The 57,671-nt window shown below is 35.3% G+C and carries 53 protein-coding genes (1 of these 53 running past the window's edge); 31 read left to right on the plus strand and 22 right to left on the minus strand.

Annotated features, from left to right (window positions below):
* The 3 genes from B9N79_RS24250 to B9N79_RS24260 all read left to right on the plus strand — a co-directional run.
* A partial coding sequence (locus tag B9N79_RS24250) for a DUF3231 family protein (protein WP_139814843.1) occupies window positions 1-219 on the plus strand: 219 nt, incomplete at its 5' end.
* Between the two features lie 80 nt (window positions 220-299).
* The gene (locus tag B9N79_RS24255; protein ID WP_046218460.1) at window positions 300-770 is read left to right on the plus strand and encodes a membrane protein; all 471 of its coding nucleotides are present in this window, start codon (window positions 300-302) and stop codon (window positions 768-770) included.
* Between the two features lie 143 nt (window positions 771-913).
* The gene (locus tag B9N79_RS24260; protein ID WP_046218465.1) at window positions 914-1,369 is read left to right on the plus strand and encodes a hypothetical protein; all 456 of its coding nucleotides are present in this window, start codon (window positions 914-916) and stop codon (window positions 1,367-1,369) included.
* A gap of 917 nt (window positions 1,370-2,286) precedes the next feature.
* Here the strand turns inward: B9N79_RS24260 and B9N79_RS24265 are convergent.
* The 4 genes from B9N79_RS24265 to B9N79_RS24280 all read right to left on the minus strand — a co-directional run bounded on the left by B9N79_RS24265 (window position 2,287) and on the right by B9N79_RS24280 (window position 7,530).
* On the minus strand, window positions 2,287-3,384 hold the full coding sequence (locus B9N79_RS24265) for a GerAB/ArcD/ProY family transporter (RefSeq protein ID WP_046218459.1): 1,098 nt from the start codon (window positions 3,382-3,384) through the stop codon (window positions 2,287-2,289).
* Between the two features lie 180 nt (window positions 3,385-3,564).
* Complete coding sequence (locus tag B9N79_RS24270) at window positions 3,565-4,662, minus strand: GerAB/ArcD/ProY family transporter (protein WP_085119303.1); 1,098 nt, start codon at window positions 4,660-4,662, stop codon at window positions 3,565-3,567.
* Window positions 4,663-4,694: 32 nt separating this feature from the next.
* Window positions 4,695-5,918, minus strand: coding sequence for a Ger(x)C family spore germination protein (locus B9N79_RS24275; protein ID WP_046218458.1), 1,224 nt, complete (start codon window positions 5,916-5,918; stop codon window positions 4,695-4,697).
* Window positions 5,908-7,530, minus strand: a complete 1,623-nt coding sequence (locus B9N79_RS24280) for a spore germination protein (protein ID WP_046218457.1) — start codon at window positions 7,528-7,530, stop codon at window positions 5,908-5,910. Before B9N79_RS24280 ends, B9N79_RS24275 begins: the two co-directional genes overlap by 11 nt.
* A gap of 128 nt (window positions 7,531-7,658) precedes the next feature.
* Here B9N79_RS24280 and B9N79_RS24285 point away from each other — a divergent pair, with 128 nt between their 5' ends.
* Entirely contained in the window at window positions 7,659-7,889 is a 231-nt protein-coding gene (locus B9N79_RS24285) for a YczF family membrane protein (protein WP_019390892.1), read from the plus strand.
* Between the two features lie 182 nt (window positions 7,890-8,071).
* On the plus strand, window positions 8,072-8,866 hold the full coding sequence (locus B9N79_RS24290; RefSeq protein ID WP_046218456.1) for a DUF4046 domain-containing protein: 795 nt from the start codon (window positions 8,072-8,074) through the stop codon (window positions 8,864-8,866).
* 303 nt (window positions 8,867-9,169) lie between these two features.
* Here the strand turns inward: B9N79_RS24290 and B9N79_RS24295 are convergent, their stop codons facing one another.
* The 6 genes from B9N79_RS24295 to B9N79_RS24320 all read right to left on the minus strand — a co-directional run bounded on the left by B9N79_RS24295 (window position 9,170) and on the right by B9N79_RS24320 (window position 16,180).
* Window positions 9,170-10,525: a glycoside-pentoside-hexuronide (GPH):cation symporter gene (locus B9N79_RS24295; RefSeq protein WP_420874888.1), complete on the minus strand. Its 1,356-nt coding sequence runs from the start codon at window positions 10,523-10,525 to the stop codon at window positions 9,170-9,172.
* A 752-nt stretch (window positions 10,526-11,277) separates the two neighbouring features.
* Entirely contained in the window at window positions 11,278-12,372 is a 1,095-nt protein-coding gene (locus B9N79_RS24300; protein WP_085119289.1) for a Gfo/Idh/MocA family protein, read from the minus strand.
* Window positions 12,373-12,397: 25 nt separating this feature from the next.
* A complete protein-coding gene (locus tag B9N79_RS24305; protein WP_085119292.1) occupies window positions 12,398-13,147 on the minus strand; it encodes a ThuA domain-containing protein in 750 nt (249 codons plus the stop codon).
* Between the two features lie 14 nt (window positions 13,148-13,161).
* Window positions 13,162-14,286, minus strand: coding sequence for a Gfo/Idh/MocA family protein (locus tag B9N79_RS24310; protein WP_420874887.1), 1,125 nt, complete (start codon window positions 14,284-14,286; stop codon window positions 13,162-13,164).
* A gap of 25 nt (window positions 14,287-14,311) precedes the next feature.
* A complete protein-coding gene (locus B9N79_RS24315; RefSeq protein WP_046218451.1) occupies window positions 14,312-15,364 on the minus strand; it encodes a LacI family DNA-binding transcriptional regulator in 1,053 nt (350 codons plus the stop codon).
* 603 nt (window positions 15,365-15,967) lie between these two features.
* Window positions 15,968-16,180 (minus strand): helix-turn-helix transcriptional regulator, encoded by a 213-nt coding sequence (locus B9N79_RS24320; protein ID WP_019395233.1) that lies wholly within the window; start codon window positions 16,178-16,180, stop codon window positions 15,968-15,970.
* 163 nt (window positions 16,181-16,343) lie between these two features.
* Here B9N79_RS24320 and B9N79_RS26330 point away from each other — a divergent pair, with 163 nt between their 5' ends.
* From B9N79_RS26330 to B9N79_RS24335, 4 genes are all read left to right on the plus strand, one after another.
* Window positions 16,344-16,520 carry a hypothetical protein gene (locus B9N79_RS26330; RefSeq protein ID WP_167555153.1) on the plus strand — a complete coding sequence of 59 codons (177 nt, stop codon included), beginning with the start codon at window positions 16,344-16,346 and terminating at the stop codon, window positions 16,518-16,520.
* A gap of 120 nt (window positions 16,521-16,640) precedes the next feature.
* On the plus strand, window positions 16,641-17,807 hold the full coding sequence (locus B9N79_RS24325; protein WP_046218450.1) for an FtsK/SpoIIIE domain-containing protein: 1,167 nt from the start codon (window positions 16,641-16,643) through the stop codon (window positions 17,805-17,807).
* The gene (locus B9N79_RS24330) at window positions 17,791-18,363 is read left to right on the plus strand and encodes a replication-relaxation family protein (RefSeq protein WP_085119295.1); all 573 of its coding nucleotides are present in this window, start codon (window positions 17,791-17,793) and stop codon (window positions 18,361-18,363) included. Before B9N79_RS24325 ends, B9N79_RS24330 begins: the two co-directional genes overlap by 17 nt.
* Before the next feature lie 464 nt (window positions 18,364-18,827).
* Entirely contained in the window at window positions 18,828-19,826 is a 999-nt protein-coding gene (locus tag B9N79_RS24335) for a hypothetical protein (protein WP_085119297.1), read from the plus strand.
* 565 nt (window positions 19,827-20,391) lie between these two features.
* Here the strand turns inward: B9N79_RS24335 and B9N79_RS24340 are convergent.
* Window positions 20,392-21,003 carry a DUF3967 domain-containing protein gene (locus B9N79_RS24340; RefSeq protein WP_063592763.1) on the minus strand — a complete coding sequence of 204 codons (612 nt, stop codon included), beginning with the start codon at window positions 21,001-21,003 and terminating at the stop codon, window positions 20,392-20,394.
* Window positions 21,004-22,279: 1,276 nt separating this feature from the next.
* Here B9N79_RS24340 and B9N79_RS26335 point away from each other — a divergent pair.
* The 6 genes from B9N79_RS26335 (at window position 22,280) to map (ending at window position 25,812) form a co-directional block, all read left to right on the plus strand.
* Window positions 22,280-22,426 carry a hypothetical protein gene (locus B9N79_RS26335; protein ID WP_162493196.1) on the plus strand — a complete coding sequence of 49 codons (147 nt, stop codon included), beginning with the start codon at window positions 22,280-22,282 and terminating at the stop codon, window positions 22,424-22,426.
* A gap of 477 nt (window positions 22,427-22,903) precedes the next feature.
* Window positions 22,904-23,035: a hypothetical protein gene (locus B9N79_RS26815; protein ID WP_275080546.1), complete on the plus strand. Its 132-nt coding sequence runs from the start codon at window positions 22,904-22,906 to the stop codon at window positions 23,033-23,035.
* A 39-nt stretch (window positions 23,036-23,074) separates the two neighbouring features.
* Complete coding sequence (locus tag B9N79_RS26340) at window positions 23,075-23,323, plus strand: hypothetical protein (RefSeq protein ID WP_162493195.1); 249 nt, start codon at window positions 23,075-23,077, stop codon at window positions 23,321-23,323.
* Between the two features lie 72 nt (window positions 23,324-23,395).
* Window positions 23,396-23,548, plus strand: coding sequence for a hypothetical protein (locus tag B9N79_RS26655; protein ID WP_239695541.1), 153 nt, complete (start codon window positions 23,396-23,398; stop codon window positions 23,546-23,548).
* Window positions 23,549-24,244: 696 nt separating this feature from the next.
* On the plus strand, window positions 24,245-24,463 hold the full coding sequence (locus tag B9N79_RS24350; RefSeq protein WP_123796590.1) for a hypothetical protein: 219 nt from the start codon (window positions 24,245-24,247) through the stop codon (window positions 24,461-24,463).
* A gap of 599 nt (window positions 24,464-25,062) precedes the next feature.
* Window positions 25,063-25,812 (plus strand): type I methionyl aminopeptidase, encoded by a 750-nt coding sequence (gene map, locus B9N79_RS24355; protein WP_019392818.1) that lies wholly within the window; start codon window positions 25,063-25,065, stop codon window positions 25,810-25,812.
* A gap of 892 nt (window positions 25,813-26,704) precedes the next feature.
* Here the strand turns inward: map and B9N79_RS24365 are convergent.
* Window positions 26,705-26,986, minus strand: a complete 282-nt coding sequence (locus B9N79_RS24365; RefSeq protein WP_019392815.1) for an AbrB/MazE/SpoVT family DNA-binding domain-containing protein — start codon at window positions 26,984-26,986, stop codon at window positions 26,705-26,707.
* A 168-nt stretch (window positions 26,987-27,154) separates the two neighbouring features.
* Between B9N79_RS24365 and B9N79_RS24370 the strand changes: the two genes are divergently transcribed.
* Window positions 27,155-27,817: a ParB N-terminal domain-containing protein gene (locus B9N79_RS24370; protein WP_019392814.1), complete on the plus strand. Its 663-nt coding sequence runs from the start codon at window positions 27,155-27,157 to the stop codon at window positions 27,815-27,817.
* Window positions 27,818-27,952: 135 nt separating this feature from the next.
* On the opposite strand, the gene B9N79_RS24375 is transcribed toward B9N79_RS24370, so the two are convergent.
* Entirely contained in the window at window positions 27,953-28,342 is a 390-nt protein-coding gene (locus tag B9N79_RS24375; protein ID WP_019392813.1) for an SET domain-containing protein, read from the minus strand.
* Window positions 28,343-28,716: 374 nt separating this feature from the next.
* Entirely contained in the window at window positions 28,717-29,694 is a 978-nt protein-coding gene (locus B9N79_RS24380) for a bile acid:sodium symporter family protein (protein ID WP_046218446.1), read from the minus strand.
* Between the two features lie 878 nt (window positions 29,695-30,572).
* Between B9N79_RS24380 and B9N79_RS24385 the strand changes: the two genes are divergently transcribed.
* Together B9N79_RS24385 and B9N79_RS24390 are read left to right on the plus strand one after the other, a co-directional pair.
* Window positions 30,573-31,487: a 1,4-dihydroxy-2-naphthoate polyprenyltransferase gene (locus tag B9N79_RS24385; RefSeq protein WP_046218445.1), complete on the plus strand. Its 915-nt coding sequence runs from the start codon at window positions 30,573-30,575 to the stop codon at window positions 31,485-31,487.
* 661 nt (window positions 31,488-32,148) lie between these two features.
* Window positions 32,149-33,027: an Rpn family recombination-promoting nuclease/putative transposase gene (locus B9N79_RS24390; protein WP_082864802.1), complete on the plus strand. Its 879-nt coding sequence runs from the start codon at window positions 32,149-32,151 to the stop codon at window positions 33,025-33,027.
* A 69-nt stretch (window positions 33,028-33,096) separates the two neighbouring features.
* On the opposite strand, the gene B9N79_RS24395 is transcribed toward B9N79_RS24390, so the two are convergent.
* The gene (locus tag B9N79_RS24395) at window positions 33,097-33,447 is read right to left on the minus strand and encodes a hypothetical protein (RefSeq protein ID WP_046218443.1); all 351 of its coding nucleotides are present in this window, start codon (window positions 33,445-33,447) and stop codon (window positions 33,097-33,099) included.
* A gap of 235 nt (window positions 33,448-33,682) precedes the next feature.
* On the opposite strand from B9N79_RS24395, the gene B9N79_RS24400 reads away from it, so the two are divergent.
* Entirely contained in the window at window positions 33,683-33,877 is a 195-nt protein-coding gene (locus tag B9N79_RS24400; RefSeq protein ID WP_046218442.1) for a hypothetical protein, read from the plus strand.
* A 174-nt stretch (window positions 33,878-34,051) separates the two neighbouring features.
* Here the strand turns inward: B9N79_RS24400 and B9N79_RS24405 are convergent, their stop codons facing one another.
* Window positions 34,052-34,297 carry a hypothetical protein gene (locus B9N79_RS24405; RefSeq protein WP_046218441.1) on the minus strand — a complete coding sequence of 82 codons (246 nt, stop codon included), beginning with the start codon at window positions 34,295-34,297 and terminating at the stop codon, window positions 34,052-34,054.
* An 831-nt stretch (window positions 34,298-35,128) separates the two neighbouring features.
* Here B9N79_RS24405 and B9N79_RS26660 point away from each other — a divergent pair.
* Both B9N79_RS26660 and B9N79_RS24420 read left to right on the plus strand, forming a co-directional pair.
* Complete coding sequence (locus B9N79_RS26660) at window positions 35,129-35,614, plus strand: hypothetical protein (RefSeq protein WP_046218440.1); 486 nt, start codon at window positions 35,129-35,131, stop codon at window positions 35,612-35,614.
* Window positions 35,615-35,832: 218 nt separating this feature from the next.
* Complete coding sequence (locus tag B9N79_RS24420) at window positions 35,833-36,825, plus strand: LacI family DNA-binding transcriptional regulator (protein WP_046218439.1); 993 nt, start codon at window positions 35,833-35,835, stop codon at window positions 36,823-36,825.
* Between the two features lie 116 nt (window positions 36,826-36,941).
* Here B9N79_RS24420 and rbsK read toward each other — a convergent pair whose 3' ends face one another.
* Window positions 36,942-37,901 carry a ribokinase gene (gene rbsK, locus B9N79_RS24425; protein ID WP_046218438.1) on the minus strand — a complete coding sequence of 320 codons (960 nt, stop codon included), beginning with the start codon at window positions 37,899-37,901 and terminating at the stop codon, window positions 36,942-36,944.
* Window positions 37,902-37,918: 17 nt separating this feature from the next.
* Window positions 37,919-38,614, minus strand: coding sequence for a ribulose-phosphate 3-epimerase (gene rpe, locus B9N79_RS24430; RefSeq protein WP_046218437.1), 696 nt, complete (start codon window positions 38,612-38,614; stop codon window positions 37,919-37,921).
* 905 nt (window positions 38,615-39,519) lie between these two features.
* Here rpe and B9N79_RS24435 point away from each other — a divergent pair.
* From B9N79_RS24435 to B9N79_RS24465, 7 genes are all read left to right on the plus strand, one after another.
* Window positions 39,520-40,824, plus strand: a complete 1,305-nt coding sequence (locus B9N79_RS24435; RefSeq protein WP_046218436.1) for an MFS transporter — start codon at window positions 39,520-39,522, stop codon at window positions 40,822-40,824.
* Between the two features lie 469 nt (window positions 40,825-41,293).
* A complete protein-coding gene (locus B9N79_RS24440) occupies window positions 41,294-42,715 on the plus strand; it encodes an MFS transporter (RefSeq protein WP_046218435.1) in 1,422 nt (473 codons plus the stop codon).
* A gap of 104 nt (window positions 42,716-42,819) precedes the next feature.
* Complete coding sequence (locus B9N79_RS24445) at window positions 42,820-43,803, plus strand: SIS domain-containing protein (protein WP_046218434.1); 984 nt, start codon at window positions 42,820-42,822, stop codon at window positions 43,801-43,803.
* 136 nt (window positions 43,804-43,939) lie between these two features.
* Window positions 43,940-46,021, plus strand: coding sequence for a hydantoinase/oxoprolinase family protein (locus tag B9N79_RS24450; protein WP_046218433.1), 2,082 nt, complete (start codon window positions 43,940-43,942; stop codon window positions 46,019-46,021).
* The gene (locus B9N79_RS24455; protein ID WP_046218432.1) at window positions 46,011-47,753 is read left to right on the plus strand and encodes a hydantoinase B/oxoprolinase family protein; all 1,743 of its coding nucleotides are present in this window, start codon (window positions 46,011-46,013) and stop codon (window positions 47,751-47,753) included. Before B9N79_RS24450 ends, B9N79_RS24455 begins: the two co-directional genes overlap by 11 nt.
* A 256-nt stretch (window positions 47,754-48,009) precedes the next feature.
* On the plus strand, window positions 48,010-48,855 hold the full coding sequence (locus B9N79_RS24460; RefSeq protein WP_046218431.1) for a PfkB family carbohydrate kinase: 846 nt from the start codon (window positions 48,010-48,012) through the stop codon (window positions 48,853-48,855).
* Window positions 48,856-49,061: 206 nt separating this feature from the next.
* On the plus strand, window positions 49,062-49,778 hold the full coding sequence (locus B9N79_RS24465; protein ID WP_046218430.1) for a GntR family transcriptional regulator: 717 nt from the start codon (window positions 49,062-49,064) through the stop codon (window positions 49,776-49,778).
* A 371-nt stretch (window positions 49,779-50,149) separates the two neighbouring features.
* Here the strand turns inward: B9N79_RS24465 and fdhA are convergent, their stop codons facing one another.
* Window positions 50,150-51,370 (minus strand): formaldehyde dehydrogenase, glutathione-independent, encoded by a 1,221-nt coding sequence (fdhA, locus tag B9N79_RS24470; protein WP_046218429.1) that lies wholly within the window; start codon window positions 51,368-51,370, stop codon window positions 50,150-50,152.
* 354 nt (window positions 51,371-51,724) lie between these two features.
* Window positions 51,725-52,114, minus strand: a complete 390-nt coding sequence (locus tag B9N79_RS24475) for an SET domain-containing protein (RefSeq protein WP_046218428.1) — start codon at window positions 52,112-52,114, stop codon at window positions 51,725-51,727.
* Between the two features lie 191 nt (window positions 52,115-52,305).
* Here B9N79_RS24475 and B9N79_RS24480 point away from each other — a divergent pair, with 191 nt between their 5' ends.
* On the plus strand, window positions 52,306-54,399 hold the full coding sequence (locus tag B9N79_RS24480; RefSeq protein WP_046218427.1) for a bifunctional 2',3'-cyclic-nucleotide 2'-phosphodiesterase/3'-nucleotidase: 2,094 nt from the start codon (window positions 52,306-52,308) through the stop codon (window positions 54,397-54,399).
* Between the two features lie 168 nt (window positions 54,400-54,567).
* Entirely contained in the window at window positions 54,568-55,185 is a 618-nt protein-coding gene (locus B9N79_RS24485; protein WP_046218426.1) for an HAD family hydrolase, read from the plus strand.
* A gap of 821 nt (window positions 55,186-56,006) precedes the next feature.
* On the opposite strand, the gene B9N79_RS24490 is transcribed toward B9N79_RS24485, so the two are convergent.
* Window positions 56,007-56,336 carry a monooxygenase gene (locus B9N79_RS24490; protein ID WP_063592766.1) on the minus strand — a complete coding sequence of 110 codons (330 nt, stop codon included), beginning with the start codon at window positions 56,334-56,336 and terminating at the stop codon, window positions 56,007-56,009.
* Between the two features lie 84 nt (window positions 56,337-56,420).
* On the minus strand, window positions 56,421-57,041 hold the full coding sequence (locus B9N79_RS24495; protein ID WP_063592765.1) for a recombinase family protein: 621 nt from the start codon (window positions 57,039-57,041) through the stop codon (window positions 56,421-56,423).
* 440 nt (window positions 57,042-57,481) lie between these two features.
* On the opposite strand from B9N79_RS24495, the gene B9N79_RS24500 reads away from it, so the two are divergent.
* A protein-coding gene (locus B9N79_RS24500) for a CBO0543 family protein (RefSeq protein ID WP_085119300.1) crosses the window boundary here: on the plus strand, window positions 57,482-57,671 show its 5' end (the start). Its footprint extends 356 nt past the window's final position; 190 of the gene's 546 nt are visible here — the first part of the coding sequence; its start codon is at window positions 57,482-57,484; its stop codon lies off the right edge, out of view.

Genomic DNA, 57,671 nt, shown 5'->3' on the forward strand with positions numbered 1-57,671 from the left:
CCTTTTTCTGACAAAATTATGCTGTTCCATAAAGTAGATATGTTCGCCATGAAGATAAGGTCATTCGGAAACTCACTGGCGGTAACAGCAAGAAGGGATATCGATTTCTTATATATAAGAACTCTTATGAACATTGGCCTATTTGTTGACGACGGCATCAATATCTTAATTGATAAAGGTTGGTTGGAATCACCGCCAAAAGCGTATGACAGGATTTAAGATACAATTGGAACGGAACAGCTTGACTAACTTCCAATTGAAAGCTAGTCGAAAATAATTTTAAAAAGGAATAGAGCGATGTGGCAAACAATAAAGAAGCATTGTTATGGAGTATTGCACTCCCAGGATTCGGTCAATTTCTAAATGGTAAACATATAAAAGGTATTGTGTTTGTGTTTTTAGAATTTCTAATTAATGTTAAAGGTCATTTTAACATCATAATTATTTCAAGTTTTCAGGGAGACATAAAGGAAGCGATTGAACAAGCTGATTATCAATGGTTACTGTTTTATCCATGTTTATACTTCTTTGCCATGTGGGATGCTTGGAAAGACGCGGGTGGCGGGAAAGGAAAATATTCTTTTTTACCTTTTGTATTTTGTGCTTATTTTGTGACTGTTGGATGTATATACTCTTCACATTTTAGGCTCTTTGGGCTCCTACTTGGGCCCGTTTGGCTCCCCATACTTTTTGTCGTTCCTGGTATAGTTACCGGAGTATTATTAGGTAAATTCATTACAAGTCTCCATAAAAGGTCTAATGTTCCATAAGACTGAAAAGCAAGCCATATTACTTCCTGATAGTGAGAAGATATGAATACAATATAAGAAGAGGTTTATATTCACTTCTTTTGCTGTGAGCCGCAGATATGCGATGTCTGAAGAGACGTTACTTTTTGAAAAGGATTTTTACTATGATAGGTCTTCTATTAGCTATTACTCTTTTTAATACGGTAGCTTTTACAACTAATAAACGATTAACACGGAATCAAATCGTACATATTTGGATGTTTACTATAGCCTTTCAAGGACTTGTTGACCTATATGTAGCTGGAAAATACGATGGGTATTGGTACTTTTCTCAAGCGATTGATTGGGAATCCATTCTTGTATTGACTATATTGATTCCACCTGTAAATATGATATTTCTAAATGGATATCCGTTTGGATCCTCTCTTTGTAAACGGATGATATATGTTGGTTGCTGGACCATAGGTATACTGCTTTATGAAGCCCTCACTTTATTACCTGAACCATGGGGATATTTTCATCATAGGTGGTGGAGATTACGGTATTCCTTGTTTGTCTACCCTTTTTTACTTATTATGGTGGTGTACTATTATAAATGGATTCGTAAAATTGAAAAGTGATACAAAAAAAGAGCAAGTTCATTATAACTGAATAGATTTGCTCTTTTTCACTTCCTGAAAGCAACATTATGTGAACTGAAAATAAATATCTTATACCGAGTAAAAACAGAAAAACTACTGATTGGAGGGAAGTGAACCCACAAAGTTAGAGATTTATTTAAGCAGCTAAAGAGGATTGAATTCTGCATTCTACAGGAGTCAATCCTTTTAATTCCTTTGTGAATGTAATAGAAAATATAGGACTCTAATTCTTATTTGAAATGCTCTATACTGTTAAACTCTTGGAGATAAAATAACTTTGATTTTAATAAATCGAAGAAGTTTCTATCCCCTCGTGACCTAAACAATTATACTTACGAGACATACTTTGGATAATGTTATGTTACTTCAATAAATGCTGAGATCATATCATTTGATAATGCCAACCTTGATCTAAATACAGAATAGTATTTTTCAGAGAGTTATTCATGTTTGAAAGCAAAACAAAAATTGATTTTTGAGAGTGAAAAATCATTCTGATATTGAATTGTTATTTCTATTAGTAGCTTCTTTCCCTAATCATAACTAAATTTCAAAGAAGGAATTTCGTTAGTTATTTTAGCAATCAAATATTCCTATGAACTACTGTTTATTTGTTTTCCTCAATTTAAAGTATGCATACATGCTTAAAGTAATGGTAACCAGTACTAAACAGGTAAGTGGAAAAATGACAGTGTTAACGAAATGATCGTAAAACCAAGTATACATAAAAACCACCTCATCGTTTGTATAAAGAGAATGGACTCCTTTTAATCGTCTCCCTATCCCCTAATTATTAGGAAATTTATTGGTTATAAATCTTCCTATATTTTGTTTATTATCATTGGTTTAAATCCTAAATTGACTAATAAGAATTTCGTTTTCGACAAAAAGATGCATTATTCTCTCTTCTTCCTATTTTTCAAGAAAGCAACAAAAAGAAGAAGGAGAGGAAGGAGCACGAAGAGAGGAATATGTAGAACAAAAATTACTATCTTCAGTCCCTCACGGATATGTTCTTGGTAATTGCTCGCAATCGTGATGGATAAAAAGAGAATGGCTATGCCTAAAGGGTACGATAGTCGTGAAGGCGATTCAATTTTAAATAAACTAGCTGTACCTATAACAGCTACATAAACCAACACGCTAATCTTAAAAAAAATACCAATTACCAAGGCAATCATAAAAAATACATCAAGACGTTCCAAGAAATCGGCAACTTGGATGCTTTGTACAGTACTAAGAAGAGGGAATTGTGAACGTGCTGTCAAATCCACCCCAAGCACACTAACATTAATGATCATCGTAATCACCAAATTGATACCACTTAATCCTGTTGCACATAACATGGTTACTTTTGCCTTCTTCGGATTATTTAGATAAGGAAAAATCATCGTAAACACAATAGCTTCTGCAAACGGGAAATATAAAGTTTGAGTAAATGCAATTTTCAAGACCGGTAACATCCCTTCTTCAAGTACCGGTTGTAAGTTAGTAAAATCAATTAAACCAGAACTCACAATGAGAATAAATCCAGCGACCGCAAGGATGTACATCAATATAAAGAGGAGCTCTGCAGAACGCGCTATAACTTCAATTCCTCTTCGAACCATATAAATAATGACAAGCATTAATAAAGCATTTGCGATAAATAAAGGCGTATCAGGATAGGCAAAAGTTAGTAACATCTCGCCAAAATCACGTAAAATTCTTGATGCATCATACATAAAGTAAAGGATGTAGACAAAGGCAAGTACTGTTCCTATCACCTTCCCTAGAAGTTTTTGCATGTACTCTATAGGCAAGAGGTCAGGATAATACCAATGAAGTTTATAATAGACTAAAAATAGAACTAAACTGCCTACCATTCCAAATAGAATCGCAAGCCAAGCGTCCTGTTTTGCATCCATGGCAAGGGGTACTAGTAAAGAACTACCGAGTTCAAATAGTACCATTAAAATAAAGAGCTGACTGGCACTAATTTTGGCTTTTTCCATTCACCTTGCCCCTCCTTTTTCTCACTTTTAATTCTCTTTTATGCTCAAAAGAAACGATTTATATTGTGAGCCAGCTGCTTCTCCTTTCCTGTGAGGTATACATTTAATTTTGGAGAGTACGCATCGCTCTATTTCGATTTTAACTCCACTCATATTGTACCCTCCCTCTTATAAACCTTATTATTCTCTTTGCTTCTTCCTGGTTTTAAAAAAAGCAATAAGAAGAAGGAGAGGAGGAATAATACTGAAGAGAGGAATATGAATAAACGGTGCTATTTTTAGCCCTTCATAGAGATGTTCTTGAAAATTACTCGCAATTATAGTAGACAGAAATAGAATGACTATGCCTAAAGGATACGACAGCCGTGAAGGTGATTTAATCTTAAATAAGTTAGCTGTACCTATGACAACTGCATAAAATAACACACTAATCTTAAAGAAAATACCGATTACCATGGAAAGCATAAAAAACACATCAAGACGTTCTAAAAAGTCAGCGACTTGGATACTTTGTACAGTACTAAGAAGAGGGAATTGTGAGCGCGCAGTCAGGTCCACCCCAAGCACGCTTACATTAATAAGCATCGTAATCACCAAGTTGATCCCACTTAATCCCGTTGCACATAACATCGTCACCTTTGCCTTCTTAGGCTCATTCAAATATGGTAAAATCATCGTAAACACAATAGCTTCAGTAAATGGGAAATATAAGGTTTCAGATAATGTAACTTTTAAGGTTGGTATTAGCCTTTCTTCTAGTACAGGTTGCAAGTTGGTAAAATCGATTAAACCCGAGACCACAATCAAAATAAATCCAGAGACCGCTAGGATATACATCAAGATAAAAAGTAGTTCCCCTGATCGAGCTATAACCTCTATTCCTTTTCTGATGGTATAAATAATGACAAGTATTAATAACCCATTCCCAATAAATAAAGGAGTTTCAGGGTAGGCAAAGGTTAACAGCATTTCACCAAAATCGCGTAGAATCCTTGAAGCATCATACATAAAGTAAAGAATGTAGATAAAGGCAAGTACTGTTCCCATCACCTTACCTAAGATTTTTTGCATGTATTCTGTAGGCAGAAGATCAGGATAATACCAATAAAGTTTATAATAGACTAAAAATAGAGCTAAACTGCCTATCATTCCAAGTAAAATCGCCAACCAGGCATCCTGCTTCGCCCTCATAGCGAGGGGCACTAACATAGCAGTACCCAATTCAAATAAGACCATTAAGATAAAGAGCTGTTTGGCACTAATTTTGGCTTTCTCCATTCCATTCAATTGGTACCTCCTTTGCTTTACTTTTAATTTTCTTTTAAACCTGAAAGAAACGACTTGTTTCGTAAGCCAGCACGACGGATATAGGCCTCCACGGTAATATCTACATCTAATTTCGGAAAATACACATCGCTCCATTCTGATTTTATTTCTTTCCATTCGTTTGGTCTAGAACGGTGGACGGTTGCGCCGAATCCAAGGATATCTGCTTTGTTTTTCTGCGCATGTTTAATAGATTCCTTTAGCTCATCTTCAATTACTTTTCGCAAGGATTTTTCAATTTTTGTAATGACCTTTGGATTGGTTATATCAATAGGTATCTCCATTTCACTGATGTCTCCTTCAACACGCGCATGAATCGAAATGTGAGGGTGACCATTCTTCACTTGGGCAGACACATCTGTTTTTTGACGAATGGTTTGATAGGTTATGGCTTCTTTTTTCCCTTCCCAATCAACGTTAATGGCGGTTTCTTGTATTTTATCTAAAATCCATACCGTTCCTCTTGCTGTTTTTCCATACAGCCAATCCACTAACTTTCCTTGTTTTAAAACCGCAATTCCGGAAGCTCGAAGTGTTGCTTCAGGCACACTGTCTTGCATGTTTTCTAACTTCCCTGCTTGTTTAGAATTCCCCGTCATACGAAATCCAGCTACAACGGTTTCTTCTTTGGAAGATTGAAGTCCTTTCATTACATCTTGGAGTGAAACTTTTACATTTTCTCCCCATTGTCTTTCTGTGAACTCTAAAGTTTTCAGCACTTTATTTGCTGGAATCTTATCAACAGGAGTTAATGTTTTAATCAAATCTGCGGCATTTGAATGGTTAGCAATAACGAGAGTGGAGGTCGTCCGAAATTCAGGATCTCGATCAAAAGCATCCATTAATACCTCAATCCCCTCTTCTCTTGCAAGACTTTCCCCAACGATGACTAAGTTTGTATGAGCATAGTACAATCTCCGAGAAATTCTGCTTGAAGCCCGTCTGCTTGCTTCGACTAAATTTTTCCCCGAGATAGAATAGACAGTCACAGGGGAATTTTGTGCATCGCCTCCACCGCCTTGCATCCCTCCAGCCACGTTCCCAGGATTGATAACTTGAAGTGTTAAGTTGTATCGTCCATCTTCCACTTTATCTACTCCCACAGCTGCTACAATAGCAAGGTCTGTTAACTCCTTTTTACTCCAACAACTTGTTAATAAGACGGTCATCATTATCATTAATAAAAGAAAAGCCCCTTTACGTTTCATTGTTGTCACCTTCTTCAATATCCCGATTCACCATACCGCGTGATGAAGGAGGATGCGGGTGTTGGTTCTCCCCTTCACGTTTCGTATTTGTACTTATTAATCGAGGTCTTTTTCTAAGCGTCCACCAAGGTAATCGTACAATCGTATCTTCATTGTTTGATGGGATAAAGGGGGCCAATGGTGCCATATAGGGAATACCAAATGAGCGTAAACTGCATAAATGAACGACCAACATAAGAAGGGCTAGAATAATGCCATAGAAACCAAATACCGCTGCACATATCATAAACAAAAAACGGAGTAAACGAACTGAAATGGCCATGGCAAAAGAAGGTATAGCAAAATTAGCAATTGCTGTTAGGGATACAATAATAACCATGGCTGGTGATACAATGCTAGCCTGAACGGCAGCTTGCCCGATAACAAGGGCGCCGACAATTGATACCGCTGAACCAATAGCTTTGGGTAACCGAACCCCTGCTTCTCGCAAGATTTCAAAGGTGACCTCCATGAGAAGCGCTTCTACGAAGGCTGGAAAAGGGACCGCTTCCCTTTGGGCTGCAATCGCTACGATAAGCTGTGTTGGGACCATCTCCTGATGAAACGTTGTCACAGCAACATAAGCAGCTGGTGCGATAAGCGAAATAAGAAACATAACAACACGTAAAAAGCGAATCGATGTTGCAATATCGAAACGAACATAATAGTCCTCGGCTGATTGGAAAAATTGGATAAAGACAGCTGGAGCAATCAGTACAAAAGGCGTTCCATCAACGAAAATCGCAATTCGTCCCTCTAGGAGATTCCCTGCCACGATATCTGGTCTTTCGGTATCGTACATAGTAGGAAATGTAGTTAATGTTTGATCTTCAATAAATTGCTGAATATACCCTGATTCTAAAACACTATCAATATCAATCTTATGTAATCGCTGGCGTATTTCTTTAATGATTTGATCATTCGCAATGCCATGCATGTACATCATAGTTACATCGGTTTGGGTAACACGACCAATCTTCATTGATTCAACCCATAAATCCGGGTTTTTAATAATTCGACGGATCATGGCTATGTTGGTTCCAATAGACTCCGTAAAGGCTTCCTTTGGCCCGCGTACTACCATCTGAGTATTTGATTCTGTAATGGCCCGCCTCTCTCCACCTTTTGTATCTACACTCAGTGCCTGGTCTGTTCCATCGACTAGAATAAGGGTATCGCCTGACAATAAGGATAAAAACAGGTCATTCCAAGTATCAATGGATAATACCTTTCCAATTGTGATCATATCTTCAGAAATCAAATCGAATGCGTTCTGCTGATTCACTGTTTCTTTATGTTCGTCCTTCATTATGGATTCGAGCAAGAACTCCTGAATAGATTGGTTGTCTACAATTCCTTCTACATAGACAATGGCTATCTTAATATCAAAATTCTCCCCTATTTTTAATTGACGAATCACAACGTCTGAACTGTTTCCTGTTTTCTGTTTAATCGTATCAAGATTAGCCGATAAGGAACGGTATATATTTTTCACTGAATTATTATCAAGTTGATTTTCAGTATTCTGTTGACGGTTTTTTTTTGATTTCTGGTCTTTAAAAAACGAAGGCATAAATCAAGGCACCTTTCCTTTAGTTTCTATTACCTTAACCATACAAGGAATTTTTATGTAAATTTCCACAAAAAATTTGTATCATATGAGAGAAACGGGAAGACCCTATTAAGTGGAGTGTGATAAGTATGAAAATCATAGGTGTTTCTCTTTTAATGACGGGATGTTTAATGGGGTTATCTATAGGCATCGATATTCTTCAAGGAGCAGATATTTTTCAAGCGTTGTATAAGGCTGTTAACCCTTTTCGTGTAATGGAAGTCGTAGAATTATTTGCTCTTTTTTTTCTTCTCCTTCTATTCTTTGCCGACTCTGCTTACATTTTTATAAAAAAAAGAAAGGGAAAAGAGGGAGAATAAGTATGTATAAATTGTAATCTTCAAAATGAAAAACGGGAACAAAATTAGTTTGGTCTGGGTCAAATCTAATCATTCTACTTTCCTTTCAAGAGGAAAATAATATGTAACTTCTATGTATATAATAATTGCATTGTTATCTATAATAGATTTGTAATGAATTTTACCAGAGAGGAGGCGAAACAATGCGCCGAGAATGGGTGATTGAAATCTACCAAGATGTTTTAAATGGAAAAGTAAAGCGTTTTCCCAATAAGTTTTTTTCAGGAGAAGAAGGAAAAAAGTATGTGAAATATATGACATGTTATCTGCTTGAAGAGCGACTATCGATTCCAATTGATAAAATTCCTGTAAGAGTACAGGCAAATATACTATGGTCCCATCGTCTAAAACCACCTGCTATGATTTATGGTTGGAATTATTATGATGTAATTGAAAATGCTTATCCGGGACGCTTTAAACCGTGGGAGTTTCAGCAAGTCCCTCATAAATATTGGCACGGAAAAGAAGGGAAAAACCGGGCAATTGAGGCGGTTAAGCATGTAATTGAAAATGAACTGAATATTCCTATAGAAGAAATCCCTTTACACGTGAATCTTCATTTTTTTAAAAAGTATCATTTATATGGCGTCTTTGATATTTTTGAACAATCTCCTTTTCAAGTTATTCAAGCTGTTTATCCAGGTGTATTTAAACCGTGGCAATTCGCGAATGTCCCAATGAACTGCTGGAAAGATCGCATATCGATTCAAGAAACGATGAACTATTTTCTGTTCCAACAGCTCCGTTTTTCCTCCTATGAAGAAGCGCTAGTAAAAATAAGGAAACAACACTTTTTTGATTTCCAACTAACGGGTTTATTACAAAGGGTTTTTGACTCTAGGATGCAAAAGGTCAGGGAATGGATAAAAATAAGCATGCAGAGAGAAAAGAAATCAATAGAGGAAAAAGATAGTTATGGTTCGAAAATAATGCAATAGAAACATGGGATGGTAATATTCTGTTAACTTTGAGGTTAAACAACTACTTTTTATTTTGTTCGCAATCATTATTAAGTACAAGACGAACATAGCCTTTTATATAGTTATGAATATTAGTGGTATTTTTTCTTCTCCTTTTTATTCTGCTAATAACAGGGATTTATGAACCCTATGCTAATCATATTAAATAACGTAATTTATTGAATTAAATTCATAATAAATGAGTTAACATAACACCCATTTGAGGAAGTAAAAAAGAGTAAACTCGTTCAATAACAATGAGTTTACGCTTTTTTACTTCTTTTATCTTCTCGCATTTAATTCAGCAAGAACACGTTTATGTTCTTTTTCATCCAATTTATAGAGATAAATAGCAAATAGCTCAATAATGATAAAAATTGCTGGAATCACTGTCATGGTAAGCAAAATCCCATGTAATGCTGTTGTTGTTTGTGTATGGTTAGCCACATAGCCAAATTTAGAAAGAATAATACCTGGAACGATCCCGCCAATTGCCATTCCAAATTTGAAGAAGAAGTTTACAAGGGAATAGATGACACCGCTTGCACGTTTACCAGTCTTATATTCCCCATAATCAATCGTTTCAGGAATCATTGCCCATGTAAAGGCCCCTGCAGTAATAGTACCTAATGCCGAGACTAATCGTCCTGCAAACACAAGGGGAACAATGGATGGAGGAATGATAAATAAGGCTAATAATCCGATCGCCTTACAAGATAAAGCAGTAAATAGCAATTTCTTCTTACCCATAACTTTATACAATGTCGGAATTAATGGCATAAGTATTAGAGCAGGAAGCGTTCCTATTAATCCGTACCATTTTACTAAATCCGGCCTAGCAACGTTATACGTAACATAATAAATACCAACGGAGTTAATGATTGAGTTGACACCAAAGTTGAGAAGAAAGAGAAAGCACAAAATCACAAGGGGACGATTGACTCTCAATTGCTTAAAAATATCCTTATAGCCAACTTTTGATTCTTCTTCAGAAATCTGTACTCTTTCTTTTGTGCTGAGGAAAGATAAAATTAACAGAATGGCACCAGTAACTCCCATGATAGACATTGTAATTTGCCAACCTATACCTGTATTCCCTGTTGCTTGTGTAAAAATTGCAGCTAAGAACGGCACACCAAATGCAACAATCATTCCGCCTCCGTTGGAAAATAGCATTCTGATTGATGTTAAACTTACAATCTCTTTGGTATCTTGTGTAATAGCAGAAGTAAGCGCTGAATAAGGGACGTTTACTGTTGAATAGGTAAGTGATAATAAGATATAAGTAATATAAGCATAAATTATTTTTCCTGTATCAGAAAATTCAGGTGTGGTAAAACAAAGAATGGCAACAACCGCAAATGGAATAGCACCATACAAAAGATATGGGCGGAACCTTCCATATTTCGTATTTGTTTTATCAACGATTGTACCGATAACCGGGTCCATCAAGGCATCTATTATCCGAACAATCAGGAACATCAGTCCAGCTGCGGCAGCCGAAATGCCAAAAACTTCAGTATAGAAGAATAATAGATAACTACTTACTGTTTGATAAATAAAATTACAGGCTAGATCCCCAGTGGCATACCCGATTTTTTCTTTCATTTTAATACTTTTACTTGAATTCATTTTTATTTGTCCAGCAACACTTGGCCTCATTCAAATCCTCCTTTAATATTATTTGCGTTTTTAGCAAAAATACAAAAACATCTTATTAACGCAGATTTGTAAACTCTTATAAAAACATGAAAATTGGTTTATTTACCGAACAAACTAACTGATTATTTATAAGCTCAAATTTCTCCTTTCTTTTAGCAGGTTCTTAGGGCTATCTCTTAAGGACTTAATCCAACATGCGGGTTAGTAAGTGGTTTAGAAGTAAATGCTCATTGTTTGTTACCGCTTACATTTGTTGCAGAAGGTTTTGACTGCCATGCAACTAAAAGTACAGGCAGTATAAGCAACGTTTATATCTGTTCGATATGTGGTGAAAAATCTTTTCTTACATCCTAAATTAACGGAACTTTTTTTGGGTGTGAAACAAGAGCAGAACTTGGGCAAGCTACACAGCCACCAGGGGGCAATTTTAGTGATAAAGATATCCTCGCATGTATCTGCGCATTACTGTACCTACATTTCTTCATTCGCTCTAGTCATAGGGAACCGATAAGCTTAATAAAAGCTTATCGGTTCCCTATTCCCTTTCTATGTTCCTATAAGATTGCAAAATCGGTCAGAGACTTATTAGTAATAACTTTACATAAGTACAAAATGAAAACCTTGATGAAAGTTCTATATACGTTAGTAGTTATGGACCCCTCTTTCTTTTCATCTAACCTCTGGCTTCATTCTCCCCTTCTTTTTTAAACTAAATTATTTTAATTTTCTTAAAATAGTTTTTGTTCTATTGGCAACGGGATTGGTCTGCTACATGTGCTCTCCATATGATAATACTTCCCATCGATTGATGAATTATGAAAACCGTGCATAGACTCTAATACATGGTAAGCTAATTGACCGTTGGCACGATAGCCTTTGCCCGCTATGATCGCCTGAGCCATATCTGCTACACCAAGACCTCTACTGTTTTGTGAATAGCCATAAGAAAGTGGTACATCTGTAAATTGCTTTTCTTCCTTTTTCCTAATTCGAACGGGACCTCCAAATGTATTTGGATCCGGCACTAACAGGGTTCCTTCACTACCATAGATCTCGATTGGGGGCAATGAGGTTCCACCAAAGGCATCAAAACTCGTTGTAATTGTACCAACTGCACCTGATTCGAAATCTATAATCCCGGAAATGTGGGTTGGGGTAGAAACGGAAATTTTGGTTCCTTCCTTGGGTTGACTCGTTATCGTCCGTTCAGGATAGCTAATTCTAGTCGAACCTGCAAGCCGTTTAATAGGCCCCAACAAAGATATTAATGCGGTCAAATAATAAGGTCCCATATCAAACATCGGACCGCCACCGACTTTATAATAGAAGGCTGGATCTGGGTGCCAATGCTCATGACCTCGATTAATCATAAATGCTGATGCTCCAATTGGGACACCTATTTCACCTTGTTCTATTAAGTGAATAGCAGTTTGAATACCGGCGCCTAAAAAGGTATCAGGAGCACTACCTACCAACAAGTTATGTTTCTTAGCCGTTGCTAGAATGAGTTGACCCTCTTCAAGAGTAACTGCAAGGGGCTTTTCTGTATAAACATGTTTTCCAGCATTAAGTGTCTTAATACAGACATCTGCATGTGCTTTTGGAATGGTTAAATTGATTACCAAGTCAATGTCAGGATCTGCAATCAACTCCTCTACAGAATAAACCCTAGGAATATTGTACTTCTCTGCCTGAGCCTTTGCGCGCTGTATATCTAGATCTGCACACGCAAGAATCTCAATTCTCTCAAATTCAGGAAGATTTTTCATATAAATTGAACTAATAAACCCACATCCAATAATCCCGATATTTACCTTTTCCATAGATTTAACCTCCTAATTTATTAAGTTATTGGCTATCACCCATACCGCTATAAGAACGTCTATTTCCGTTACCTGTGGTACCGTAGTCCAAAGGAGGAAAATTTTGAGCCAGTTTCTTTCCTTCTGCAGCATATAAGAAACCACGTTGCATAATCTGAGACACTTCCGGCATATTAACAATGTTCGCCGAGTGACCTAAAGAACTATAGAATATCCGCCCATATCCCCAGCGTTTCGTCCAGACGACAGGCATATCAACGGCTTTATTAAAAGTATGTGGACCATCAATGATTGGAAAACGTGTAGTGGCTAATACTTCAACAGCAGGATCGAAATGAAGATAATACTGCTCGCTCACGACCTTAAAATCAGTAAAACCATCTAAAAGTGGACTAGATGAGTGTTTAATATTTACCATGTATTCAACACCATCGTTTCCGGGATGTGCCACCCAGTTCCCACCCGTCATGAACTGCCAATCTACATTATTCCGAAAAGAATCACACATTCCCCCATGACATCCGGCCAATCCTACACCACTCATTACAGCTTCTGAAACATTAAGCACATACTTCTTTGGAATTTCTCCCATTGTCCAGTGAGGAACAATCAGATCCAAGGATTTTAGTTTTTCAGGGTCAGAGTAGGATTCCAAGTTATTAGAAACTTCTACGTTAAAATTCTCCTCTTCAAGAATACCGCGAAAAATTTCTGCTACTTGGTCAGGTTGATGACCATCCCATCCTCCCCATACAATTAGGGCATTTCTCTTCATATATAACACTCCTTTTAATCTAAGTCAGATAAATGAATCCATTGCCGATTTTCTATTGACAAGTCTACCGCTTCTAACACTTGCTGACATTTCACCCCATCCTTAAAATTAGGAATAGGTTGGCGATTCTCACGGAAAGAATTCATCAGCTCCACCATTTCATGAATAAACGTGTGTTCATAACCAATAGTATGTCCTGGAGGCCACCATGCCTCCGCAAAAGCATGAGCAGGATCGGTAGCTAATACCCGACGGAATCCCTGTACATCCTCTCTGTCATCAGTGAAGTATACTTTCAATTCGTTCAGTCGTTCAAAATCGAAAATTACACTGCCCTTGCTTCCGTTTATTTCAAATGAATTCGTACTGCGGTGTCCTGTTGCAAAACGTGTAGACTCAAAAGATCCAAGTGCCCCATTTTCAAAACGGGCTAGGAAAAGGGTTGAATCATCAACGGTGACTGGGCCTTTGCCTCTATGACCACTGCTTGTTGCTGATAATCCTGTCATGTTATCTGAAATTGGTCTTTCCTTAATAAAGGTTTCATTCATACCAATTACTTCAGTTATATTGCCAATTAAATAATGGGCCATATCAATAAGATGAGCCCCTAAATCCCCATGAGAACCAGAACCAGCAATTTCTTTCTGGAGTCTCCAAGCTAACGGGAAATTCGGATCCACCAGCCAATCTTGAAGAAACCATGCACGGAAATGATAGATTTTTCCTAACCTCCCTTCATCAATTAACTTCTTAGCAAGCATTACAGCTGGAGCAAATCGATAATTAAAGCCAATCATATGCTTCACCCTAGCTATTTCCGCTGCTTCTAGAATATCTCTCGAATCCCTTAGTGTAAGCGCTAACGGTTTTTCGCAAAAAATATGTTTTCCTGCTTGCGCAGCAGCAATGGCGATTTCCTTATGTACATCGCTCGGCGCATTAATATCAATTAAGTCAATGTCCTCCCTTTGTAGGAGAGTTTTCCAATCTGTCGTGTATTCCTCCCAGCCGAATTGAGTGGCTGCCTTTGCAACATCGTTTTGATTGCGTCCACAAATGACTTTCATGTGTGGACGCAGAGTATCCGGGAAAAATAACGGGAGATCACGATAGGCATGACTATGGGCCTTCCCCATAAATTTATAACCAACCATCCCAATTTTAATATTTTCCAAGAGGTTTCCTCACTTTCTCTGGTTTTAAGTTAGAAGATTCCCGTTCAATAACTGAAACGGAAAGCCTGTCCCTTATTTCTCCAACTTCATCAGAACTTATTTGTTCCAAAACTCTTTTAGCAGCTAAATAACCCATATCAAACAATGGAACTTTCACTGTACTCAACGAAGGTGTAGTCATTTTGGAAACGTCGGAATCATCATAACCAATAAGAGCATAATCCTTACCAGCTTGGTAACCTTGTTGACTTAGTCCTTGTATCAAACCAATGGCCATTCGGTCATTTCCTGCAAAAACAGCAGGATAATCCGTTATGAACTCTCCCATTTTTTCAGCAGCCTGAAAGCCACTTTTTCGGCTGTAATTACCTTCAAAAATCCATTCACTTACATATCTTATCCCTGCTTTGGACAAAGCATTTTGATATCCAGCCAAACGATCAGCACTATTTGAATATTCCATAGGACCATTTAAAAATAAAACTTTTTCAAAGCCTTTCTGTATCAGCAAAGTTACGGCTTGATAACTACCTTCATAATGATTTGCATCAATGAAATGGAATGGATATTCGGGATAAGTTTGATTCACTAGGCAATACGGAAAATCAAAATCATGAAGCTTCTGCAGGGCCTCAATTTCACCAGATGTTCTTTTAGAGCCTAGGATAATACACCCATCAATCTTTTGGGTTAAAAATAGCTCAGCATAATCTTTTGGAGCATCAGCTGGTTGAAACAGAAGTAGTAAACCATATCCTACTTCACCAAGCTTTGCACCTATTCCACTTAATAGTTCTGAAAAATAATGGGTAGAGAATACGTTCACTTTAGGCACATGCGGAACGACAACACCAATGTTACGGGCCTTTCCCGTTGCAAAACTCTGAGCAATAGCATTTGGACGATAACCCAATTCTTCCGCTGCCTGTCTCACCTTTTGGATGGTTTTCTTTCGAAGAGGACCAACATTATTAAATACTCTTGAGACAGTTGCCTCTGAAACACCAGCTAGCTTTGCAACATCCTTTCTTTTGACCATTCTTATACCCCCTTAATGTACGCGCGTTCATTTTTGGGTTTTTGTAAGGAATTACAAACAAAAAATGAACTTTTTATAACAAAAATAAACTCTAGTACACCTTCGATGATGTTCGTCAATATCCAAATGTACGCGCGTTCATTTTTGGGTTTTTATAAGGAATTGCAAACAAAAAATGAGCTTTTTATAACAAAAATAAATTCTAGTACACCTTCGATGATGTTCATCAATATCCAAATGTACACGCGTTCATTTTTTTATAGGGAACTATCAAAAAACGAAATAAAACTTCTGGTAAAAATAATATCCTTCCTTTTTTGGATAATAGAAATAATTCCGTTCATCCTCTTTCTGAACGTTTGGGCTCCTATATTATTCAATATAGTTTTAATATCATTATTTGTCAATAAAATTATTAAATATTCTGAACATTGCAATATTATTATCATTCGAATAATAAGCAATAAGCCCTCAAGCTTTTTAAAATTATAAGTATATCCATAACAAAGACCGCCCAGTATGCATTAGTGTATAAGGCGGTCTTAAGTATATTTATGACATATAACTATTCGCTTTTTCACGACAATATTCCAATCTATAATTCTAGATATCAAAAAAGTCTTCTGCCTTTGCATTCTTATTTACCCTTTTAATAGCCGACATAATTTTTTTGATTGTAGGAACACTGGGATTACGTTTCCCTGTACAGATCTCACTAATTGTATGCCTTGAAACTTTAGAGTTTTTGGCTAGCCATTCTTGTGACCGACCTTCTACCACTAACCAATTTTTTAATCTATGTCTCTTGCTTCCCATCACTTACACCTCTATCTTATGTTTTCATATTCCCATCTATGCCCAATTTTTTAGGAGTTCATACATAAACTTTTTGGGGTTAGCAGAATTTTTCCATTAGACAAGGTAAGTTGAACAAGCCATGCCACATACACTCCACTATACCAACTTAGGAGGCGTTCAAATGGTTACAGTCCTAGGAACAAGCCTGGTGTTATTCACGGTGATCTATGCAGAGAGAAAAGGATGGGTCGATAAAGAAAAAGTAAGAGTCATCATGCAGGTTGGAATGAATGTTGGTATCTTGGGGAGCTTGCTCTATTTTTTATATACCTTGTCTTCTTTCCTTCCCTTCTTATGACCAGGGTTCCGACCAGGCTGGAAGGGAACAAGGAATAGGTTTATGATGATCAGAACAACATTTGGAAGCTTCCTTTTGTAAGGAACTATCTAAAGAAGATAAAAAGAAGGAGGAAGAATCATGTGGGAACTCATGGCGATTCCGGTTTTAACAAGTGCCGCAGCCTTATGGTTGGGAAGGAATACATCGAGTGAGGAACATCGTATCGTTCAACAGACCTTTGAGCACTACCATATCCATGTGAAAGACGGTAAAAACAACCGATATCCTCAGCTTGTTCGGGAGTATAAAAGTACGAAAAGAATTAAGCTCATTTATCGCACACCTTTAGCTTTAGAAGAAAAAACCTTGCGAACGTTACAACAGATTTTATCCGTCACCTTAGATCAGGAGGTGAACGTATCCTTTAAGAAATGGCTTATCATTGAAATTTCAAAGCATAAAATGCCTTCGTACGTTTCTTACCAAGACGTCCCCTCTCGTAAGGGATGGATGGTCCCATTAGGGAAAAATCATCAGGGGTGGCATTTCCACCATTTTGACCATACGCCGCATACCACCATCTCGGGGACGACTCGCTTTGGAAAAACGGTGATGATGAAAGTCATGATGACCTATCTGATTGAGCATCATCCATGGGACGCTCAATTCATCATCATCGATTTAAAAGGTGGATTAGAGTTTGATCGGTATCAAAACCTTCAACAAGTCAAACGTATAGCCAGTAATCCCATAGAGGCCTTGTACGCCTTGAAACAGGTCCAGAAAGACATGAAGGAACGAATGGAGCATTTTAAGCGTCAAGGATGGTCTAATATTGTAGACACTCCCCTCTCCCAACGTCTGTTTGTTTTCATTGATGAAGCCGCCCAACTCACGCCTGAAAAATTTATGGAGAAAGAAGAAAAGAAGACGTTAGCGCAGTGTCAATCGATCCTTAGTGAAATTGCCCGCCTAGGAGGCGCTCTGGGCGTTCGATTGGTGTATGGCACCCAATACCCTACCTCGAATGTATTGAATGGCTCCATCAAGCAAAATGCAGATTTAAAGGTGAGTTTTCGGCTGGGCAGTGATTATGCGTCCAAGGTAGCCCTTGATGCTTATGGAGCCGAAACTTTACCTTCGGATATTAAAGGGCGTGCGTTGATTAAAACGCATGAAGTGAAAGAAGTGCAAGTCCCCTACCTCACTCATGAGGAGATATGGAAACGGATTGGAGGCTATGAAGTTGCAAAACAAACAGTTGTGCCAAACGAGACAGGAGAAGATTATGTACGCCTTGGATAAGTTGGAATGTATGAGTCGATCTCAATTGCAGTATCTCTTCCAGTTAAAGAGCGTCCGAAACGCAAACCGCGTTCTGTATAATATGGGCCCCTTTTTAAATCACAAGCGTCTCTATGAAAATGTCTATTATTTGTCTAAAAAAGGTCGACAACACATTGGTTCAGAGAAGAACAAACCTCATTTAACACAGTTAGAGCATAAAGTGAGACGAAATGATATTTACTTGTATTACGGGTGTCCGAAGGATTGGAAAGTGGAACGACCGAATGAATGGAGGATTCAGGGCGAAACCTATAAGCTCATTAGTGATGCTCGCTTTTCCCTTCACGGTGTTATTTGCTTTGTGGAAGTGGATCTCAAACAGAAGATGCTCGAAAATAAAAAGAAAATTAAACTGTATCGTTCCCTCTTTCACGCTTTAGGCCACCAACAAGCTTTACTCATCTTTTATACGACCACTTCAGTGAGAAAAGAAAGGATTCTAAGCTGGTGTCAGGAATATAAAGTCAATGCAGAAATTTTAACGACAGAGGATTTTGAAAATTATTTTTTATAAATTTATAAACGGTATAGATTCTAATATGGACAAAGGGTAACCAGGCAGACCTTATGAGAGTCAATTTATCTTTTAGAACCATGTTCTAAAAGATAATATTTAAACAAAAAAATAATACCTCATTTAAGCGAAATCTATAAAAATAGGTCGAATATACATTGTGCACATTGGTAGAGTTTGCTATAATAACAGCAATTAGACAGTTCGGAAAACTAAAAAAAGGCTCAAGACAATCGCAGTGATGTTGGTCGCATCCTACGACGGTCCACCGTGCTACACCACGGTAAACACCTGCCTTAAACCTTTATTAACGTAGTTAAAGTTTCTATCTGCATTTTACAGCAAAACTTTAACTATTGCAAGGGTTTATTGTATTCTCTTTTCTCAAAGGGCGTGTTTACCGCATTTCAAAACGGTAAACACGCCCTTTTTCTTTTTCCGCAGGAAAAGAGGAGAGAAAAAACATGTTAATCTTTAGTGATGATTTTGCCCGTATGCAAAACTATGAATCTTATACGAAAACCCAAAATGAACAGAAACAAATGAAGTATAAATTATTAAGTATGGTAGAGTCTGTATTTGGAGATTCATATGCTCGTTTAAAACCAGAAACACGTAACGCCATTGATATGATTTGCTTTCTAGCAACAGATAAAGGCTTTGTTTATGCGAAAGATACTTATTTTGCTGAGAAACATGCTATTTCTGCTCGTACAATCCGTCGTATCATGAAAACATTAGAGGAAGCTGGAAAGATCGTGAAGGCTCATCGTTCTTCTTCTAAACATAATGGTCGAGGCGCTGCCGTTTATTTCTTTGTGAACCACCCTTATTTCGCCCATTGGAAGACGTATTTTGGCTTTGATGTCCAAGCTGATGTCCAAGCAGAAAATACTGAAATCCCTTGTGAGAGTAAGGATGAAGGGTCGAAAAAAGTTTCTACCTATTCTTTACCTAATAATTATATTAAAAATCATTTTATGTACAAAAAGATTCCTTTTATCAAGGGAGTTCCAAAACTGATTAATCAAACCTTTAAAGATGTGTTTAAAGACTCTTTAAAAGATCTTTATGTACGTGTACGTGTAGCTTCTCAAAAAATATGTCAGTCTGTATCTATCACTCTTTCTAAAAAGGATATTCACTCAATTGCTTATGAATCTATTCATGCTTTATTTACATACATAAAAACGCGTTCTATGAGCTTTGAAGAGCAATGTAAGTTGGTATACCGCATTGCTTTAAACAAGTTTAACGATCTTGCCCAAACAGAAAATAAAGAAAATGAGGAAAAGTTTGTAGTTGTACCTCCACGTAAAATCGTGCGTAAAGAAATGTTGCCGGATTGGTTCCAAGAAAAACAAGAGGATAAAAATGGAACAGAAAGCGAAGAGTCTGTATCTGTAGTATCTGAAGAAGAAGAAATAGCGAAAATGAAGGCTATTTTGGCACACTATGCGTAACTATTGCCGAGTAAGGGTTATTAAATTACTAGGATTATTAGTGGTAAAAATGAAGAAATGGCGAAAATGAAGGCTATTTCGGTGATTGGAATTTTTGAAGTTATGTATTCACTTGGTAGGAAACTTTTAAAGAGTAAGGAGTCATAAAATTGACTCCTTAGAATTCATGTAAAATATTCATGTAATATTTTTTATATAAAAAAGCTCTGGAATGTTTGAACTTGTCTATTTTTCTTGAATTGTTGCTATAGATTTTAATAAATAAGGTTGTTTCGTTCTCTTTGCTATAATTTTTTCGTGTTTATTCTTTCTTTTAATCATCTGTTGTAGGAATAGTAAAAAGCTATTCTATAAAAGGGTTTCCTAATTTATCTGAAGTTATAGCAGAATCACTTGGGATGTAATTAAATAGAAATCTATGGTTATAAGAGTTTTTATTATGTTACTCCTCAAATCCAAACCAATAAATCATGTATAACAATCTAGTAGATTCTCAAAAGAAAACTCACTTTATTTTAAAAAGAGAAAAGTAAAAGAAAATGAGGAATCCCCCCTATTTATGTATTTACCAGAATTTCCACCACTTCTTTTCTTTAGCAGTTGCAATCATCTTTCTAGTTTCTTGAACCTCACGCATTAATGATACAAGTTTCTCATCTCTTTTTGACGAATTCGCTTCTACGTTTGTTTGAAGCTGCTCATTTTGTTTTTGTAAGAGTTCATTTTGTGATTTTATTTCCTTAAGTTCCTCTTCCATTAAGTCTAACCGATCCATAACATCGTTAAACTGTTCTAGTTTCTTCATAATCAAAGTCATCGCCTTGTTCTCTTGTTCCCTTCCCTGTTCTTGTGCGACAACTATCTCATTTGATCGATCGGTTTTATATTTATTACCGTTAAGACCGGTACCGGTTTTCTCATCTTCTGGAAGCTTTGATAAAACTACTTGAGCCGATGTTTCCATTGTCATTTTTTTCTCGCGAACTAAGTCTTTCATTCTTTGTAATAAGATTATATCTTTGTTTGTAAAGGCTCTCGAGTTGTTCTCATATCTTATAAAATGATATCCTTTTTCTTCTAAAGCCAAGCAATATTTCGTTAAAGAACTACGAGGAATACCAAGGTTCTTAGAAACTTCCCCACCCAAAAATACAAATTCATTCTCCTGTTCTGCCATTTTTTCACCTTCCATAGTAAAGTAATTAATTCACACTCTTGTTCGCTAAGTTGTTCTCGCTCTAGAAACAATGCAATAAAATAATAGAGTTCGTCCTTGTTCTCGTTAAGAACAAGGCTTGTTCTCTGTTTTCTAGAATCATTGGTAATACTTAATTTGTAGATGTTTTCATTAATTCTTTTTTGTAGAGAATAAAATCTACCTTGTTTGCAATAAGATTATATTTTTGTTTGCAAAGCTTTTAAAGTTGTTCTCGTTCCTTATTAGATGATAATGATTTACCTTTAGGGTTGGGTCGTATCTCATAGGATAAATTTCAGTTAATTTAAATTTATCATTCTTTTCCTATTAAGAATGAAATTTGTTTATCCTATTCTGAAACCTATTCCGATGTTATTCTCAATCTCACTAATACTACCACATTTCTTATTTTAACAAATAGTTCTACTTCAAACTATATTCTCCTTCTTATTCACTTACTCTAATTTTTAAATAAATAATATTACGATTTATTCACTCACACTCTTGTTCGCGAGGTTGTTCTCTTACCGGAAACGCTGTAATGGAATAAGCGCATCTATTGTTGTTCTTGATGAGAACAAGGGTTGTTCTCCAATGCTCTTAAACACTTGATAATAAAGAGTTTAAAGGTATTTTCGTTAATATTTTTTCATGGAAAACAAAATTTTTTATTGGTAATAATATAATATTCCTGGTCTAAAAAGGATCTGAAGTTGTTCTCGAATCTTATAAAATGTTAACGATTTTCCTTTGGGGTTAAGCCGTGTGTTTTGAGGATATTAGAATAATTAAGGTTTTTGCTTCTTTTCTATTAATAATAAAGCGTCATTACTTTATTCTAGAACATGTTCGTATCCTATTCTAGATATCATAACAACATTAAATTTTTTTATTTTATCCTAAAAATTCAATTAGTAGGCTTTTTCCTCAAGGTAATCTAAAAATGCAGATTTTAAAATGACTGATTACTTTGTTTCTTTTATTTATGTTTTAAATAATGGTAATTTATATAATAATTATATAAAACATACTTATTTTCACTTATTTGTGAAAATAACTTCATTTTTTAATCTTTTTTATACGTAAATTATTTATATTATATACATAATTTATCGATAGGTTCAATTGTAGTTAGAAAAAGATAGGTTAAGAGCCTTTTTATATAATTTTGGTTTAGTAAATATATAAAAATTTAACTAAAGATATAATATATTAAAATCTAGCTAAAATATTTGAAAAGAGAGTGGGGGTAATAATGAAATTGACCCTTGCAAATGATGTTAGAAACGATAAGATGAAGGATCTTGAACCAGGTATGAAAGAGGGAGTGAAAGTTCCAAGTGCTTACAAACGAATTAACCGAAAACCTTCGGTTCACGAAAATGATATAAAAAAAACGTAACGAATCTTATTGACTAATTAGTTGTACATATTTCAAGCTCATCTATTCATCGTAATGGCTATATATGATTGAATAACTAGCAAATCAAACCACGGAAGGCATAAGCAACATGAATATTGCGGTTCATGAGAAACATAGCAGCGATTTACCTTTAATTAATACATTAAAGGCTATGTAGCAGGAAGAACTGTGCAGAAACAATATGAAGAAGATAGGGAACCTCCACAAACACTAAAAGTAGAAGTATGCATGAGTAGGGCGATTCCGGCTAGCCAACATAATTGGAAATAACAAAACGATTAGAAGACCGTTTTATGAGTACTTTTCATGTATTGATGATGTATGTTGGTCAAGAACAGATAACCGTAGAATTAAACTATCTCACAAGTAAAGATTACAAAAGAAAGTATTCCGGCGTTATATGCGATTTTTGAAAGACCAAATGATATGTTTAAAGAGTTTTGCAAAGAGTATGGAATGAAGAAAATGGGTGTTTTGCATTTCACGACCTCCAAGATTATGCATATCGATATGGGAAGTGGTACAACCGAGTACTACATTTACCCTGTTGGTGTAAATACTCAACCAGAGCAGTATACAAGAAAATGACGTGGAGGAGGCTATGCCGTTGAAGGAGCCATCTAACTAATGAAGAAAGAACGTAAAGGTCTAAACATAAACCGGCAACAGTTTGCCAAGTATATTGAACGACCAGATGAGTATTCAAAAGATCATGATTTAGGCGTTCGTTACCTACGTAAAGCACATAATAATCAAGTTGATTTTATCTTGGAAGATGTAGAATGTAAGTATACAATGGCTTTATACAGGGAACCAGAATATCCAGCTTGCTACAGTGGAGGATCCATTGAATTTAAAGAGGATATGCATAAATAGCTGAAAGAATTTGCGGATTCTGTAGATGCGACAGCTCTTCGGCTTCCAGAGCAATATGCAGTCGATATGAACGTGAAAAGATTAGATATGTTAAATCGCAACATGCTATTTACAGAGGAATATGAAGGAACTGATGAGTTTTATGAATGGTTTGAAAATCAAGATAACATTGCGCTTTCTTTACATAAGATTGTGTCCCATATGATTGAACTATATGGGACGTAGAGCGTTTTAAATCATCATGTCTATAAAGAAATGAATCGAGATATGTTCATTTTAAAGGTCCTTAGAGGAAAAGATACTCTAATGGTCAAAGAGAGTATTCTTTCATGAGGATCTCCAGAAAAAGATTCGTGCGCCTCTGAGAAACCACCTTCCTGTGTACAAGATGAACATCATATGAGTGAAGAACCGAATAAACCAGAATCCAAAAGTAAAATCAATTATCAAGAGGTTAATCCGAAATCGATTTTTTGATGTTTTTTAGGGAATAGAGTATAACTCTCACATGGTGTAAGGGTTATTTTTATAAGGGGATAAGATGAAAAAGTTGGATGTAAAATGATGAATAGTTTCCTTTTAAAGTCTAGAAAAAAGCCATTCAAGGATAAACCTATAAATTAAAGTTTTGTATTAGGTATGTGATAAGAGTGGAACAATTATCTTTAAATTAGAAGGTCTTAGCATTTGATTTTTATCAAAAGCCAGGGAAAGAAGAAAATGTAGATGTAAAGGGAAGTGAAGAAAAAACTGAGGAAGAAGAGCCAGAAGATGAACTCGTTCAGACTATCTCTTTGAATTAAACTAAAACGCCTACAAGTCCTGAAAAGTCATCTAGGGATATGCAACCCTACAGATTATTAGTGGTAGACATTCAGCAAAAAGAAAATGAAATCCTATGAAAAAGGGATTGGAGTTGAGGTGGAAAATCAGAGAGCTTTAAGAAAAGAAATTGGTGAACTAAAAGCTGATATGGAGTATCAAATTGAGACAGAAAAAGCTGAAACGGAAGCTCAAATTTCACTAAAAGAAGATGAGATTCGGATGAAAGAAGAGAGCATTAGTCTCTATAAAGATGAGAAGAAAATGTTAAAAGAAAAGCTCAAAAAGTTGAAAGAAAAAGAGCAAGATTTTCACTAAATTTGAAAAAGGTGAGGTCGACCGTATATCAACACTACGGATTTTTTATATCAACACTATATCAACAGTATATCGGCAGTAGGTCAACACTTCGGCCGTTTCTTTGTACCCACGGTTTTGTTAGGCTTTGCCTAACCCCACACGGTCCGTGGGGGCAAAAACCCCTTATGCTCTTCTTCTTCTTCAGATTTTCAAAATGTAGTGAACTTCATTTAGAGAAAGGATGAATGAAAAGAAGATTAAAGTAAGAAAAGTAAATCCAATTGCCGTGAAAAAAATGGGTGAAATAGCGAAAAAAAAGGGATTTTACGACAAGAGTGTTTAAAAGGTCAGCTTGAAACGCTGGTCTTTTTTTGAGAACAGACTGAACGAGACCTTCACTTGGAAAACCTTATTAATAAAATATTAACATGAGGTGAAAGTGTTTGAATTTTATGGAGAGGCATATAAAAAAATTTAGGAATTGAGAACGATATTCTTCTGATTGCTTATTCTTTCAACGAACCTTTCGTTGAAGAAAAAATCGTTTCGTTTATACTAGAATCTAAATGGAATACTGATTATTGATCATAGAATAATTTAAAAAGTGAGGATATACAATGATTGCAAAAACTGAAGAGGATTATAATGGATTAAAAGAGATTGGTAAGATTTGCGGATCGATTCGAGATGAATTAGTCCGTTGTGCTAAACCTGGAATGACTACAAAAGAACTCGATGAAATTGCGGGAGAGATGTTTAAAAAAGCAGGAGCTCAATCTGCACCAAAAGGAGAATATGATTTTCCTGGATATACATGTATCAGCATAAATGAAGAAGTAGCACACGGGATCCCTGGGGACCAGACTATTCAAGAAGGGGACCTTGTTAATATTGATGTTTCAGGTTCGAAAAATGGTTATTTCGCAGATACCGGTATTTCTATTGTAGTGGGGAAGGGAGAGATCATTCTACAGAAGATATGTGACGTTGCTAAAGAGGCATTCGATGCTGGACTTAAGAAGGCAAAACCAGGTTCGAGAAAAAGCGCGCTCGGCAAAGCTGCACATAATGTAGCGAAAAGGCATGGCTTAACCGTCATAAAAAATTTGACTGGCCACGGCATTGGGCGTTCCATTCATGAGGAACCAGAACATATTTTCAATTATTACTCTCACGAGGATGACGAAATTCTAAAAGATGGTATGGTCATTGCCTTTGAACCTTTTATCTCTACATTTGAAGAGGAAGTTTTCCAATCTGAAGATGGATGGACCCTCCTAACCGATGAAAGCTTTGTGGCTCAATACGAACATACGATTATTCTTACGAAGGAAGGACCGATTATTACTACATTGCCAGAGCATTAATACCACAATAGGGCGTGATTGTGGAGCAACATAGGAAGAATAATAATCAGATTTTTTATAAACCAATAGTAAAAGGGTGACGCATATTGTACATCTACGATATGTGTCACCCTTTATTTTTTATGACTGTTTACGATTTAAATCTTGCTACCTTTAGGATATTATTTATTTCGTGAAAAAGAGAGGATTAAATGAGTTCCTATACGCTTTATTTTAATTAGAGCCCTATTTAGTTAAGAGCTTTTTCATCATTTGAACTTCTCGGGTTGATCTACATAAAATTCTAAGTATCCACATGTAGAACAAACATAAGAAGACACTTTGCTGTAAATGGGACTATCTTTAAATAAACCTCTTGGTTTTTTGTTTATCTCAAATTTACCTTGAATTCCAGAAATATAAGCTTTCGTAAGTTCGGTGTTGCATTTAATGCAAGTTTTCATTGTATATTATCTCTTATTATGATCATTTGTTCGAAGTTTTGTGCTACTTTGCATTCTTTTAATATGAAATAAATGCATAACGTTATGTATTACAAGTGGGTGAAACCTATAACTCATTGAGAACGTATTAGTATTAAGGCTATTGTTATTCGACTAAATCGGCAAATTAGTAAAATTAAGGGTGAGAGAGGTGATAAAATGAATTGGTCATCGTGGGTTGCCATAATTATTTCATTAGCTGTTGTATTTGGATTTTTTGATAATAAAAAAAGGAAAGAAAAAAGATAAATTACCTAACAAAGCTTTCATTTAGGATAGAGATATAAGCAATACACACCTTGTATTAAAAGAGGCCTGAATTTTGCTGATATTCACGAAACAAAAGATGCCGCAAAACCCGGGCCTGTCATCACATCTATATCTACTTACTTATACTTATCATTCATTTTTTAGACGTAAACATCAATTTTTCCTATTTCTTTAGAAAGAATCTCCATTCCCTCTTTGCTGAGTACTACTTTTCCATTTGCTAAAACCATATTGTCTTCTGATATTTTTCCTGTAATCATACATGCTTTATGATACTGATATTTTCTTAAGATAATTTGATTCTCATCTACAAAGATTTCTAAAGGATCATTCTTTTCAATAGCAAAGTTTTTTCTTAGTTCCTTTGGTAAGACTACACGACCTAATTGATCCACTTTCCTCACAACACCTGTACTTTTCAATTCAAAAACCCCTTTTTCCATATGATAATTTTATTGTAGCAAATATTAACAGTAATTTAACAAAATGGTGAAAAAATAAATTTTTCCGTTGTTTTTGGATTCCACCTCTGTTCAATCCTATATAAGGGTATATATACTAGAAAGATAGAGAGAGAAGGAGGGAGAACGATGGCTCACAAAATTAGTGTAACTGGCCGTCCGACTAGCTCCATTCAAGACTATGGTAAGTACCTAGCTTTTGATATGGAGGAAAAGGGAAGCCCTAATGCGCCTAAAGGTATTCCTTTTAAAAGTAATGCAATTACCTATACCGTTGTGCTAAGTCAAAAACAATTTAACAAATTAAACATAACCCAAGAGGAATTTTCCCAACGCCGTCTCCTTGTCCAAGGAGAGCCTTGTCTGGATATTCCGTTTGAGCAATGCACAGGTGAGATTGGTGTCATCTGTATGCAGATACAGGAAATAGAGGATAAAGGAAAAGAGAAGACACAACCGAAACAAACACCGAAAAAGGGTTCAAGGGCTAAAAAACAAGAGGAAAATAAACCTCAAGAAGAAGATAGGCAAGGGAAAGAGAAAAAGCAGATTCTTGTGCCTAAAGGGACAAGAGACTGGATGTCTTTAGAGGAAATTAAGATCCCAGAATCTTTTCTTCAATTTACACCAGGAATAGCGAAACAAAAGGCAGTAGAAGAAAGCATTGAGAAGAATGGAACGGTAGATAAACCGATTATTATTGATCCGGAAACCCATGAACTCTTAGATAGTTATAGTCGTTATTTTGTAGCTAAGAAAAAGAAGTTAGAACGTGTTCCTGTACATTATTAAAGAGTCTATTTTTGTTCTCTATCAGAAGGAAAAAGAAGAATAATTACTCATTTTTTAATTTATTTGATTGAATTGTAGATCTCTTAAGATAAAAAAGTAAGCCCATCGAAAATCGATGGGCTTACTTTTTTACTTCTACTCGTTCTCACCTTCACGATCAAACCAAAGGAGCTCTTGATTATCTACATCTCCATTATAGTTGATAAGAATCTCTTCTCCTGCTTGGATATCCGTATAAGCATAAAAATCAAAGGTATGATTGTCAAAATTAATTTTATAAGTAGCATTGGGGGTATACGAATGATTAAACAGCATACCATAGCCTAAAAGAATTGCTGTATGATTTATACCGTATTCAAAAGCATAGTCCGCCAGTACTGTCTTCTCAATGTGTTCATGCTCTTTATTAGGATAAGGGATGACAGGTGCTTCATGAAGAAGCGTCCCTTTCTTGATATCTTGCTTAGCGAATACACCTCTATTGAATTCTCCATCGCTTAGCGTAGACGTTTTTATTTCAATCATGCTTGTCACCTATATTATTCTTTCCTCTAAGATTTTGTTCTTCGTTAAGCTTGACAGTTTAGGATGATAAAATCAACTATTTGGTTCTGGGACAAAACCTTTAGAACAAAGGCAGGTCATCTCTAGATTTATGGAGTGCATCAACTCTCCAGTTTTGATGTACTCTTTTTATGTGGAGCCAGGAAAGAAAGCTTGCCAGCTCCATAATGTATAAAATACTGCATAAAAGAGAAAAAAGAGAAGTTTCAGATTCCTTGCGGGACAAGGGGTCTAAAACTCCTCCACTTCCTCTAAAATGGGTTGTCTTAACTAAGTTTTTATATGATATACAACTAAAAAATCGTATAGAGAGGATGGATGACCAAAGCTTTCTCTTACCCCGTTATTTTTATATCTTTACCCACGCTACTTTCCTTCTTATCAATTTCCTTTCTCGACCAATAAGAGGCCAGAATGGATCCGTTGATGACATGTAACGTGACAGCCACAGCGCCAGGCAAGGCTGTGAGCGGAGAAGCAGCGAAGTGTGTCTTGGCAAGCGATACTCCTAATCCAGCGTTTTGAATTCCGACTTCAATCGAAATAGCTCTTCTTGTCTCTGTATCTAGCTTCATTAAAATGCCGACCAAATAGCCAATAAATAATCCCAATATGTTATGTAAAAGGACGCTTACAAAAATAATCATTCCTGAAGAGGCAATATTATCTCTATTCCCAGAGACAACTGCCGCACAAACAAGAGCAATCGCGATAACAGAGATTAACGGTAGGAGTGCGCCACCCTTTTCGACGATATTTGGAATAATTTTCTGAATTACGAATCCTAAGGCAATGGGAAGGATAATTACTTTAAGAATAGATACAAACATTCCCATTGGATCAACTGGCATCCACTGTCCGGCTAGGAAATAGAGAAGCGTTGGCGTAAGAATTGGCGCCAACATGGTCGATAAGGATGTCATTGCAATTGACAGCGCCGTATTTCCTTTCGCAAGATAGACCATAACATTTGATGATGTACCACCAGGGACACATCCAACTAAAATAATCCCCGCAGCCAATTCCGGTGGAAGATTTAACAAGATGGCGATGCCTAATGCGAGCAAAGGCATAATCGTAAATTGTGCTAACACGCCAACAACGACAGGCTTTGGATTCGTAAGAACCATCTTAAAATCAACTGGTTTTAATGTCATTCCTACACCAAACATGACAATCATGAGTAGAGTGGTAATGTAAGACCCTAACCAGACAAACTGTTCAGGCCAACTAAACGCTGCGATGGCAAATAGAATGGATATAACACTGAAGTACTTATTCGCCAATGTACTGATTTGATTTACTAAATTCATTGCTGTTCGTTCTCCAATCTTTTTAGTCATTTTTAATTTTCATAGATTTTTTTATTGTTTCTTCCCATTTCATCCCCTTTATTTGAATAATCTTGTGATAAATTGTTAGTTATTATAACCTTTAAAATTCCGAAAGTCCATATTATTCAGAAAATATATTTAATTGTCGAATACTGAAGGATGTCTTCACGCCTCCCCCTGCTTTTGGCCTCAAAACGCTAGATTTCGTGGAACATTCCTGTGAAACAAGAAAAACTGGGTCGTCTCTGTGAAGTCCCTTGCATAGACATAAACTAATATCTTATTCAGCTATAGAGCGCGATTGTTGAATAATACTTAGGTTTTCCATACAGTGAGTTTTCTATGGATCTCTGGATCATTGACTGGCTCTATAATGAATCTTTCAAATAAAAAGAACCAATTCTTAAGCATGGGTCAGTTCTTTTTCTGTTATTTAGATACATTGCGCTTCGTATCACGATTGTTGGTTCTACCCCTAGTAGTTGTTGAATCTGACAACTACACCTTCGATTAATGTAATTCAAGAGGGGGCTTTTTCTTTCATCTTGTTCGTCCTTAAAATGATGCGAAGCATTCATTTTCAAGAACCGTATTTGCAACGCAAATACGGTTCTTGTACTAGTTTTATTTCTGATAACACTCATTATGTAAACTAGAAATGTATAGGATATGCCTGATTTTTTCTACAACTAAAAGCGTAGGATAGTTCAATTTTGATGTATGTTTTTTACTTTTCTAATATTAAATTATGTCAGGATAAGCATTGACTTGATATAATGTATCATGGAAACAGGAAGTAGATAGAAAGAATACTTCTAGTGATGTAATACTGAAAATGCAGGGAGATGGAAAGATTTATGGAGAATGAAAAAGGAGAAATCAGTTCTGCTAAATTAATGTGGAAAATGACGCGACCTCATACATTAACAGCAACATTTGCTCCTGTTGTATTAGGGACAGTTGCAGCACTTTATGAAACCAAGATTAATTGGCTTTTGTTTATTGCTATGATGCTGGCATGTTTAGCATTACAAATCGCAACGAATTTATTTAATGAATATTATGATTTTAAACGTGGATTAGATACTGCTGATTCTGTTGGAATTGGTGGTGGAATCGTTCGTCATGGATTGAAGCCAAAAAACGTTTTAACAGTTGCTATTTTATTATATATTTTGGCAGCATTTATCGGTGTGTATATTTGCATGAATAGTAGCTGGTGGTTGGTGGTCATCGGTTTATTCGGGATGGCAGTTGGCTATTTATATACAGGCGGTCCATTACCAATTGCGTATACGCCACTTGGAGAGCTACTTTCTGGATTGTCAATGGGGACGGGCTTTGTATTAATTGCTTTCTTTATTCAAACCCATATGTTAACAGTTGAAAGTATATTGATTTCCATTCCGATTGGGATTTTAGTAGGGGCAATCAACATGTCTAATAACATCCGAGATATTGATGAAGATATTAAAGGTGGAAGAAAAACTTTGGCTATCCTCCTTGGGCGAGAGAAAGCAGTGACAGCTCTAGCTATTTCCTTCCTAATTTCCTATTTGTGGATTGTGGCAATTGTATTGATGGGGTATGTAAGCCCTTGGGCATTGGTTATGTTCTTGGGTTTGAAGATGCCAATTTCTGCAATTCAAGGTTTTCGAAAGGGAGCAAAAGAACCTCAATATATGCGTGTAGCAATGAAATCAACAGCGATAACAAATACGATTTTTGCCTTCCTGTTATCAACAGGGTTATTAATCAGTTATCTGTTTTAAATAGAAAAGCATTCCCAAATGGTAGAGGGGATGCTTTTTTCATTTATTTGTCACCAGTCTCAAAGAAGTAAGAAAGCTAATAGATGAAGGGTAAGATACTTATTCTTATTCAATAAGTAAGGTGCTTTAATTGAACAAGAAACTGAATACTTTTAACTTACTATAGCGAGGATTATGTTAACTAAAAAACTTATCCTGTACTATAAGATAAGTTTTTATGATTATTTATATGTCTCCAGGGTAAAACAGTCATAACATTTATCCTCAATACCTGTACAAGTAGCAATTATTTCACTTTGTCCATTTGAATGAATATAAGAAATGTCATGATTGACAGAACGATTAACACGTGGACAATAGGTAATCCGTCGCTGTAATTTTAAATTTTTCTTCATAAAAAACCTTCACTTTCTCTGATGAACTTTCAATAAGATCATTAAGATTGTTCTTTATTATAAATGAAAAATATTCTATTCGTCTTTACCCTTTATCGCTGTCATAATAAACCGAGAAATATAAATAGGAGAAGTTATCCTAAGTACAATAAAAGAGTCATCCCTATTATTTGGAACAAAAACAAAGTATCCTTAAAAGTATACTTAAGAGGAAAAAGTACAACTCATGTTATACTAGAGGAAAAGAAATAATCATGGAGGATATAATGACAAAACGATTAGATTTACGTGTCGATTTTGCCTTTAAATCTCTTTTTGGAACGCATGGAAATGAATCCATCTTAGCTGCTTTTTTAAATGCAGCTCTACGTCTACCAGAGGAAAAGAAAATTACGACCGTTCACTTATTAGATCCACATTTTAATAAGGAATACCAAGAAGATAAACGATCCATCCTAGATGTTCATGCTCAATTAGAAGATGGAACTCGTATAAACATTGAAATTCAACTTAATAATAAACATGATATGGAAAAAAGAACGCTTTACTATTGGTCTAAGATGTATAGCAGTCAAATGAAGGAAGGAATGGACTATGGGGAGTTATGCCAAACGATTACCATTAATATTGTAAACTTCCGTTACTTATCCCATATCAACCACTATCATTCTGTCTTCCAATTATACGAAAGAGAAGAAAAGTTATTATTAACAGATATGTTAGAAATTCATTTTATGGAACTTCCCAAACTACTTATTAAGTGGCGTAGAAAAGAAGTCGATCCGAGAGAAGATCAATTAGTAAGATGGTTATTATTACTTGAAGCATCGGAAGATGAAGAAATCACTCAAGTACTGGAGGAGATTGCGATGCAAGAAGATCAAGTATTAAAAAAAGCAATAGATGAATGGGAACGTGTGAGTCAAGATCCAGAAGTTTTACTAGCTTATGAAGCAAGAAGAAAGGCTTTATTGGATGAAAAATCTGCCTTAAAACGAGCTGAAAGTAGAGGGGAAGAAAAAGGAAGAAAGGAAACCATTAAAAATATGGCTCTAGGTATGATTCAAAAGGGCATAGACAATCAAACCATAAGTGATCTTACAGGTCTTACCCAAGAGGAGATTAATAACCTTCGACATCAATAAATTTAATAAAAAAAGGATTACCTATCGGAGTATAAGGTAATCCTTTTTTTATTTAGGTACTCTCACTTCTTAGAACGCATAATTAAACAGCCCATAATACAAAGGACCAAGCAGGATAAGAGTAGTGACTAACATAAGAATAAATCGAATGTATGTAGGTATCCCTTCAAGCTCTTCATTCTTTACTCCCTTAATAAGGCTAAATACAATATCCCAAATGAGACCTCCAACAAATACAATTTGCCATACAAGTGGTGTAAACATGATTGTATGAGTGACATATCCAAAAAGCCCAAACCAAGTGAAGATAGAGATAATGAAATCAACTATATAGAAGATCGTTTTTTCTCCTTTAATTAAAAAACCAATTGCTGCAGTTCCTAATAAACCTAAATAAACGTACCAAAATACTTCTACCATAACTTATTTCCTTTTCTTTCAGATTTTCCTATTATAATTCCTTCCAAAGAAAAAAGGAATATCTTTATTTTGTTAAGTTTTGAGTTACTTATATAACGGACTGGTTGTAATAGTTAAAGCTAAAAGAAGAAGCCTTATGATAGTTATAGGGCTTCTTCTTTTAGTGCGTATAAAAAAGATTATGTTAATTTAAATTTCATCCACCATTAGAATAAAAGGTTAAGGAGGCTATATCATGAGCACTGTTTCTGAGGATAGCAAAAAGTTTATTCAGATATATAGAAAAAGACTTAAACAAGGGCGTACTTTGGAGTTATGTTTGGTTCCTATAACGCGAATAGGGAAATTTTTAAAGCAGGTGATTGTAAACAAAGGATCGAATCATAAAAATGTAAAATTAAGAATTAAAGGAAGGGGGAAAGCCTATTAACAGATCAAATATGTTGGGAAGATACATAATGTTGCGAGAAGAATGTAGTCAGAAACTTAAAAGACCTTTAAATAACCAGGAAAAACGATTTATTCTTTGGATTGTAAAAAGGGAAGTACAAGTACAAGGAATAAAAATAGCAAATTGAAAAAATAGAGGAATCTACCAATTTAATTAGTAGGTTTTTTTTTCATTATTACGTATAGCTTTATGTATAGATAAGGTTACGAGTTCCACTTCTTTGTCCTTGAAAAATTCAATATTTTCATTTTCAAAGTAGGTGATTTTATAGGATTTATCCTGTTCTAAATAGCAGATTGATAGAATTGTTCTCCCGTTTTGGAAAACAGAATGTGTAATTTCACTATGCCCGTACTCCTTCAAGGTTTCTAGTAACGTTTTTATATCTTCTGAAATCATCCTTTATCTCCTCTCATGTGTTATGGAGGACTTGACTAAGTACAGTCTCATAGTCCATCATAACTCAACTTCATATTTGCTATTAAAACACATAAAAAAATTCCCCTCTAAATAAAAGGCTTATTTCATAATTTTTAATTTGTAGGTTGTTTACCCGTTTAAAAAGTAACGAAACTATGTAATGTGTTACATCATAATGATTCCAAAGAGGACTACCTCATATTATTTACCGGAAGTAACAATCTAGGGATGCTGGTATTATTACCCTGAAATAAGTTTAATAAAGTCCTAAGAACCATGGTTTTTGAGATAATTAAACTATAATCACCTTTTTTAAAAAGATAAAATGTTACGCTTAGAGTTAATGATCTAAGCGTTTTTTATTATCGGTTTCCGATAACAAAGATTATGTAAACTAACTTTGCATATTATATACAGTATAAAAAACAGAAAACCCTACTGATCATGCCCAGTAGGGTTTTCTGTTACAAAATTGGATGTTTGGATGTCAAGAGGGAGTATTCTACCGCATCTTGAATAGTTTGTTCTGATTATTGTATGTTATTCATAATATTTATTTAGCAAATCACAATCTTTTTGAGTAAGAGTTTCCTTTAAGTTCTCAAAATATAAATCAATACCTTCTTTTATAAACTTTAGCAAGAATTCCTCTTAAAATATACTTTTCAGAAAATTTTGTATGCGAATATTGTTTGGGATACATTACCAATATATAATAAATAACGACTGGTTGGTACTTATTAAGTGCTAGATCAATAATAAAGCAAATGGTTTTTAAAAGGGATACGTGCTTAAAAAAGGGGGAAAAAAATGAAAAAAGGTGTTTTATATTTTAGTTTAATTTTCGTTTTTTTGTTGGCAGGTTGTTCAAATGATGCTGTGAGTTCTGTAACTAAAGAAACTGAAGAGACTCAAGTTAGGGAATCAACGAAAACTCAGGAACAGGAGCCTAGTATTTTAAAAGGTCAATTTCATCTTGATAGTGTGGTGAAAATTTATGTCCCATCGACTTATAATATTGACGAGCCTATTGACAATAAAAAGTATGTTGATCAGTCCTTAGAAAAATTCTCTAATATGTTTGGAGGTGCGACGTCTGTTGATGGAACAGGAGCTTGGATAGGGGATGATAAAAAATTAGTTAAAGAAAAAGTAACCATTGTTTATAGCTTTGCTGAAAAGTTGGATAAAGATAAAATTAATGAAGTAGTAGAATATGCAAAGCATTTAAAAAAAGATATGAAGCAGTCCTCAGTATCACTTGAGATAAATGGAAAGATGTATTTTATTGAGTAATTGCTAACATATAAATTAAATTCCTATAAACTTCATTATGTAAATTGGATGAGGGATAAAATACTTTATGAATAGAAGTTATTAATCGGCTACTTATATTAGAATTTGACAGAGTAAATTAAAGAATGATACGATTTTGGAAATCGGTTACGTAAAGGTATAATCGTCTTGAATTTATATTAAACGTAACAAACGTAACGTGGGTGGAGGTAGTGGAAGTGGCTACAATTAGAGATGTTGCTGCCAAAGCAGGAGTTTCCGCGGCAACTGTTTCAAGGATTATCAATAATAAGGGGGAGGCAACTCCTGAAACTATTGCTAGAGTACATAAAGTTATTAAAGAATTAGGTTATAAACCTAATGTAGTTGCACGGAGTTTAACCAGCCGAAAATCTAATACGATCGCTTTACTTGTTCCAACTATCAACAACCCATTTTTTCCTGAATTAGCAAGAGGAGTAGAAGATGTAGCGAATTCTCACGGATTAAATATTTTTCTATGTAATACAGATGATGAAAGGGAAAAAGTAAATAATTATCTTGTTACTCTACGTGAAAGATATGTAGACGGAATCATTATAAACTCTTTAAATTTAACGAATAAAGATTTAGAAGAACTTGATGCCAATGGGATTCCTACAGTTACACTTGACCGAACCTTTTCAACTCATGACTTTTCTTCTATTTCAGTTAAACATCGAGTAGGAGCTCAGCTGGCTACAAAACATTTAATTGACATTGGATGTAAACGTATTGGTCTAATTAGAGGCCCAGAAGATGACCTTACAGCTGTTCAGAGAATGTGGGGTTATAGAGATTATGTAAAAGATTTTGATTGGTTTGATCAAAGTTGGATCGCTCTAGGGGATTTTAGCGTAAGAAGTGGTTACATATGTATGAAAGAACTTTTCCAGAGACACCCGGATATAGATGGCGTCTTTGCTTCTAATGATTTGATGGCAATTGGTTTATTAAAGGCTGCTCATGAATGGGGACGTAAGGTACCGGATGAATTAGCAATTGTAGGATTCGATGGAATTGATATGTCACAATATACTGCTCCCCCTATTTCTACAATTAAGCAACCTATCTATGAGATGGGGAAAATGGCAATGGAAGAGCTTCTTAGGTTAATTAAAGAGCCACAATCTAAGCCAAATAAGTTAGAACTTGATATCGAATTTATTTTACGTGAATCTTCTATGAAATAAAACAAATATAGATAAAAAAAAGACTCCTAGTAGGAGTCTTTTTTTTAGTAAGCATCCTCACGTCGGGTGTTTACCTTTAAAAATTTATATAAATTTTATATAGATGTTCAGTAATACTACACTAATTTATGGTTTGGGACTTCTAATAAATAATGAGAAATGCCTCTCTTAATACAAAATTCATTAATCTTATCTATACTTGGTACTTTTTGGGCCCCTTGTTTTGTTACTTTTAAAGCAGCCACAATGTTTGCAAACTTTACTGATGCAACAAGGTTTGCTCCATCCGCAAGAGCTGAAGCAAGTGCACCAGCAAAGGAATCTCCAGCTCCAACAGTGTCTACTGCTGTAACTGGAATAGCCTTAACATATTCCGTTTTTCCATTGTCATAAACAAGAGAACCTTTGTCCCCCATTTTAATGATGGAGTTTTTAATGCCAATCTGATTAAAATATTCTGCTGCTTGATGTGCTGAGTCTAAATCTATAACGTCGATGCCTGTAAGCTGTTTTGTTTCTTGTTTATTAGGAACAATTAAATCTGCATATTGCAATGCACGTTCAGTAATACCATCTGCAGGCGCTGGATCTAAGACTACGAACATTCCTTTATTCCTTGCTTGAATCATAGACTCAATTACTGCTTCTTCAGGAATCTCCATCTGTACAAGTAATACTTTACTATTATTTATTGTGGAAAAAGCTGTTTGAATATCTTTCACTGTTAAATTATCATTGGCTCCTTTGACAACTAGCATCGTATTTTCAGCTGTTTGGTCAACTGTAATAATCGCACATCCGGTTGAGCTGTCATCTACTCGTTTTACATAAGAGGTATTAACACCTTTTGCTGTCAAAGAATTGATTACATTATCTCCATATAAATCACGGCCAATTGAGCCAATCATATTCACTTTTTTACCTAGGCGTGCACTTGCAACAGCCTGATTTGCCCCCTTCCCCCCTGGAAGCGCCATCATTTTCTTTCCGAAGACGGTTTCTCCATGTTTTGGATAATGATTTGTAAAGGCAACAATATCAATGTTTATACTTCCAACTACAGTTATCTCTCCCATTAGTACACCTCCAATAATCACTTAAGATTTAATTTAAATTGATCCGTTTTCTGATTTTCCGTAAAATCTTTTAGCTGATTTACAGCTTCCTCAAAAGTGACATCAGGTTTAAAAAGGGAAGATGTGCCGCAAACAAGCATATTGGCTCCATTCTTTAAAACATCAGGAATAGTTTCGTATCCAATATTTCCATCCACTTGAATATCAATCTCGTATTCTGCTTTATTAAGTAAATGTTTCAAATCACTTATCTTTTGATACATTAAAGGAATAAACTTTTGCCCTGCAAACCCTGGATTAACAGTCATAACAGTCACATAGTCTATGGTATCTAAAACATAGACTAGTTCTTGGAGTGGAGTAGAGGGATTAAGAGCGACTCCTGCCTTCAATCCTTTGTCGCGAATTGTTTTCAGTGTTTTTTGCAGGTGATCAGTAGCTTCTACATGAACTGAAATCATATTAGCTCCTGATTCAATAAAAGTATCTAAATGATTTTCAGGATTTTTAACCATTAAATGCACATCAAATGGTTTATTTGTATATGGTCTTATACTTTTAATCAAATCAGGACCCATCGTAAAATTTGGAACAAAATTTCCATCCATTATGTCTAGATGAAAAAAATCTACTCCTGCTTGATCAAGTCTTATTACAGTCTCTTTTAAAATTCCCATATCGGCACACATTAAAGATGGACCAATTAAAGTCATAATTTTATAGCCTCCTGTAGCATATAGTTAGAAATTAAATCTTGTAGGGTTTATACATAGAATTAATGTTCCATGAATTATTTCTTAATAAAGTTAAGTAGAGATGTATTCATGATTTTATAAAACTAATATAAAAAATCTTGCTTTATATCAAACAAATACTTATATTTAATCAAAATAGAACAAAAATTACATTTGTCACGTAAAAAAACAAATTAAACCCTATAATATTTAACGTAACCGGTTACGTGAATCGTATCACTCTTTAAATTAGTTTGTCAAACAGAAATTAATGAGGATTTAATTGTTTATATAACAACACTATTAATTGGAAATATACACTATTTAACTACTTAAAAACTAATCAAAATGATAAATGTAACCGGTTGCGTACAAAAGAACGATATGCTAATATACAGAAATAAGATCTCCCTTTAAAAATCTATAAGAACAAGAGATTAAATAAAACTATATTTTTTTATTAATAACGTAACCGGTTACGTTAGAATGTTATTATTTTCCGTAATTTGGATTACAAATTTTCAGGGAGATTAAAACGAAAAAAAGAATTGTTCTTATCACGGGAGGGAAGGGTGGAAGTGGACTTAGTATGGCGTAACATTTTTATCAAAAAAGGAGATTATATAGTAACTTTAGATTTATCTTACTAATCTCACTAGGAAATAACCAAATTTGCATTAAAGAGTAAAAGAAGTTATTGGAATACGTTATTACAAATAAAAAGAAATTGAAAAATTATTAGCCTTATTGTAAGCGTTATCAACATGATGGATATACCTATAGATAATATTATAATCTTTAAGGTTAATGGTTTTATAGAGAGCAAGTGGATTTTATAAGGATTTATGTTTAAGACTAATTAGAATATCTAGGAGGGTTTATTAATGAAAACTGTAAGCGCTTCTTCCAGTTTAGAGACAAAGATGATTTTTGGAATGCCTAAATCACTTATATGGGGATTTGTTGCAATTATTATTTTTATGACAGGAGATGGAATTGAACAAGCCTTCCTATCGAAACAGATTGTGGAGATGGGATTTACACCAGCCCAATCAGCTTCGGTCTTTACTATATACGGAGTTACAGTAGCGATTGCATCCTGGTTAGCAGCACTTTTTGCTGATATTTGGGGACCAAGACGCACAATGCTGGCTGGTCTAATCATTTGGAGTGTATTTCACATAGGATTCATTACTCTTGGGACAATTCCAGAAAGCTTAAATATGATACGTATAATGTATGGATTACGTGGATTTGGATTTCCCCTATTCGCTTATTCATTTGTGGTCTGGATTGCTTATGCCACTCCATATAAAAAACTTCCAAGTGCTATGGGATGGTTTTGGTTTGCTCATTCATTAGGTCTTGGAGTATTTGGTTCTTATTTACCTAGTTTCACAATACCTTCATTGGGTTATAATGGATCTCTTTGGTTAGGTTTAATTTTCGTTGTTATTGGTGGATTAATGGGGGTGCTTTTAACAAAGGGGAATTTTGAAAGGCAACAAGGTGAAGAGAAAGAAACAGGGGATACAATAAAAAAAGGACTTACTATCCTTTTTACTAACCCTAAAATTGCGATTGCCTCTATAGTACGTATTATTAATCAATTAGCTGTTTACGGTTTTGTAGTAGCAATGCCTCTGTTTTTAACAAGCAAGGAGGTTGGCTTTACTACTTCTGAATGGTTGAAAATCTGGTCTGCTATGTATTTAGTTAATATTATATTCAACTTAATTTGGGGATTTGTTGCAAACAGAATGGCGTGGAATAAAGTTGTACAGTATTTTGGTTGTATTGGAGTCGCAGCTTCCTGTTTATTATTCTATTATGTACCAATTACTTTTGGACCGAATTTTTGGCTAATGGTATGTGTCTCAGGATTTTTTGGAGCAGTACTAGGTGCATTTGCCCAAATGTCTTCTATCTTTGCAGCAATTGACCCTGAAAATAGGGGGGCTGCTATGTCTATTCACAATCTTTCTGCAGGATTAAGTCAGTTTATAGGACCAGCTTTAGCAGGTGTTCTTTTTTCCGCATTTGGTACAAAAGGGTTTGTATGGGCTCTAGCAGGATTGTATTTAGTAGGTTTTGTACTAGCACATTTCTTAAAGATAAACACAGAAAAAACGCCAACGGGAGACGAAATTGTTTCACGAGATTCTAAAAATAAAGTTTCTATTGGATAACCATTAAGAATAAAAGATTTATTTCTATCGAAAAATTAAATTATTAATTCTTTAAGGTTAAAAGCTACTTTAGTTTTTGGTTGGTCTCGTATTTGAATAAGGTAACTTTTTAAAAGGGAGAGTATGTGTATAAAAGTCATTATTAAGAACTCTTTTTTATATTTAGTTTCTGAAAGTGGCTTTATACTAACTGATTTATCATAAAATGTTTTTAATAAAAAAATCCTTTGCTCTTCAATAGCAAAGGATTTTCTTATTTATATGAAATAAGGGAATGCATTGATAGCTTAATATAGAGAGTTCTAGTAAAAAACTTCAATTTTATAAAAGAACAAATTTTCTAAATATATTGACAATTTATTTTTCTTTGAGTTATTATTCAATAGAACTTATTAGGACAAAGTAGAACAAAAGGAAATGTGTTTTATTTACTTTTAAAAGTTCAAGGTTGAATAATGGAGGGGGAAAAATGCAAAGTATTAACTCGAGAATCGAGCGTATACCAGACAACGGTTACAACAAAAAATTGTTAGGACAAACAGGTATTGGATATTTATTTGATGCACTAGATGGAACGATGCTTTCGTTTACATTACCAGTTATTACAGCATTATGGGCACTAACATCTCATCAAACAGGAATTTTAGCTAGTTCTTTATTTGTTGGTTACTTGTTTGGGACAGCATTTTCAGGCTACCTAGGAGATCGATTTGGAAGAAAAAATGTAATTATGTGGACATTGGTTATCTATTGTGTAGCTACAATGGCTAGTGCTTTAGCTACAAATTGGGAATTTTTCTTTTGGGCAAGGGTAGTAGCTGGATTTGGTACTGGGGGAGAAGCTGCAATAATGGCTCCTTATTTAGCCGAATTAATTTCTAGTAAATATAGAGGAAGATATACATCCCTATTAACAGGATTCTTTTCTTTAGGCCATATATCTGCAGCTGCTCTTTCTTATTTTATTATTCCGGTTTCAGATAATGGATGGCGGATTGCTCTGTTTGTAACAGCCCTTCCGATTTTTATGTTTATCATTTGGAGACGTACTTTGCCTGAATCCCCTTTATGGTTAGAATCAAAAGGTCGTTATAAAGAAGCTGATGAAGCTATGACTAGGATTGAAATAGCAGCTGAAAATTCACTGAAGTATAAACTACCAAAACCAGAGAAGAATACTTCTGTCCCATCTATTATTGAAGAAAAGAAATTTAAAAAAGACTCGTTCCTTACCTTATTTTCAAAAAAATATATTAAACGTACTATCATGCTTTGGGTTGTATGGTTTTCGTTGGTTTATACAAACTTCGGTTTTTTAACTTGGCTTCCATCTTTACTAGTTAATCAAGGATATGAAATCGCTTCATCGTTTATTTTTTCTTTACTAATTTATGCATCGCAGATACCCGGTTATATAACTGGTGCTATATTAAATGATAAATTAGGGAGAAAACCAGTTTTATTAATCGGTATGGCAGGAGCAACTATTGCTGCACTTGGTATGGCCAACTTTGCGAATTCTGCTGCTACTATTATTACGTTTGGTGGACTAATGTCAATGTTTATGAGTATAGGTTACTCTGTTCTTTATACGTACACGCCTGAACAATTCCCAACGAATATCCGCGCTACCGGAATGGGCGCTACCTCAGCATTTAGCCGAGTTGGAGGAATATTAGCCCCAATTGTTATTGGGTATATTTATCCTTTGTATGGTTTTAGTGGGGTATTTATTATGATCACTGCCATTCTTGTTATCGGTACTCTTACTGTTATGATTTTAGGTAAAGAAACGAAGGCTAAATCTTTGGAGGAAGTAGAGGTGGTTTATAAGGAGGGCATGGTTTCAAATTCACAAGAAAAGGATCATGAAAAAACAATAGGTAAATAATTTTTAGAATATTTAGTTATTTAGTGTTGACTAGAACAATATAGAACAATATAATTGTTGATAGAATCATTATACTTACAAAAACATTTAAAAGGAGTTTAATAATGACAAATCAGTTAATTGAAAACAAATCATTAGAAAAGGTATTAGAGGTAGTAAAAGAAAAAGAAATTGATCGTGTCTTTCTTGTTGCATGCGGAGGTTCCTCTGCTTTAATGTATTCAAGTAAATACATCCTAGATCGTGATTCAACTACTATGACGACTGAAGTTTACAGTTCAAATGAGTTTATTTACCGCAATCCAGCTACTCTAAATAAAAATTCACTTGTTATTCTATGTTCTCATTTAGGAAAAACACCAGAAACAACGGAAGCTGCGAAATTTGCGAAAAGTAAAGGAGCTTTAACTGTTTCCTTCACATATATAGATGACTCACCTTTAGCAAAAGAATCAGATTTAGTGATTGGATACGAATACGGACCAGGAATTGATCCTGCTGAATCGCGAAATATTCTAATCATTCAATTGACGCTAGGATTACTGAAAGTAAAAGAATCAAGTAAGAAGTATGATAAGTTAGTCGCGAGCTTACCTAATTTAAAGGCTGTGTGTGATAAAGCAATCGAATATTATGCTCAAGACGCTTTAGACTTTGCAGATAAATATAAAGATGAAAAGATGATTTATACAATGGCAAGTGGTAGTAATTATGGAGTCGCCTATACATTTGCAATTTGTATCTTAATGGAAATGCAATGGATTAATTCACACGCTATACATGCAGGGGAATTCTTCCATGGCCCATTTGAAATTCTAGATAAGGATACACCATTCATTCTATTACTGGGACTAGATGAAACAAGGTATATGGAAGAACGTGCTCTCAAATTTACGAAAGAATATGGTGAAAAACTTATTATTTTGGATGCTAAGGACCTTGATTTTAAAGGAATTGACAAGGAAATAAGAGGAGAGATTGCTTCTGTAGTTTTACTTTACGTATTACGAGCATTCTCAAGAAAGTTAGCAGATGTACGTAATCATCCACTAGAAAAACGAAGATATATGTTTAAAGTGCCTTATTAAATAAAGTACACCGATTAATTTCTGAATAATCTGAATATAATTCATCCTTATAGATTCAGGAAATGAATTTATAGGGGTGGATTATAAGCATTGTAAAAAAATAAATAAATATCCAGATCGAATAGGGGGAAAATATATGCGTTACATGGTAGGAGTAGACGTGGGAGGAACATTCACAGATGTTACATTGGTAGATTCGGATAAGGGGAGTATTAAGAATCATAAAGTCCCTTCCACTCCCAAGGATCCTTCTCATGCTATTATGACAGGGATTGAACAAATTCTTGAAATGAATTCTATTCCTTTTAATGAAGTAGAGTATCTAGCTCATGGAACTACTGTAGCAACCAATGCTCTTATAGAACGAAAAGGAGCTAAAACAGCCCTTATCGTTACAAAAGGATTTCGTGATTTACTGGAGATTGCTAGACAAACTCGTCCTCACTTATATGATTTGTTTAAAGAAAAACCTGAGACAGTTATTCCGGGTGACTTACGATTCGAAGTTGAAGAACGCCTTTATGCAGATGGATCGGTACGCACACCTATTAACATAAACGAACTGAGAAAAGTAATTGAACATTTGAAGGAAAAAGAAGTTACATCCATTGCTGTTTGTTTTCTTTTTTCTTTTAATAATCCAATTCATGAGAAGGTAGCTGTAGAAGAGATTAAACGTCTCTTTCCGGAAGTGTATGTTTCTGCCTCCCATCAAATCGTTCCTGAATTTAGAGAATACCCACGAATCAGTACCACATCACTCAATGCGTATTTAGGACCTGTAATGAAAACGTATATGGAGAATTTTCAAAATTCCGTTCATTCAGTGGGGATTCCGGTTGATCCTTATATTACCCAGTCAAATGGAGGTATCATTTCTATCCAAGAATCTGTGTCTAGTCCAGTTCGTACTGCCGTGTCAGGACCAGCAGCAGGGATAGTTGCAGCCTCACATTTATCCGAACTTACAGATTATAGGAATTTAATCACATTTGATATGGGTGGGACCTCCGCAGACTTTAGTCTTATTGAAAATGGAGAACCAAAGGTTTCAATGGAAAGAGAAGTTGAGGGTTTTCCAGCTAGAATACAGATGTTAGATATTTATACATATGGAGCAGGAGGTGGCTCAATTGCCTGGATTGATGCAGGGGGTGCCTTAAAAGTAGGCCCCGAGAGTGCAGGGTCTACTCCAGGTCCAGCTGCCTACGGACGTGGGGGAACTTTACCGACAGTTACAGATGCAAATGTAGTATTGGGAAGACTAAATCCGAATGGAATCCTTGGGGGCCGTATGGATTTAGATGTAGAAGCATCTAAAAGGGTTATTCAGGAGCATATTTGTGATAAAACTAACCTTTCTTTATTAGAGGCAGCGAGTGGGATTCTTTCAATTGTAAATGCCAATATGACACGTGGAGTTCGATTAATTTCTGTAGAAAAAGGGCATTCACCAAGTGATTTTGCTTTGGTTTCCTTTGGAGGAGGAGGTGGCTTGCATTGTGGTGCTTTAGCTAAAGCACTCAATATTCCTCATGTTATTGTACCTCCTTCGCCTGGAACTTTTTGTTCGCTTGGTTTATTGGTAACGGATATCCGTAGGGATTATGTGCGAACAGAACTACTTGAACCGGGAGAAGATAGTTTAATAACAATACGCCAACACTTTGAAAGTATGAAAGTAGAAGGTACACAACTATTGGCAAAAGAAAATGTTCATCCATCTAAAAGGAGTTTTTCTCTGGACATTGATGTTCGTTTTGTTGGTCAAAATTATGAACTTCCCGTTCCAGTTCAATGGGAAGAGTTAACGTCTGATGGAGTACAACATATCATTTCACGCTTTCATAAAATCCATGAAAAAAACTATGGATATTCTGATGAGGAAGGGAAAATTGAATTTGTAAATTACCGAGTTACAGCATTTGGTGAGTTACCAAAAGCTCCGTTAGTCAAAGCAAGTCAGGAGGATAATTGTTTAGTAGAAGCAGTATCTTACCGAGATGTCTATTTCTCAGAAGCGAATAATCTAGGCTATTATAAAACAGGGATTTATAACCGTAGCGATTTAAATGCAGGGAATCGGGTTCAAGGACCTGCTATCATTGAGCAAATGGACACCACAATTTTAATTTTACCAAGTCAATCAGCTGTAATAGATCCATATCAAAATCTCATTATTAATACATTTGGCGAGGTGGAGAAAAATGAAGCATAATATCGATCCGATTACTTTAGAAATTATGGGAAATCTTTTATTATCAATAGCTGAGGAAATGGGAGTAACACTTGTTAAAACTGCCTACTCTACAAATATAAAAGAACGAAAAGATGCTTCCACTGCAATATTTGATGCTCAGGGTCGAATGATTGCACAAGCAGAACATGTGCCAATGCATCTTGGATCTATGCTCAGTGTAGTTACGGAAGTACTGAAAAAATTTCCTCCTGAGACAATTCAACCAGGTGACATGTTTATAACGAATGATCCTTATGCAGGAGGAGGGACACACCTTCCTGATATTACAATGATTGAACCTGTATTCATAGAAAATAACTTAGTTGCCTTTGTAGCCAATATTGCCCATCACTCTGATATCGGTGGAAAGGTACCTGGAAGTACATCAGCTGATGCGAATAGTATTTTCCAAGAGGGCACAAGAATCCCTTTAATTCGTATTTGCCGTCAAGGGGAAATCGTACAGGAAACAATGGAATTTATTATGATTAATAGTCGAACTTCGGGAGAGAGACATGGAGATTTGCTTGCCCAAATTTCATGTAATAAAGCTGGTACTAAACGAATGATTGAAGTAGTTAACCAATATGGGATAGAACACTTCACAGCTTGTACAGATGCCTTGCTTGATTACGCTGAGGAATTAATGCGTGCGGGTATTCGTAGTTTACCAAATGGTACTTATTCATTTGAAGATTATCTAGATGATGATGGTGTTGATTTAGAGAGAAAAGTTCCTATTCGCGCTACTATAACTATTGGAGATGGTACAGCCACTGTAGATTTTACAGGTACAAGTCCACAGGTAAGGGGTCCACTTAACGTTGTCTTTTCGGGTACATTAACAACAGTCTTTTATTGTTTTAAAGCTATAGCCGGTCAAAATATTTTTGCTAATCAGGGGATTTATCGTGCATTAAAAGTAATAGCACCTGAAAATTCATTAGTCAATTGTTCTTTACCCGCACCAGTGGGAGTAAGGGTCGATACAGCTCAAAGGATTGCAGATGTTATTTTTGGAGCGTTAGCTAAAATAGCACCAGATAGAGTAGTTGCTGCTTGTAATAGTTCTGTTACTTCTGCTATTTTCTCTGGAATTAATCCAAATACAAATAATTACTTTGTTTATTTAGAAACCATTGCAGGAGGATCAGGGGCACATAGCCATGGAGATGGGTTAAGTGGTGTACAAGTCCATATGACTAATACTTCAAACCTACCTATTGAAGCATTAGAACGAGAATATCCAATACTTGTAGAAAGTTATAGACTTTCTAAAGATTCTGGAGGAGCAGGGCGTTATAGAGGTGGATTAGGAATCCAGAGAGAGTTTAGAATGCTAACTGATAATTTGAACTATACAGGTTTAGGTGAAAGGCACAAACTTTCTCCATGGGGAATTTCAGGAGGTAAAAACGGAGCTCCAGGAAGCTTTTGGTTAACAAGAAAAGGCGATAAACCTGAAAAAATAAAGTCTAAAATCTCAGATTTAATTTTAAATAGGGAAGATCTAATTACGGTACACACACCTGGATCCGGAGGATATGGCAACCCACTTGAGCGACAAATTGATCTTATTATTAACGATGTAAAAGAAGGCAAAGTCTCTATAGAATCCGCAAGAAAAGATTATGGTGTAGCATTAACGGAAGATTTACAAGTTGATGTTAATTTAACAAGGGAATTAAGAGAAGGCGTTATTGTTAAGTAAAGCGATGGATAATAATAAAGTTAGTTATTTTTCTTAAAACGTTGGTTGAAATAAGATGGGATTATTACCTGTTCAATTTTGTATATAAAAAAGGTGGAGTTCTTTCCATCTTTTTTTATATACAAAGTATTCCTTTTTTCATTTTTATCTATATTGATTCTAATAAGTACTAATCTTTAATTAGTTAGCAACAAAGTAAATGTTTTTTAATAGAGCTGGATTAAATAATGAATATCGTGAATTTTGGGGGTTAACTATGAAACTTATAGGGATAGGTGATAACGTAATAGATTATTACAAGGATCAAAACCTTATATATCCAGGGGGAAATGCACTAAATGTAGCTGTAATGAGTAAGCGAAATGGGGCACAGGAATGTGCCTATTTAGGGATAATAGGAAATGATAGTAATGCAAAGCATGTACTTTCATGTTTAAAGGAGGAAGAAATTAACGTTGAAAGGGTACGCTTTGTTACTGGAATAAACGGAGAAGCTATCGTTTCTCTGAATGATACAGGGGATCGAGTGTTTGTAGGAACTAATAAGGAGACTAGAGTTCAATCTTTATTATCACTTAGATTTCAAAAGATAGACATGAATTATATAAATAAATATGATGTCATTCATACTAGTATTAATAGTGATATTAACCATGAACTGATTAAGCTTTCACATAAAGCAATTTCCTACGATTTTTCTACTCCTGAAAAATGGAATGAAAGTTTACTATCACAAATTTGTCCTTTTATTACTTATGCATTTTTTTCAGGTAGCGAGCTCCCAATAAATCAAATATATTCCCTCTTTGACTCCGTGCATCAATACGGAGTAAATGTTGTAGGGGTAACAAGGGGCGATAAACCAGCCATATTCTCAGAGAATGGAGAAATATCTGAACAACAGCCTTTACCTACTGAGTTAATAGATACCATGGGAGCTGGAGACTCCTTTATAGCAGGTTTTTTAACTCATTACCATGAACAATTAGATATGAAGAAAGCTTTGCTCAAAGCTGCTGAATCAGCAGCGAAAACTTGTAAGCATCATGGAGCTTTTGGCTATCCAAAATATAAGAAAGAAGTACACTCAACTAGCAAATAAAACAATTTTTTAAATTCCTTAACTTACTTATGTGACTTATAACGATTTCCTTTTGCAAAACATACTCAACCTTTACAATTACTGCTATACTTTTATATAATTTGGTCTAACATATATATTTTAATTTTTTGAAAATCTAATAAAGTGTCTGACTAGACTATATTTCGCTTTATCTAAAGGATTCTATAACTGCTTAGGTGATAATAATGGATATTAAAAATAGTGATATACCACTTTATGAGCAATATGCAGAAAAGTTCCGTCGAATGATTTTGAATAATGAATATAAAGTAGGGGATAAATTTCCTGTCGAAATGGAATTAGCTAAAAAGTATGGTGTAGCAAGAATTACTATTCGTACAGCTATTAATGAGCTTGTGGAAGAAGGCTTATTAGTAAGAAAACGTGCAAAAGGGACATTTGTTACAGAACCAAAGATTGAACGAGAGTTTGTTAACGTAGCCAGCTTTACAGAACGTATGCAGTCCCGAGGTATTAAAGCGAGTGCAAAATGTCATTCAATCAATAAAATTAAAGCTGACGCGAAGTTGTCAAAACGCCTACAAATTGAGGAAGGCAAGGAAGTTGTCGAGATTGTAAGAATTCGTTTAACGGATGGAAAACCCGTGGCTCTAGAACGTTCATATCTTCCAAGTTATCTTTTTCCAGGTATTGAAAATGAGGACTTAGAAAATAATTCTTTATATCGTTTATTAGAAAGTAAATATTCCATCCGTCCTGGTCATTCGAGTAAAACACTTGAATTAACAAGAGCTAGTTTAAAGGAAGCACAGCTATTAAATACTAAGGCTAGTGCATCATTATTTTTGTTATTAGGCATTGTGTTCTCGGAAGAAAATCAAGTAATGGAATATGTAGAAAGTTTATTTTTAGGAGATCGTTTTCGTTTTCAAGTATATTAAACAGTATAATACTTGTAGTTTTAGGGTGCAGTGGATATGTGATACTTAAGGAACCGGCAATCAATTAATTGTCGGTTCCTTTTTAATTGTAATTATTTATAAAGACAAATAGAGACTTTTTTTATTGATACGAGGCGACTTTTTGTTTATGGAGGGAGAGGAGAAGGGCTAACTTCCCCAAATACAGACTATGGTAACTGATTTATCATGACTCATCTCAAAAACCATGGTTTTTGAAAAAGGGAAAAAGCTACTCTCAAGAGTAGCTTTTCTAAAGAATCACATACTAAAGGAAATAGCAGGCCAATCGTAAAAAAATACAAACACGAGAAATCAACAAACATTGATTTAAATAAAAAATAGAAAGATATTCAGAAAGATTTTACAGATCCATGAGGGTCAATAACAAATTTCTTTGATGCTCCTTGATCGAATTCAGCATATGCAGCTGGGGCTTGATCCAATGAAATAATCGTAGCATTGACTGCTTTTGCAATTTGAGCTTTTCCATTTAAAATAGCCATCATTAAATCACGATGATATTTCATAACTGGCGTTTGTCCAGTCACAAAAGTGTGTGACTTAGCCCACCCTAATCCTAATCGAATCCTTAAGGTTCCAAATTTCGCATCTTCATCTACTGCACCTGGATCTCCAGTAACATAAAGTCCTGGAATACCAAGGCGACCTCCTGCACGAGTTACTTCCATAATTGAATTTAATACCGTGGCAGGAGCTTCACCAGTGGATGCACCGTGTCCATGAGCTTCAAACCCTACACAATCAATCGCACAATCCACTTCTGGTATACCTAGAATTTGTTCAATCTGCTCCCCAAGATTTGGATGTTCTCTTAAATTCACTGTTTCGCAACCGAAACTTCTAGCCTGAGTTAGCCGTTCACTGTTCAAGTCACCCACAATCACAACTGACGCTCCTAGAATTTGAGCAGAATGGGCAGCAGCCAGACCAACAGGACCCGCACCAGCAACATAAACTGTAGAGCCAGGTCTAACTCCTGCACTTATCGCCCCATGATAACCTGTTGGAAATATATCAGAGAGCATGGTTAAATCAAGGATTTTTTCCATAGCTTGATCCTTATCAGGAAATTTCAGCAATTGGAAATCTGCATAAGGAACCATAACATATTCGGATTGTCCGCCAACCCATCCTCCCATATCTACATACCCATAAGCAGAACCAGGACGATCCGGGTTTACATTTTCACAAATGTGCGTATCTTGCTCCTTACAGCTACGACAACGTCCACATGCAATGTTGAAAGGTACTGAAACAAGATCACCTTTCTTAATAAATTCGACATCTCGTCCTACTTCGATAACCTCACCTGTAATTTCATGTCCTAATATTAATCCACTCGGAGCAGTCGTTCTCCCTCTTACCATATGTTGATCGCTTCCGCAAATATTTGTTGTAATAACCTTCAAAATAACACCATGTTCACATTTTCGACCTACGTTTAACGGATTGACCCCTGGGCCATCTCTCAATATTAAATCGGGATACCCGATGTCTTGAATTTCTACTTTACCTGGCTTCATATATGCAACTGCACGATTTTTCAACATCTCTCCCCACCCTTCCAAGTCATCTTAGTTTAATAGTTACTAATTCAATATGGAATAATAAAACCCTCTACTATATTTTACTAACATTACTAAAGAATAAGATGGAAGCTACAACAACCAATAATCCTGTAAATAATCTAATTAGAGATTTAAGTCTAAAGATTAAATATTACTTATTTAAAAGTTAATTACAAAAAACTACGTCAAATAAAAAAGAAAGTAATAGTGAAAAATGACTAAATATAGAAATGTCTCAAAAACCACGGTTTTTGAGACATTTTCTTGTAAAGATAATAAAAAAAATCGAGATAAAAAAGTAAGCCCATCGAAAATCAATGAGCTTACTTTTTACTTCTACTCGTTCTCACTTTCACGATCAAACCAAAGGAGCTCTTGATTATCTACATCTCCATTATAATTAATAAGAATCTCTTCTCCTGCTTGGATATCCGTATAAGCATAAAAATCAAAGGTATGATTGTCAAAATTAATTTTATAAGTAGCATTAGGTGTATACGAATGATTAAACAGCATACCATAGCCTAGAAGAATAGCTGTATGATTTACACCATATTCAAAAGCATAGTCCGCAAGTGCTGTCTTCTCAATGTAATCATGCTCTTTATTAGGATAAGGGATAACAGGCGCTTCGTGAAGAAGCGTCCCTTTCTTGACATCTTGCTTAGCGAATACCCCTCTATTGAGTTCTCCGTCGCTTAGCGCAGACGTTTTTATTTCAATCATACTTGTCACCTCTATATTCTTTCCTCTAAGATTTTGTTCTTTGTTACGCTTGACAATTTAAGGTGATAAAATCAACTATTTTGGTTCTGGTGCAAAAAGTCCACATCTTTCGTAAAGACTTTCTGCTATACTATTTTTGAATAGTAGCTAGATTCATAGCAATGATAACTTATTTGAAAGGTGAATAGTAGATGAAAAAGAACAATCGCAGCAAAATGAAAAAAATCTTATCCACATCACTGGCACTCTCCTTATTGTCTATGCCTCTTTTAACCACACAGGCAAGGGCAGAAGAACGTTATCCAGGACAAAGTTCACAGCAAAGCAGCAAGCAGCACGGGAATAATAAGAAAGATACACTTGTGAATTTGCGCTTAATGGAAACAACAGACGTTCACACAAATCTATTAAACTATGATTATTTCAAAGATGCAGCTTATGAAAAAGTGGGCTTAGCAAAAACGGCTACTTTAATCAAAAATGCTCGAAAAGAAGTAAAAAACAGCTTATTAGTAGATAACGGAGATCTCATTCAAGGCACGCCACTAGGTACGTATAAAGCAAAGATTGCTCCACTGGAAAAGGGTGAGATCCATCCTGTTTTTAAAGCCATGAATCAGTTAGATTATGACATTGCAACGCTTGGTAACCATGAATTCAACTACGGCTTAGACCTCTTAGAAGAAGCCTACAACGATGCGAATTTTCCTTACATAAATGCCAATGTCTATGTTGATGATCATGACAACAACCCGAAAAATGACAAAAATAAATTCACCCCATATAAGATTATGAGTAAAAAAGTAGTCGATGAAAACGGAAAGAAACGTACTATTAAATTTGGTTTCATTGGATTTGTCCCACCTCAAATCAACGATTGGGATAAAGTAAACCTGGATGGGAAAGTCATTACAAAAGGCATTGTTGAAACGGCTAATAAGTACATTCCAGAAATGAAGAAAAAAGGCGCTGACGTGGTTGTTGCCATGGCTCACTCTGGTTTTAGCAGTAACAAACAAAATACAGAGGATGTGATTTACTCGTTAAGTGAAGTAAAAGGCATTGATGCGATTACATTCTCACACACACATAAAGTATTCCCAGCTAAAACGGAAGCTGCACTAGATGGTCTGTTTCTTGGTCCAGATAAAAAACCCCTTCCTGGTGTTGATAATGCAAAAGGAACAATCAACGGCGTTCCAGCTGTACAAGCAGGTTATGGCGGAGGTTCACTTGGTTTAATTGACTTAACGCTAAAAGAGGAAAAAGGAAAATGGAAAGTGGTAAGCTCTCAATCGTCGACGCGTGCAACGTATAAGGACGTAAAAGATGCTTCAGGGAAAACGGTTACGCAAAGTACAGTAGAAACAGATAAAGGAATTGTCAAATTGGTTCAAAAAGATCATGATGCAACCGTGAAATATGTGAATACACCAATTGGTAAAACAACGGATAATATTCACAGTTATTTCTCACTTGTGCAGGATGATCCTTCTATTCAAATCGTCACAAATGCACAAAAAGACTATGTTAAAAAATACGTTGCTCAAAACAAACCAGAATACAAGGATCTTCCAATTTTATCAGTCGGGGCACCTTTTAAAGTAGGACGAAACGGCGTTGACGAGTACACAGAAATTAAAGAAGGTGATTTAACGATTCGAAGTGCAGGTGATCTGTACTTATATGACAATACGTTAAAAGCAGTCAAAGTAAAAGGTTCTGTTGTCAAAGACTGGATTGATATGTCTGCAGGCAAATTTAATCAAATTACACCAAATAAAACAGAAGAGCAGGAATTATTAAATCCAAGCTTCCCTGTCTATAATTTCGATGTAATTGACGGCGTTCAATACCAAATTGATGTCACAAAACCAGCAAAATATGATGTGAATGGAAACATGATTCATGCGAATTCAAGTCGCGTTGTAAACTTAACGTATAAAGGAAACCCCGTTGATCCGAATCAAGAATTTATCGTTGTAACAAATAACTACCGCGCAGGTGGAGGCGGAAACTTCCCTGGCTTAAAAGGAAGCGAGCTGGTTGTAGATTCAGCCGATGAAAACCGCCAAATCCTAATGGATTACATTTCAGAGCAAAAAGAAATTACGCCAACAGCTGATAATAACTGGTCAATTACTCCTATTAACGGTACAGCTAATGTGACATTCACAAGCTCACCGCGTGGAGAAAGATATTTAACGGAAGGAAGCAATATTACGTATACCAACCAGACGGATGACAAAGGATTTGGCATTTATACAATTAATTTAAATGACTAATCAAAAGATAATACAAAAGTCTAGCTACTAGAAATGAATGACTTGCAAGGCCAGCTTGATATAGATACAAAAGTTACATTGAAGAGAATGTAACATAATTAGAGCAGTCATATGTGATTTATATGGGACTTTGATTAAAATCACGAAATATTTAAGGAGTTTGAATATATGGACAGCATGGTTTTTGATCTAGATGGGACACTATGGGATTCAACAGACACGATCCTGCTGGCGTGGAATAGTTTGATGAAGGATTACAAGCAAATCAAAAGGGACATAACGAAGGAAGATCTTCAAAGTGTCATGGGACTTCAAGTTCCCGAGATAGGAAAAAAACTGTTTCCAGACTTAAATGCTCATGAACGGAATCGATTTTTAGAAGAAAGCTGCCTAGTAGAAAATACATTTTTAGGAGAACAGGGCGGGATTCTTTTTGACCAAGTGGAAGATGTAGTGAGGATTCTTTCGCGGAAATATAAGCTTTTCATTGTAAGCAATTGTCAAGATGGATACATTGAAGCATTTTACAAGTTTCATCAATTAGAAAAGTATTTCACAGATTATGAAAACCCAGGTAGAACGGGTCTTTCAAAAGGAGAAAATATTAAATTAATCATGGAACGAAATCACTTAACCAAACCTGTCTATGTGGGTGACACGGAAGGGGATCGAAAGGCAGCCCAATTCGCCGGTATTCCATTTGTCTACGCCAAGTACGGATTTGGACAAGTAAATGAATATGATTATGAAATTGAAACCTTCGACGAACTTGTTAAACTATTTTAAACGAGGAGGCTGTTTCTCCAGCTTTGATTGGAAGTAGAAAAACGGCCCTTGACTACTTTCCCCTTGGAAACATTCCAAGTATGGCGGAACAGCTTTGTGAGGCGTTTTTCAGTAAAAAGATCTATTGATGAGGTAGGGTATAACTTATATCTAGATTTAGTGAATTTCCTAAATCAGAGAGGAACAAAATCTCAAATAATTTTGGACAGTAGTTTAATTTGTGACGATTGTTTATGAGTTAATGTAGACGTTTCTTCTTATTTCGCTGTTTTATCGATAAAAAACTTTTTTGTTAGTTACAATGGATTAGTTATCAAATTACAGGAACGTATTAATTAAATAATCGGGCGCTTTTCTGGAGTAACGATAAAAGACCAATTTCTCAATTTTAATGCTGAGAAATTGGTCTTTTTTACATTTACGTATAGTGCAAAGTAACACTTAAAAGGGGTACAAAATAACTCCTAAAGTGACATAAAGAGAAAACAGTTAGTTATCATATTGTTCCAAAAACAATGGTTTTTGAGTCGGTTCACGAATAAGTGACTTTTCTTCTTAATTACATCTTATTTCTATATTAAAACACGTCTCAAAATCAATGTATCATTAAGGAATGTTTTTGATACATAGCAGGGTCTGATTTATAAAAATAAAAAGAAGCATCTTTATCATCAATGAAAGTCACTAAAGAAAAGACAGAAGAAATAGATATAAAGCATGATAAATATTATGATATGTATAGATATCAGTTCAAGTAACGTAAGTATTATTTAGACATCGTGATGAGATAAAATTCAAGTGTGCTTGAAAAAAAAGATGGATTAAAAATCCCTTTTTTCTTTAGTAAGCTTTAAAGGTCCACGATTAAGAGTAGTAAGCTGTTCATTTGTCTCAAAAATCTTTCCTTTAATACCTGTAATGCCAAATCCTTTTAATCTTTTCGTATGCATATCTAAATACTTTTCGGCATCTTCTTTTGTTTCAAACAGATAGATTCCCCCGGCTTCTTTAGCTTCTTTATTTTCTGTCCATATCTTCCATATGAACCCCTTTTCCTTATTAATACTGTTTGCTATGTCCGTAAAAGCATTTGTCAGATCATTACCAAAAGGTCCCTCAAATTTAAAATCAACTTGTAGTAGGTAGGTCATTTTATACACTCCTTAAATTTAATAATCTCATTAACTAGAAAAAATCATGAATGAGCAAGAGTTTTTTTGACGAGTTTCTTCCTATTATATAGATTCTTTGTTAAAAGTACTTTCATGTTTTTTCACCAATTTATAAAAGGTTGTCTTTTTAACATTAGCCTCTTTCATGGCTTGTACAGCTGTAATCTCCTTATTTCTCCATCGATTATAAGCTTCAATGAATTCCTGGCTAACCTGAGCTTTAGGTCGTCCAAAAGATACACCCCCTTTGAGTGCAGCATCAATGCCTTCGCGCTGACGTTTTCGAATACGATCTCGTTCCTCTTCTGCCATCCACGAAAGAATCTGCAAAACTAAATCGGCAATAAAGGTTCCCAAACTATCCTTATATTGAGTGGTATCCAACAATGGCATATCTAAGACCACAATGTCTGCCTCGATTTCTTTTGTAATGGCATTCCATTCTTGTAAAATTTCTTCCTTATTACGACCAAAGCGATCTAGAGAATGAATATAAAGAATATCCCCTTTACGCATCATTCGTTTCATCAGTTGATACTGTTCTCGATTGAAGTTTTTTCCACTTTGCTTATCGATGAAAATGTCCCGAGGAGAAATTCCAGCTTCCTCCATGGACTGAAGTTGACGACCTTCATTTTGATCTCGACTACTTACCCGTATGTATCCAAATTTTCTATTTTCCATTTTTATACTCCTTTTGTGTTTCTCTCTCTATTATTCTATCAAAAACGTTCGCAAAAGTGTATGTTTTTCTAAGGACGTTCGTAATTTAAATTCAAACTTAAATGAACATGAAAAAGGCTAGTTTTCTAATTAAAAAGAAATGAACGTAAAAGTAAACTTTTATGGACGTTCACTTTGCGAACTATCTTTTTAGGTTTACTGTTTATGGTAGTAGAAAGGTGATTAATGGATAGGGAAGTTTTGCCCGTTTATGCTGGGGAAAAATGAAAAATAGTTGTTGATAAGCATTTTGTTTACTTTTGCTGTTTTTACCATATTTTATATAAATTAAGAGTGAATGAGATATACCTTGAAAAAATAATAAATTTTATTTGTCAATATTTTGGGAAGAATATGAATGAAAAATCATTTATAGAATGTAGAGAGGAGAAAAGGTAATTATGGCCTATCCTTCTTATGATGAAGTACAAGATATTCGAAGTGAACTAAAGGAAGTCGGATATCAACATTGGCTTCACCATGATCTATTTACATGGCAATGGTGGGTTTTGCTTATAGCTTCTATTCTACCCTGGATCATATGGGGGTATCTTATTAAAAAGGAGCACCGTCTACACGTATTTGCATTTG

This window comes from Priestia filamentosa (genome assembly GCF_900177535.1).
In the GTDB taxonomy this organism is placed as follows: domain Bacteria; phylum Bacillota; class Bacilli; order Bacillales; family Bacillaceae_H; genus Bacillus_I; species Bacillus_I filamentosa.

What these genes read in the sequence shown, in the direction of transcription:
- B9N79_RS24460 (WP_046218431.1), top strand. Translation starts at nt 48,010, where the DNA reads ATGAAACTTATAGGGATAGGTGATAACGTAATAGATTATTACAAGGAT.
- B9N79_RS24285 (WP_019390892.1), top strand. Translation starts at nt 7,659, where the DNA reads ATGAAAATCATAGGTGTTTCTCTTTTAATGACGGGATGTTTAATGGGG.
- B9N79_RS24325 (WP_046218450.1), top strand. Translation starts at nt 16,641, where the DNA reads ATGTGGGAACTCATGGCGATTCCGGTTTTAACAAGTGCCGCAGCCTTA.
- B9N79_RS24305 (WP_085119292.1), bottom strand. Translation starts at nt 13,147, where the DNA reads ATGAAGAGAAATGCCCTAATTGTATGGGGAGGATGGGATGGTCATCAA.
- B9N79_RS24495 (WP_063592765.1), bottom strand. Translation starts at nt 57,041, where the DNA reads ATGGAAAATAGAAAATTTGGATACATACGGGTAAGTAGTCGAGATCAA.
- B9N79_RS24375 (WP_019392813.1), bottom strand. Translation starts at nt 28,342, where the DNA reads ATGATTGAAATAAAAACGTCTACGCTAAGCGATGGAGAATTCAATAGA.
- B9N79_RS24340 (WP_063592763.1), bottom strand. Translation starts at nt 21,003, where the DNA reads ATGGCAGAACAGGAGAATGAATTTGTATTTTTGGGTGGGGAAGTTTCT.
- B9N79_RS24475 (WP_046218428.1), bottom strand. Translation starts at nt 52,114, where the DNA reads ATGATTGAAATAAAAACGTCTGCGCTAAGCGACGGAGAACTCAATAGA.
- B9N79_RS24335 (WP_085119297.1), top strand. Translation starts at nt 18,828, where the DNA reads ATGTTAATCTTTAGTGATGATTTTGCCCGTATGCAAAACTATGAATCT.
- B9N79_RS24450 (WP_046218433.1), top strand. Translation starts at nt 43,940, where the DNA reads ATGCGTTACATGGTAGGAGTAGACGTGGGAGGAACATTCACAGATGTT.
- B9N79_RS24390 (WP_082864802.1), top strand. Translation starts at nt 32,149, where the DNA reads ATGACAAAACGATTAGATTTACGTGTCGATTTTGCCTTTAAATCTCTT.
- B9N79_RS24435 (WP_046218436.1), top strand. Translation starts at nt 39,520, where the DNA reads ATGAAAACTGTAAGCGCTTCTTCCAGTTTAGAGACAAAGATGATTTTT.
- B9N79_RS24315 (WP_046218451.1), bottom strand. Translation starts at nt 15,364, where the DNA reads ATGGTCAAAAGAAAGGATGTTGCAAAGCTAGCTGGTGTTTCAGAGGCA.
- B9N79_RS24270 (WP_085119303.1), bottom strand. Translation starts at nt 4,662, where the DNA reads ATGGAGAAAGCCAAAATTAGTGCCAAACAGCTCTTTATCTTAATGGTC.
- B9N79_RS24290 (WP_046218456.1), top strand. Translation starts at nt 8,072, where the DNA reads ATGCGCCGAGAATGGGTGATTGAAATCTACCAAGATGTTTTAAATGGA.
- B9N79_RS24300 (WP_085119289.1), bottom strand. Translation starts at nt 12,372, where the DNA reads ATGGAAAAGGTAAATATCGGGATTATTGGATGTGGGTTTATTAGTTCA.
- B9N79_RS26660 (WP_046218440.1), top strand. Translation starts at nt 35,129, where the DNA reads ATGAAAAAAGGTGTTTTATATTTTAGTTTAATTTTCGTTTTTTTGTTG.
- B9N79_RS24490 (WP_063592766.1), bottom strand. Translation starts at nt 56,336, where the DNA reads ATGACCTACCTACTACAAGTTGATTTTAAATTTGAGGGACCTTTTGGT.
- B9N79_RS24385 (WP_046218445.1), top strand. Translation starts at nt 30,573, where the DNA reads ATGGAGAATGAAAAAGGAGAAATCAGTTCTGCTAAATTAATGTGGAAA.
- B9N79_RS26330 (WP_167555153.1), top strand. Translation starts at nt 16,344, where the DNA reads ATGGTTACAGTCCTAGGAACAAGCCTGGTGTTATTCACGGTGATCTAT.
- B9N79_RS26335 (WP_162493196.1), top strand. Translation starts at nt 22,280, where the DNA reads ATGAAATTGACCCTTGCAAATGATGTTAGAAACGATAAGATGAAGGAT.
- B9N79_RS24310 (WP_420874887.1), bottom strand. Translation starts at nt 14,286, where the DNA reads ATGGGGAAGGCCCATAGTCATGCCTATCGTGATCTCCCGTTATTTTTC.
- B9N79_RS24445 (WP_046218434.1), top strand. Translation starts at nt 42,820, where the DNA reads ATGACAAATCAGTTAATTGAAAACAAATCATTAGAAAAGGTATTAGAG.
- fdhA (WP_046218429.1), bottom strand. Translation starts at nt 51,370, where the DNA reads ATGTTGAAAAATCGTGCAGTTGCATATATGAAGCCAGGTAAAGTAGAA.
- B9N79_RS24370 (WP_019392814.1), top strand. Translation starts at nt 27,155, where the DNA reads ATGGCTCACAAAATTAGTGTAACTGGCCGTCCGACTAGCTCCATTCAA.
- B9N79_RS24440 (WP_046218435.1), top strand. Translation starts at nt 41,294, where the DNA reads ATGCAAAGTATTAACTCGAGAATCGAGCGTATACCAGACAACGGTTAC.
- B9N79_RS24380 (WP_046218446.1), bottom strand. Translation starts at nt 29,694, where the DNA reads ATGAATTTAGTAAATCAAATCAGTACATTGGCGAATAAGTACTTCAGT.
- B9N79_RS24395 (WP_046218443.1), bottom strand. Translation starts at nt 33,447, where the DNA reads ATGGTAGAAGTATTTTGGTACGTTTATTTAGGTTTATTAGGAACTGCA.
- B9N79_RS24405 (WP_046218441.1), bottom strand. Translation starts at nt 34,297, where the DNA reads ATGATTTCAGAAGATATAAAAACGTTACTAGAAACCTTGAAGGAGTAC.
- B9N79_RS24480 (WP_046218427.1), top strand. Translation starts at nt 52,306, where the DNA reads ATGAAAAAGAACAATCGCAGCAAAATGAAAAAAATCTTATCCACATCA.
- rpe (WP_046218437.1), bottom strand. Translation starts at nt 38,614, where the DNA reads ATGACTTTAATTGGTCCATCTTTAATGTGTGCCGATATGGGAATTTTA.
- B9N79_RS26340 (WP_162493195.1), top strand. Translation starts at nt 23,075, where the DNA reads ATGAAGAAAGAACGTAAAGGTCTAAACATAAACCGGCAACAGTTTGCC.
- B9N79_RS24320 (WP_019395233.1), bottom strand. Translation starts at nt 16,180, where the DNA reads ATGGGAAGCAAGAGACATAGATTAAAAAATTGGTTAGTGGTAGAAGGT.
- rbsK (WP_046218438.1), bottom strand. Translation starts at nt 37,901, where the DNA reads ATGGGAGAGATAACTGTAGTTGGAAGTATAAACATTGATATTGTTGCC.
- B9N79_RS24265 (WP_046218459.1), bottom strand. Translation starts at nt 3,384, where the DNA reads ATGGAAAAAGCCAAAATTAGTGCCAGTCAGCTCTTTATTTTAATGGTA.
- map (WP_019392818.1), top strand. Translation starts at nt 25,063, where the DNA reads ATGATTGCAAAAACTGAAGAGGATTATAATGGATTAAAAGAGATTGGT.
- B9N79_RS24455 (WP_046218432.1), top strand. Translation starts at nt 46,011, where the DNA reads ATGAAGCATAATATCGATCCGATTACTTTAGAAATTATGGGAAATCTT.
- B9N79_RS24400 (WP_046218442.1), top strand. Translation starts at nt 33,683, where the DNA reads ATGAGCACTGTTTCTGAGGATAGCAAAAAGTTTATTCAGATATATAGA.
- B9N79_RS26815 (WP_275080546.1), top strand. Translation starts at nt 22,904, where the DNA reads ATGAAGAAAATGGGTGTTTTGCATTTCACGACCTCCAAGATTATGCAT.
- B9N79_RS24330 (WP_085119295.1), top strand. Translation starts at nt 17,791, where the DNA reads ATGTACGCCTTGGATAAGTTGGAATGTATGAGTCGATCTCAATTGCAG.
- B9N79_RS24485 (WP_046218426.1), top strand. Translation starts at nt 54,568, where the DNA reads ATGGACAGCATGGTTTTTGATCTAGATGGGACACTATGGGATTCAACA.
- B9N79_RS24280 (WP_046218457.1), bottom strand. Translation starts at nt 7,530, where the DNA reads ATGCCTTCGTTTTTTAAAGACCAGAAATCAAAAAAAAACCGTCAACAG.
- B9N79_RS24260 (WP_046218465.1), top strand. Translation starts at nt 914, where the DNA reads ATGATAGGTCTTCTATTAGCTATTACTCTTTTTAATACGGTAGCTTTT.
- B9N79_RS24275 (WP_046218458.1), bottom strand. Translation starts at nt 5,918, where the DNA reads ATGAAACGTAAAGGGGCTTTTCTTTTATTAATGATAATGATGACCGTC.
- B9N79_RS24465 (WP_046218430.1), top strand. Translation starts at nt 49,062, where the DNA reads ATGGATATTAAAAATAGTGATATACCACTTTATGAGCAATATGCAGAA.